Annotated in this window: 49 protein-coding genes, 5 tRNA genes and 5 pseudogenes (1 of these 59 only partly in view); 35 read left to right on the top strand and 24 right to left on the bottom strand. The window is 42.7% G+C overall.

Features of this window, described 5'->3' with window-relative positions; all coding sequences use genetic code 11:
• A protein-coding gene (locus F988_RS13045; protein ID WP_004678977.1) for a response regulator crosses the window boundary here: on the top strand, positions 1-246 show its 3' portion. 405 nt of this gene lie to the left of the window's left edge; 246 of the gene's 651 nt are visible here — the last part of the coding sequence; the start codon falls outside the window, past its left edge; its stop codon occupies positions 244-246.
• A 115-nt stretch (positions 247-361) separates the two neighbouring features.
• Here the strand turns inward: F988_RS13045 and omp33-36 are convergent, their stop codons facing one another.
• The gene (omp33-36, locus tag F988_RS13040) at positions 362-1258 is read right to left on the bottom strand and encodes a porin Omp33-36 (protein ID WP_262450922.1); all 897 of its coding nucleotides are present in this window, start codon (positions 1256-1258) and stop codon (positions 362-364) included.
• Positions 1259-1969: 711 nt separating this feature from the next.
• Here omp33-36 and F988_RS13035 point away from each other — a divergent pair.
• Together F988_RS13035 and F988_RS13030 are read left to right on the top strand one after the other, a co-directional pair.
• Positions 1970-2809, top strand: coding sequence for a class D beta-lactamase OXA-279 (locus tag F988_RS13035; RefSeq protein ID WP_004683508.1), 840 nt, complete (start codon positions 1970-1972; stop codon positions 2807-2809).
• A gap of 333 nt (positions 2810-3142) precedes the next feature.
• Positions 3143-4860 (top strand): annotated as a pseudogene (locus F988_RS13030) (GGDEF domain-containing protein).
• A 3-nt stretch (positions 4861-4863) separates the two neighbouring features.
• On the opposite strand, the gene F988_RS13025 reads toward F988_RS13030, so the two are convergent.
• From F988_RS13025 to uvrA, 3 genes are read right to left on the bottom strand one after another with little or no spacing between them, the layout of a single operon-like run.
• Positions 4864-5475 carry a hypothetical protein gene (locus F988_RS13025; protein ID WP_004683502.1) on the bottom strand — a complete coding sequence of 204 codons (612 nt, stop codon included), beginning with the start codon at positions 5473-5475 and terminating at the stop codon, positions 4864-4866.
• Positions 5472-6389, bottom strand: coding sequence for a hypothetical protein (locus tag F988_RS13020; RefSeq protein ID WP_004683501.1), 918 nt, complete (start codon positions 6387-6389; stop codon positions 5472-5474). Before F988_RS13020 ends, F988_RS13025 begins: the two co-directional genes overlap by 4 nt.
• A gap of 29 nt (positions 6390-6418) precedes the next feature.
• On the bottom strand, positions 6419-9253 hold the full coding sequence (gene uvrA, locus F988_RS13015) for an excinuclease ABC subunit UvrA (RefSeq protein WP_004683499.1): 2835 nt from the start codon (positions 9251-9253) through the stop codon (positions 6419-6421).
• Between the two features lie 211 nt (positions 9254-9464).
• Between uvrA and F988_RS13010 the strand changes: the two genes are divergently transcribed.
• Together F988_RS13010 and F988_RS13005 are read left to right on the top strand one after the other, a co-directional pair.
• Positions 9465-10037: a DUF2939 domain-containing protein gene (locus F988_RS13010; RefSeq protein WP_004683497.1), complete on the top strand. Its 573-nt coding sequence runs from the start codon at positions 9465-9467 to the stop codon at positions 10035-10037.
• 54 nt (positions 10038-10091) lie between these two features.
• Positions 10092-10445: a DUF1304 domain-containing protein gene (locus F988_RS13005; RefSeq protein ID WP_004678971.1), complete on the top strand. Its 354-nt coding sequence runs from the start codon at positions 10092-10094 to the stop codon at positions 10443-10445.
• 145 nt (positions 10446-10590) lie between these two features.
• Here the strand turns inward: F988_RS13005 and tenA are convergent, their stop codons facing one another.
• Positions 10591-11265 (bottom strand): thiaminase II, encoded by a 675-nt coding sequence (gene tenA / locus F988_RS13000; RefSeq protein ID WP_004683496.1) that lies wholly within the window; start codon positions 11263-11265, stop codon positions 10591-10593.
• Positions 11266-11493: 228 nt separating this feature from the next.
• Here tenA and F988_RS12995 point away from each other — a divergent pair, with 228 nt between their 5' ends.
• The 5 genes and pseudogenes from F988_RS12995 (at position 11494) to F988_RS12975 (ending at position 16482) form a co-directional block, all read left to right on the top strand.
• The gene (locus F988_RS12995) at positions 11494-12855 is read left to right on the top strand and encodes an MFS transporter (RefSeq protein WP_004683495.1); all 1362 of its coding nucleotides are present in this window, start codon (positions 11494-11496) and stop codon (positions 12853-12855) included.
• 51 nt (positions 12856-12906) lie between these two features.
• Positions 12907-13503: a single-stranded DNA-binding protein gene (gene ssb, locus F988_RS12990; RefSeq protein ID WP_004683493.1), complete on the top strand. Its 597-nt coding sequence runs from the start codon at positions 12907-12909 to the stop codon at positions 13501-13503.
• A gap of 234 nt (positions 13504-13737) precedes the next feature.
• A pseudogene (locus F988_RS12985) lies at positions 13738-13908 on the top strand (hypothetical protein); the annotation flags it as partial.
• Between the two features lie 439 nt (positions 13909-14347).
• Positions 14348-15646, top strand: a complete 1299-nt coding sequence (locus F988_RS12980) for an FAD-dependent oxidoreductase (protein WP_004683492.1) — start codon at positions 14348-14350, stop codon at positions 15644-15646.
• A gap of 2 nt (positions 15647-15648) precedes the next feature.
• Entirely contained in the window at positions 15649-16482 is an 834-nt protein-coding gene (locus F988_RS12975) for an SAM-dependent methyltransferase (protein WP_004683490.1), read from the top strand.
• Positions 16483-16532: 50 nt separating this feature from the next.
• Here F988_RS12975 and F988_RS12970 read toward each other — a convergent pair.
• The 3 genes and pseudogenes from F988_RS12970 to F988_RS12960 all read right to left on the bottom strand — a co-directional run bounded on the left by F988_RS12970 (position 16533) and on the right by F988_RS12960 (position 17488).
• Positions 16533-16608 (bottom strand) — tRNA-Thr (locus F988_RS12970).
• A gap of 107 nt (positions 16609-16715) precedes the next feature.
• Positions 16716-17216: pseudogene (locus tag F988_RS12965) on the bottom strand (tyrosine-type recombinase/integrase); the annotation flags it as partial.
• Between the two features lie 182 nt (positions 17217-17398).
• Positions 17399-17488 (bottom strand) — tRNA-Ser (locus F988_RS12960).
• Positions 17489-17608: 120 nt separating this feature from the next.
• On the opposite strand from F988_RS12960, the gene F988_RS12955 reads away from it, so the two are divergent.
• The 3 genes from F988_RS12955 (at position 17609) to F988_RS12945 (ending at position 21036) form a co-directional block, all read left to right on the top strand.
• Positions 17609-19486 (top strand): potassium transporter Kup, encoded by a 1878-nt coding sequence (locus tag F988_RS12955; protein ID WP_004683487.1) that lies wholly within the window; start codon positions 17609-17611, stop codon positions 19484-19486.
• A gap of 160 nt (positions 19487-19646) precedes the next feature.
• Positions 19647-20720 carry a DNA/RNA non-specific endonuclease gene (locus F988_RS12950; protein ID WP_004683485.1) on the top strand — a complete coding sequence of 358 codons (1074 nt, stop codon included), beginning with the start codon at positions 19647-19649 and terminating at the stop codon, positions 20718-20720.
• A gap of 73 nt (positions 20721-20793) precedes the next feature.
• The gene (locus F988_RS12945) at positions 20794-21036 is read left to right on the top strand and encodes a hypothetical protein (protein WP_004683484.1); all 243 of its coding nucleotides are present in this window, start codon (positions 20794-20796) and stop codon (positions 21034-21036) included.
• Between the two features lie 47 nt (positions 21037-21083).
• Here the strand turns inward: F988_RS12945 and aqpZ are convergent, their stop codons facing one another.
• Positions 21084-21773 carry an aquaporin Z gene (gene aqpZ / locus F988_RS12940; protein WP_004683483.1) on the bottom strand — a complete coding sequence of 230 codons (690 nt, stop codon included), beginning with the start codon at positions 21771-21773 and terminating at the stop codon, positions 21084-21086.
• A gap of 174 nt (positions 21774-21947) precedes the next feature.
• Positions 21948-22955, bottom strand: coding sequence for an AraC family transcriptional regulator (locus tag F988_RS12935; RefSeq protein ID WP_004683482.1), 1008 nt, complete (start codon positions 22953-22955; stop codon positions 21948-21950).
• Positions 22956-23069: 114 nt separating this feature from the next.
• On the opposite strand from F988_RS12935, the gene F988_RS12930 reads away from it, so the two are divergent.
• The gene (locus F988_RS12930) at positions 23070-23714 is read left to right on the top strand and encodes a sterol desaturase family protein (protein ID WP_004683481.1); all 645 of its coding nucleotides are present in this window, start codon (positions 23070-23072) and stop codon (positions 23712-23714) included.
• A gap of 440 nt (positions 23715-24154) precedes the next feature.
• Here F988_RS12930 and hisF read toward each other — a convergent pair whose 3' ends face one another.
• Positions 24155-24913: an imidazole glycerol phosphate synthase subunit HisF gene (gene hisF / locus F988_RS12925; RefSeq protein WP_004678871.1), complete on the bottom strand. Its 759-nt coding sequence runs from the start codon at positions 24911-24913 to the stop codon at positions 24155-24157.
• Between the two features lie 111 nt (positions 24914-25024).
• Between hisF and F988_RS12920 the strand changes: the two genes are divergently transcribed.
• From F988_RS12920 to F988_RS12910, 3 genes are read left to right on the top strand one after another with little or no spacing between them, the layout of a single operon-like run.
• Entirely contained in the window at positions 25025-25981 is a 957-nt protein-coding gene (locus F988_RS12920; protein ID WP_004683479.1) for a homoserine kinase, read from the top strand.
• A gap of 4 nt (positions 25982-25985) precedes the next feature.
• A complete protein-coding gene (locus tag F988_RS12915) occupies positions 25986-26603 on the top strand; it encodes a DUF1294 domain-containing protein (RefSeq protein ID WP_004683477.1) in 618 nt (205 codons plus the stop codon).
• A 24-nt stretch (positions 26604-26627) separates the two neighbouring features.
• Positions 26628-27020 carry a DUF4870 family protein gene (locus F988_RS12910; RefSeq protein WP_004683474.1) on the top strand — a complete coding sequence of 131 codons (393 nt, stop codon included), beginning with the start codon at positions 26628-26630 and terminating at the stop codon, positions 27018-27020.
• An 84-nt stretch (positions 27021-27104) separates the two neighbouring features.
• Here F988_RS12910 and F988_RS12905 read toward each other — a convergent pair whose 3' ends face one another.
• The 5 genes and pseudogenes from F988_RS12905 to hisB all read right to left on the bottom strand — a co-directional run bounded on the left by F988_RS12905 (position 27105) and on the right by hisB (position 30446).
• Complete coding sequence (locus F988_RS12905) at positions 27105-27995, bottom strand: DMT family transporter (RefSeq protein ID WP_004683472.1); 891 nt, start codon at positions 27993-27995, stop codon at positions 27105-27107.
• Positions 27996-28143: 148 nt separating this feature from the next.
• Positions 28144-28875, bottom strand: a complete 732-nt coding sequence (gene hisA / locus F988_RS12900) for a 1-(5-phosphoribosyl)-5-[(5-phosphoribosylamino)methylideneamino]imidazole-4-carboxamide isomerase (protein WP_004683470.1) — start codon at positions 28873-28875, stop codon at positions 28144-28146.
• Between the two features lie 66 nt (positions 28876-28941).
• Positions 28942-29085, bottom strand: a pseudogene (locus F988_RS15630) (3'-5' exonuclease domain-containing protein 2); the annotation flags it as partial.
• A 150-nt stretch (positions 29086-29235) separates the two neighbouring features.
• Complete coding sequence (gene hisH, locus F988_RS12895) at positions 29236-29853, bottom strand: imidazole glycerol phosphate synthase subunit HisH (protein WP_004683469.1); 618 nt, start codon at positions 29851-29853, stop codon at positions 29236-29238.
• Positions 29853-30446 (bottom strand): imidazoleglycerol-phosphate dehydratase HisB, encoded by a 594-nt coding sequence (gene hisB / locus F988_RS12890; protein ID WP_000194096.1) that lies wholly within the window; start codon positions 30444-30446, stop codon positions 29853-29855. The genes hisH and hisB overlap by 1 nt, the downstream gene beginning before the upstream one ends.
• A gap of 104 nt (positions 30447-30550) precedes the next feature.
• On the opposite strand from hisB, the gene F988_RS12885 reads away from it, so the two are divergent.
• The 3 genes from F988_RS12885 to F988_RS12875 all read left to right on the top strand — a co-directional run bounded on the left by F988_RS12885 (position 30551) and on the right by F988_RS12875 (position 31326).
• Positions 30551-30928 carry a GNAT family N-acetyltransferase gene (locus F988_RS12885; protein WP_004683467.1) on the top strand — a complete coding sequence of 126 codons (378 nt, stop codon included), beginning with the start codon at positions 30551-30553 and terminating at the stop codon, positions 30926-30928.
• 108 nt (positions 30929-31036) lie between these two features.
• A tRNA-Phe gene (locus F988_RS12880) sits at positions 31037-31112 on the top strand.
• A 138-nt stretch (positions 31113-31250) separates the two neighbouring features.
• Positions 31251-31326 (top strand) — tRNA-Phe (locus F988_RS12875).
• Positions 31327-31433: 107 nt separating this feature from the next.
• On the opposite strand, the gene F988_RS12870 is transcribed toward F988_RS12875, so the two are convergent.
• The 3 genes from F988_RS12870 to ompR all read right to left on the bottom strand — a co-directional run bounded on the left by F988_RS12870 (position 31434) and on the right by ompR (position 35336).
• Positions 31434-32954 (bottom strand): acetyl-CoA hydrolase/transferase family protein, encoded by a 1521-nt coding sequence (locus tag F988_RS12870; RefSeq protein WP_004683465.1) that lies wholly within the window; start codon positions 32952-32954, stop codon positions 31434-31436.
• 136 nt (positions 32955-33090) lie between these two features.
• The gene (locus F988_RS12865; RefSeq protein WP_004683464.1) at positions 33091-34554 is read right to left on the bottom strand and encodes an ATP-binding protein; all 1464 of its coding nucleotides are present in this window, start codon (positions 34552-34554) and stop codon (positions 33091-33093) included.
• Between the two features lie 17 nt (positions 34555-34571).
• A complete protein-coding gene (ompR, locus tag F988_RS12860) occupies positions 34572-35336 on the bottom strand; it encodes an osmolarity response regulator transcription factor OmpR (protein ID WP_004678831.1) in 765 nt (254 codons plus the stop codon).
• 340 nt (positions 35337-35676) lie between these two features.
• Between ompR and F988_RS12855 the strand changes: the two genes are divergently transcribed.
• From F988_RS12855 to F988_RS12845, 3 genes are all read left to right on the top strand, one after another.
• Positions 35677-38034 carry a Tex family protein gene (locus F988_RS12855; RefSeq protein ID WP_004683462.1) on the top strand — a complete coding sequence of 786 codons (2358 nt, stop codon included), beginning with the start codon at positions 35677-35679 and terminating at the stop codon, positions 38032-38034.
• 133 nt (positions 38035-38167) lie between these two features.
• Positions 38168-38875 carry an AzlC family ABC transporter permease gene (locus F988_RS12850; RefSeq protein WP_004683460.1) on the top strand — a complete coding sequence of 236 codons (708 nt, stop codon included), beginning with the start codon at positions 38168-38170 and terminating at the stop codon, positions 38873-38875.
• Positions 38872-39189 carry an AzlD domain-containing protein gene (locus F988_RS12845; RefSeq protein WP_004683458.1) on the top strand — a complete coding sequence of 106 codons (318 nt, stop codon included), beginning with the start codon at positions 38872-38874 and terminating at the stop codon, positions 39187-39189. Before F988_RS12850 ends, F988_RS12845 begins: the two co-directional genes overlap by 4 nt.
• A gap of 519 nt (positions 39190-39708) precedes the next feature.
• Here the strand turns inward: F988_RS12845 and F988_RS12835 are convergent.
• Together F988_RS12835 and F988_RS12830 are read right to left on the bottom strand one after the other, a co-directional pair.
• A complete protein-coding gene (locus tag F988_RS12835) occupies positions 39709-40596 on the bottom strand; it encodes an SDR family NAD(P)-dependent oxidoreductase (RefSeq protein ID WP_004683456.1) in 888 nt (295 codons plus the stop codon).
• 246 nt (positions 40597-40842) lie between these two features.
• The gene (locus F988_RS12830; protein WP_004683455.1) at positions 40843-42120 is read right to left on the bottom strand and encodes an O-acetylhomoserine aminocarboxypropyltransferase/cysteine synthase family protein; all 1278 of its coding nucleotides are present in this window, start codon (positions 42118-42120) and stop codon (positions 40843-40845) included.
• A 301-nt stretch (positions 42121-42421) separates the two neighbouring features.
• Between F988_RS12830 and ettA the strand changes: the two genes are divergently transcribed.
• The 9 genes from ettA to F988_RS12790 all read left to right on the top strand — a co-directional run bounded on the left by ettA (position 42422) and on the right by F988_RS12790 (position 53411).
• Positions 42422-44083 (top strand): energy-dependent translational throttle protein EttA, encoded by a 1662-nt coding sequence (gene ettA, locus F988_RS12825; protein ID WP_004683454.1) that lies wholly within the window; start codon positions 42422-42424, stop codon positions 44081-44083.
• 186 nt (positions 44084-44269) lie between these two features.
• On the top strand, positions 44270-44677 hold the full coding sequence (locus tag F988_RS12820; protein WP_367682870.1) for a cation efflux protein, CzcI-like: 408 nt from the start codon (positions 44270-44272) through the stop codon (positions 44675-44677).
• Between the two features lie 303 nt (positions 44678-44980).
• Complete coding sequence (locus F988_RS12815; protein ID WP_004683451.1) at positions 44981-45592, top strand: methyltransferase family protein; 612 nt, start codon at positions 44981-44983, stop codon at positions 45590-45592.
• 140 nt (positions 45593-45732) lie between these two features.
• The gene (locus F988_RS15250; protein ID WP_004683450.1) at positions 45733-45903 is read left to right on the top strand and encodes a hypothetical protein; all 171 of its coding nucleotides are present in this window, start codon (positions 45733-45735) and stop codon (positions 45901-45903) included.
• Positions 45904-46045: 142 nt separating this feature from the next.
• On the top strand, positions 46046-46450 hold the full coding sequence (locus F988_RS12810; protein ID WP_004683448.1) for a cation efflux protein, CzcI-like: 405 nt from the start codon (positions 46046-46048) through the stop codon (positions 46448-46450).
• Positions 46451-46506: 56 nt separating this feature from the next.
• Positions 46507-47934 carry a TolC family protein gene (locus F988_RS12805; RefSeq protein WP_004683447.1) on the top strand — a complete coding sequence of 476 codons (1428 nt, stop codon included), beginning with the start codon at positions 46507-46509 and terminating at the stop codon, positions 47932-47934.
• Positions 47935-47937: 3 nt separating this feature from the next.
• Positions 47938-49185 carry an efflux RND transporter periplasmic adaptor subunit gene (locus F988_RS12800; protein ID WP_004683446.1) on the top strand — a complete coding sequence of 416 codons (1248 nt, stop codon included), beginning with the start codon at positions 47938-47940 and terminating at the stop codon, positions 49183-49185.
• Positions 49175-52339 (top strand): efflux RND transporter permease subunit, encoded by a 3165-nt coding sequence (locus F988_RS12795; protein WP_004683444.1) that lies wholly within the window; start codon positions 49175-49177, stop codon positions 52337-52339. The genes F988_RS12800 and F988_RS12795 overlap by 11 nt, the downstream gene beginning before the upstream one ends.
• A 127-nt stretch (positions 52340-52466) precedes the next feature.
• A complete protein-coding gene (locus tag F988_RS12790) occupies positions 52467-53411 on the top strand; it encodes a cation diffusion facilitator family transporter (protein WP_004678803.1) in 945 nt (314 codons plus the stop codon).
• 31 nt (positions 53412-53442) lie between these two features.
• Here the strand turns inward: F988_RS12790 and F988_RS12785 are convergent, their stop codons facing one another.
• The gene (locus tag F988_RS12785; protein ID WP_004683442.1) at positions 53443-53781 is read right to left on the bottom strand and encodes a hypothetical protein; all 339 of its coding nucleotides are present in this window, start codon (positions 53779-53781) and stop codon (positions 53443-53445) included.
• Between the two features lie 65 nt (positions 53782-53846).
• Positions 53847-54122, bottom strand: a pseudogene (locus F988_RS15625) (helix-turn-helix domain-containing protein); the annotation flags it as partial.
• A gap of 153 nt (positions 54123-54275) precedes the next feature.
• Here F988_RS15625 and F988_RS12775 point away from each other — a divergent pair.
• From F988_RS12775 to F988_RS12765, 3 genes are all read left to right on the top strand, one after another.
• Positions 54276-54506 (top strand): hypothetical protein, encoded by a 231-nt coding sequence (locus tag F988_RS12775; protein ID WP_004683441.1) that lies wholly within the window; start codon positions 54276-54278, stop codon positions 54504-54506.
• A gap of 267 nt (positions 54507-54773) precedes the next feature.
• Positions 54774-56393 carry a hypothetical protein gene (locus tag F988_RS12770; RefSeq protein ID WP_004683440.1) on the top strand — a complete coding sequence of 540 codons (1620 nt, stop codon included), beginning with the start codon at positions 54774-54776 and terminating at the stop codon, positions 56391-56393.
• Between the two features lie 176 nt (positions 56394-56569).
• Positions 56570-57496, top strand: a complete 927-nt coding sequence (locus F988_RS12765; RefSeq protein ID WP_004683438.1) for a hypothetical protein — start codon at positions 56570-56572, stop codon at positions 57494-57496.
• Between the two features lie 81 nt (positions 57497-57577).
• On the opposite strand, the gene F988_RS12760 is transcribed toward F988_RS12765, so the two are convergent.
• Positions 57578-57653: transfer RNA gene (locus F988_RS12760), tRNA-Glu, on the bottom strand.
• Between the last annotated feature and the right edge of the window lie 18 nt (positions 57654-57671).

Genomic DNA, 57671 nt, shown 5'->3' with positions numbered 1-57671 from the left:
GACCCAAGGGCTGCGGACGAAACCGCACTGGCAGAGCGTTTACAGTCACTGACGCCGCAGCAGTTCCGCGTATTAATGATGGTGGCTGAGGGGTTGCTAAATAAACAGATTGCCTATGACCTGGAAGTTTCCGAGGCAACCATCAAGGCGCATGTAACCGCCATTTTCCGTAAACTTGGCGTACAAAACCGTACTCAGGCAGTGTTGGCAATCAGTGCCTTAAATATCGAAGACAAAAAGATGTAGTCTTGTAGCTGGGAACTGAAAGACTTTTCCGATTCTTCTAAAATAAAAAACCAGTTCAAAATGAACTGGTTTTTTTATGATCAATCTGGGTTCTGGATAGAACCGCAATTCAATCTTAGAAACGGAACTTCGCGTTTACGCCAACAGTTTGCGTATCTAAGTCAGCATTTACTGCATTTGCATTTACGTAGCTTGCACCAACAGCAACCGCTGGAGTGATGAAGTAGTTTACGTTCGCGCCCCAAGCAGATTTGATTGGAGAGAATTTGTCACTTGCTGGGTTAGAGCTTGCACTTACTTCTGCATAAGAAGCACCAACGCTTAACTTAGGCGTTAGGTAAAGGTCAGACTTTAATTCATATGCAGTTGTATCGCCATAAACAAGACCAGCTTCAAAGCCTACAGCCATGTTTGTACCGTCGATGTTACCTACATATTTAGTACGTGCAGTAATTGCATCTTGGTCTTCGCCAATCACTAATGGTTGAGCGACTGATTTTACGATACCGCTTGAAAGTACGCTGTTTGCATCTAAAGCAAATTGGTCAGCAATGTTTGTATAACCAACAGCAACTAAGAAGTTAGGAGTAAGCATAGTACCAACTTCTAATGCGAAGCGGTCACCATTGTCTTTTTCGCCGTCAACTTTAGATTTAGTGTGGCTATAAGATGCGCTTGTATATACCGGTAGGTATGGTGTAGGGATGTAAGCTTCACCTTTTGCGCCATATGATTGAGTTTCAGAAGTTACAACTTCATCACCATCATGTTTAGTATAGCTGTAAGCAGCAGAAACATTAGATGCGTGGTTTAAGAACGCAGCTTCAGCTAAAGGACCTTTAGAAGCGTCTACATCTTTGAAGTAGTAAGTTGCTTGTCCAGCACCAGTAAAGTTTTTGTCATTTACAGTTGTATCTAAAAATTCAGATTGACCTTGAACTTCAACTTGATAAGCGTTAGCACCGGTCATGGCTAATAATAAAGCAGTGGCTAAACCGAGTTTTTTCATAATAATTTCCAGCTTTAACAGTGATTGAGTTAAATTGGGGTCATTGTATTGTAACAAAGTATGATGTCAATGTCATAAATCCAAGCCTCCGACGAAGGGTGAAACACTGACCACATTTTGTTTAAAAAACAAACAAAAGCAAAGTTTGTTGTCAACGCTAAATAAAAGTTATAATTAACAAATAGATATAATTGTTTATAGCTAAGGCGGAAGATCATTTTTAAGTGCTGTATGAGATTTGTTTGATTGGTTAATTCGATTGTATCAATCGTTTTTTACATTCAACTTGTGCTGGCTTGTGTCATAATTTTGCCATTAAAAGTGTGGTTTAAACATATTTTTTTAATAATTTTGCGATGAACTATACAAAAAATAGCGAATAATTTTTGATGAAATCATGATCAATTTAAAAATGAGAAAGAAATGATTTAAAGGTTAAATCTGATTTACCGATTAGTTTTTTAAATGCAATTTGTTTAATCGGTTTTACATTGTGAGGTATAGTTCACATAATGTGAAGCAAGAGATAGGTAATTTGCATTTTACGATCTCGGAACATTTTCTTTGTGTATTTGTAGTTTACTAGCTCAGCTTTCCCCAAGGTTGAGCTTTTTTTTGTCTGTTCTTTTCCTATTATAGATGAGATAACAATACAGAGCGAATAATACAAAAGGTTTATAGTAATCAAATCTATACTCGACTTCTGCTTTTCTTATGCCAAAAATACTAAAACATCTTGGCCTTTGCGCATCTGTAATGATTGGACTGACGTTGCTAGGTTGCCAAAATTTGCAGGCCCCAACTCAAAGCGCCGTGTCAAAAAAACACGACCAAACCGAGATCGCTTCTTTATTCCAACATGCTCAAACTGTTGGCGTATTTGTTACATATGATGGGCAAACACTTCAAGAATATGGCAATGCGCTGAGTCGATCGAATACAGCTTATATTCCAGCCTCAACTTTCAAGATGTTAAATGCTCTGATTGGGATACAGCATCACAAAAGTTCGCCAAACGAAGTGTTTAAATGGGATGGCAAAAAGCGTGCTTTTGCGAGCTGGGAAAAAGATTTAACCTTAGCTGAGGCGATGCAGGCATCGGCAGTGCCTGTTTATCAAGAATTGGCTCGACGTATTGGTTTAGAGCTGATGGCGAACGAAGTGAAGCGAGTGGGCTTTGGCAATGCTGAGATCGGAACGCAAGTCGATGATTTTTGGTTGGTTGGTCCACTGAAGATTACCCCCGTTGAAGAAGTCAAATTTGCTTATGCTTTGGCTCATAAGCAGCTTACATTTGATCAATCTGTGCAGGAACAAGTGAAACAGATGGTTTTGGTTGATGAAGTTAAAGGAACCAAAATTTATGCCAAAAGTGGTTGGGGTATGGATGTAACGCCCCAAGTAGGTTGGTGGACAGGCTGGATTGAGCAACCGAATGGGCAGGTGATTGCATTTTCTTTAAATATGCAAATAAATAATTCTAAGCAGGGCGATGCGCGTAAAGCGATTGTTTATCAGGCATTACAACAATTGAAATTGTTAGAGACGCAATAAAATCTTTTTCTTAAAAAAAAGCCCAACTTTAACGAAAAAGTTGGGCTTGGAAATAGGATGTTTATATTTGGGGGAGAAAACATCCTAGAGGGTTAAAAGTACAGATTCAGATATTGCTTGGCTTGATTAAATTATGTGCGGACAAGCCTGATTTGTGAAATTGATAATTTTTATCTTTAGAATCTATTTATTCAATAGTCTTGCTGCTAGGTGATTTGATCAATGATATTGAGAAAATTGAAAAAGTTGCTGTGGTTGAGAAAACACAGGTAAAATCATTTTTTGTTTAAAAATACATCGGAATGGCTTTTTTGAAAAAGACAAGGTGGGTTAATGGGGCGTAACTTAAGGCGCGTTAAATTACGTTCAGAACAAATCAGCCTTCGACTTTTTGTTTGCATGGCGATTATTATTTTATCCATTCTATATATTTCTATTCCTTTAATTCTTAACAGTTTTCAAGAATATAATAAAACAAATCAGGTTTTGAGTGAAATCACCAGTTTACGTGCATTAGTCCAAACAGCGAATAAGATTTCCAGAGAGCGCGGACCTGCAAATAAGGTTATGTCAAGTACATCAGAAGAAATAGTAAAAAATAAACAGGAATTGGCAGAGTTTAGATTAGTCGTTGATGAGCAGATTAATGAAACAGTATCTATTTTAAATCAAGCAGGTTTTAATTCAGTAGCAACACAGCTCCAAACTGATTTGAAAGTAAAATTAGAGCATGCGCGTAAAATCGTTGATGCTTATGCGGAAATACCACAGTCTCAACGAACATCACCGCAACTAGATCATGCCATTTTAACAATGTTTAGTGTTTGGGATAACAGTCGTGAGCTTCTTAATGAGTTGATGGCGCAGTCGAAAAGTAAAGACAGTAAGATGTCGAACTATTTTATTTCAATATTGATTCTAACGGATATGCGTGATCAGGCAGGACGAGTTGCATCGAATGTTATGGCACCGATTACTTTTTCTGAAAAAATTTCTGATATAAACCGTGCAAGGACTTTGCAAACAGAGCATCAGGCTAGATATCTTTGGTCCTTGGTTGATGTCATTCAACCGCAATATATGAAAACTTCAGATTACATTCGATTACACCAACGTGTAAGAACGGAGTTCTTAGAGCAAGGATTACCTATCATCCGTAGATTATTGGATGAAAGTCAAAATAATCAAACGTATTTTTTAACAGGGACGCAACTGACAGAGCAAATTGTTGATAAATACACCACCGTCATCGATCTACAAAAGTATATTTTGGATTACAGTGTGCTTATCGCAACACAACAGAATAAAAATGCCAAACAACAGTATTTTTTACACTATCTATTTCAAGCTTATCTTTATTAATTGCTTTATTTACGATGATCTATACCAAGAGAAAGGTGTTTAGCCCTTTGATTAAAGCACGTGAGATGATTTTGGGTTTATCGGATACGATGCATGAGCCACCTTCTCGTCAGAAATCAAAACATGAGTTTTATACCTTGTTTGAAGCGATTAATAAATTAAAAGTCATGCTTAAACAGCGTGATTTGATGGAGTCGCAACTCAAGCAAATTGCAAATACCGACACGCTTACGGGTGTATCAAATCGATTGGCATTAGAAGAATATATTAATGATTTGACTGCTAAGCCGAATGCGCTATCTCAGACATGTGTGTTTGCAATCGATATTGATCATTTTAAGTATGTAAATGATCAATACGGGCATCTGGTTGGCGATGAGGTGATCGGAATGGTTGCTAATCAACTCAAGCAACATGTGCGTGCTTCTGATCTTATCGTGCGTTATGGCGGTGATGAGTTCTTGGTCGTGATCGAGAGTATTCAAATGGAGGAAGCGAAAGCGATTGCGGAAAGTATTCGCTTAGGGATTGCTACGCAAAATATCGTTGTTACAAGTCTGGGGAAGGCGATTCAGGTTTCTGTCAGTATTGGAGTGGCTATTGGTGCAGAGAGTTGGTTAGAGCTTTTGGAAAAAGCAGATCAATCGTTGTTAAAAGCGAAAGCCAGAGGTAAGAATGTAGTGGTATAATTATTATCGATTGATTATTTTTCTAAATTTTGTAATTAAATCATAACATTCGACTTGATTTAATTCACGGCGATGATACTCGATATACTTTTCGTCTTGAAGTTCTGATGTGCCGAAAACATAAGCTATGTGTGCTTGATGCTTTAGTGTAGTCATCAATGAAATAGCGTAAGGTGAAATTAATTCACTTTTATGTGCTTGGTGTGATTTTAAAGAATAAGTATCACCTGCATTATAAATTGTCTCACTATCTATAAAAAGAAAACTAAGAGTTTCTTGATCTTTAATAATTGATTGATTGCCATTATAGCTTGTTTGATACACGGAGCATCGGAGACCTTTATTTTCCTTGGAATATTCGAAAATAGTATTTTTTAATGATCCGTATAAAATATAACTTTCAAGATCGAAAAGATGAGTGTGAATTGTGAAAGACTCCTGAGATAAAAGATTTTTATCCCAAAAATGTAATCTTATATCGCTACTAGCTCCTGTAGAAATTCTACAGCAGTAAAATCCCAAAGGATGTGTCGTAATTTTTAGTCTATTATCTAAAATAAACTGAAAAAGTTGCTCTGCATCAATATCTGTTTTGTGATTTATTTTGAAATTCATGAATATGGATCTGAAGGAGAATTAACTTTACATGCTATAGAATTATAATCTATAGCTAATTTTTGTGTATCAAAGTTAAAATAATTTTTGATTAATAACTCGATACAACATTTTCTAAGATTCTGATCTAATTCTATATTTGTTTCATTAGATAAATCAATTTTTTGGCTATGTTTTGAAATAACTCGAATATCTTCTAGATATGAATCATAAAAATAAGACCCTTTCGATGCAGATAACGCACTCGCCATAGGGTCTTCTTTAGTAACAACAGCTACTTCATCTGAAATATCAAACCTAAAAGATGAAAAAGTATCAAGATAAAACAATCTAACATCTAATAGTGGCTCACATTTGGAATATTTGAGAGCACTAATAGTAGACGCTAGGATTTCTTCTTGAACAATTTTTTGTGTCCACTGTTGTTTTGAGCCAGATTTTAAGCCACTACGGTAGATAGCATAATCTTTACAAAGTCTTTCATTTAATGGATTGAGAAGGTATATATCAATTGTACGTCCTAAACTATCTTCTCGAGCATATTTAGCCAATATTGGTAATGTCATTGCTCTAGTAAAGCGCCCACATGTACCTTTATAAATCCATTTTTTGGTTGAAAATGTATTTTGTTTAAGTAGTTGATTTATCTCTTTAGGCTCAATCACAGATATGGTTGACTTAAGATGTTTTTTAGGTGTGATAAACCAGATGAAATAACTAATAATGATAGTAATAAGAAAAGAAGCTATTAAAGTGTCTAATAGAATTCCTATAAATTTAGCTAAAGTTATTTTTTCATTTTCATCTATGAATGGTAATAAAAAGAAACGAAACAAAGTATATGTACAAAGACAAAGTATCACCATAACTATGAATGTTCGATGGTGATACTTTTTTAAAAAAATTTCTTCCATGTTAAATCTATATTTAAAAGATGTTCTTACTATATCAATAACATCGGCTTTAAGAAATGCCCCGTATGTGAAATCTCAACCTCAGCGACTTGCTCAGGTGTACCTTCGGCAATGATCTGACCACCACCAGAACCACCTTCAGGCCCTAAATCAATCACCCAGTCAGCCGTCTTGATCACATCCAGATTATGTTCAATCACCACAATGGTATTGCCCTTGTTGCGAAGCTCATGCAGGATATCCAGCAACTTGGCAATATCATGGAAATGCAGGCCAGTGGTCGGTTCATCCAGAATATACAGGGTTTTACCTGTATCACGTTTTGCCAGTTCACGCGCCAGTTTTACCCTTTGTGCTTCACCGCCTGAAAGTGTGGTTGCTGCCTGACCCAAACGAATATAGCCTAAGCCCACCTGCATCAATGTTTCCAGACGACGATGAATCACGGGAATCGCGCTAAAGAACTCTGCCGCATCCTCGACTGTCATTTCCAAAACATCGGAAATGTTTTTGCCTTTATAACCCACTTCCAGTGTTTCGCGGTTATAACGCTTGCCATGACAGGCATCACAAGGCACATACATATCAGGCAGGAAGTGCATCGCCACCTTGATCATGCCATCGCCTTCACAGGCTTCACAACGTCCGCCTTTCACGTTAAATGAGAAACGGCCTGCGCTATAGCCCCGTGCCTTGGCTTCAGGGGTTTGCGCAAACAATTCACGAATCGGGGTGAATAAACCTGTATAGGTGGCTGGGTTGGAACGTGGGGTACGCCCAATCGGGCTTTGATCAATATCAACCACTTTATCCAGATGCTGCAAGCCATCAATCGAATCAAATTTTTCCGCAGTGAGTGTGGTTGCGCCATTCAGTTGCGTGGCAGCCAAAGGCAACAGGGTACGGTTAATCAGCGTTGATTTACCAGAACCAGAAACGCCTGTTACACAGGTCATAATACCTAATGGAATGGTCAGATCGACATTTTGCAGGTTATGGCCACTAGCGCCAGACAGCTTGATCACCTCATTTGGGCGTGGCGATGGGGTACGTTGTTTTGGCACTTCAATTTTTAATTTGCCTGATAAATACTGACCTGTGAGGGAGTCGGCATGGTTGGCCAGTTCCTCATACGTTCCTTCGGCAATGATGGCACCACCATGAATCCCCGCACCTGGGCCAATATCAATGATATGGTCAGCTGCACGGATCGCATCTTCATCATGCTCGACCACCAGTACGGTATTGCCCAGATCACGCAGGCGAATCAGGGTTTGTAACAGGCGATCATTATCACGTTGATGCAAACCAATGGACGGTTCATCAAGCACATACATCACGCCCATTAAACCCGCACCAATCTGTGAGGCGAGACGAATACGCTGCGCCTCACCACCTGACAGGGTTTCGGCGGAACGCGCCAAACTCAAATAATTCAGGCCAACACTAACCAGAAAGTGTAAACGCTCACGAATCTCCTTAAAGATTTTATCGGCGATTTCACCTTTGGCACCCTCAAGATTCAGGTCCTGATAGTAGTTTTCTGCATCGCCAATTGACATCTTGGTGATTTGTGCAATGGTTTTATCCTTGACCCGAACATGACGTGAGATTTCATTCAGACGTGAACCACCACAGGCATCACAGGCGGCATTGGAAAGATATTGCGCCAGATCATCACGAACGTAGTTTGACTCGGTTTCACGGTAACGACGTTCCAGATGTGGCAGGATTCCTTCAAACGGTTGCACACGGTTGTGCTTACGACCACGTTCATCAATATAACTCAGGTCGATTTTCTCTTTGCCTGTGCCTTGCAGGAATTTTTTCTGGGTGTCCTTATCCAGCTTATTCCACTGCTCATCCAGACTAATGCCAAAGTGATCAGCGACTTTTTGCAGCATGGTGTAGTAATAAGGACGTTGTCTGTCCCAACCACGAATTGCACCCTGACTGATGGAAAGCTCAGTGTTTGGAATCAGCTTTTCTGCACTGAAATGACTACGCGTCCCTAAACCATCACAGACAGGGCAGGCACCAAATGGATTGTTGAATGAGAACAAACGTGGTTCAAGTTCAGCCACCGCACGGTCACACTCAGGACAGGAGTGCTTTGCAGAGAAAACCCGTTCAGGATGTTCGCCATTCATCCACGATAAAACCGCAATATCACCGCCTAAACGTAGAGCAGTTTCAAAGGATTCTGCAATACGATTGCCAAGGTCATCCCGTACCTTAAAGCGGTCCACCACCACTTCAATGGTATGTTTTTTCTTTTTGTCCAGTTCAGGCGGGCTATCAATATCAATGATTTCACCATCAACACGGGCACGAACAAAGCCTTGTCCCTGTAACTGTTCAAATAGCTGGCTATATTCACCCTTACGCTCACGTACCACAGGTGCAAGCAGCATCAGTGCCGTGCTTTCGGGCAGTGCCTTGACTGCATCAACCATTTCGGAAATGGTCTGCGCCACCATTGGCAGGTCATGTTCAGGACAGTATGGCGTACCGACACGTGCATACAGCAAGCGCAGATAGTCATAGATTTCGGTAATGGTTCCCACCGTTGAACGTGGGTTGTGGCTGGTCGACTTTTGCTCAATCGCAATCGCAGGAGACAAGCCCTCAATTGAATCGACCTCAGGTTTTTCCATTTGTGACAGGAACTGGCGTGCGTAGGCTGAAAGCGACTCAACATAGCGGCGCTGACCTTCGGCATACAGGGTATCGAACGCCAGTGATGATTTACCTGAGCCAGAAAGTCCCGTAATCACCACAAATTTGTCCCGTGGTATATCGAGTGACACATTCTTTAAGTTATGGGTACGTGCGCCTCGAATACGGATATGACTTTGACTCATAAATACATCTCGAAATTGTGCGAATAAAACGTGTATATAATAGCGATTTAAAACTGTTCAAGCTGTAACAAAACGATTTTAAACGTCAGATTGTGTCGGATTAATGATTTCAAATATGTTTTTAACATGAAATTCTTATCTGGCCCAAAGGCTTATCGCTGAGATTTACAGACCATTTATTCAAAAATAAATTCCAAAAATTGAGGGCATCATGTCAAAAAAACTGCAAGTTTCTATTATTGCGATTGTTCTACTGATTTTCGCTTTTGTATATACATCTCCCTATCTGGCAATTTACCAAATCCGTCAGGCATTGAAGAATGAAGACAGTGCAGCACTGGCAGCCTATGTTGATTTTCCCAGTGTTCGACAGGGAATCAAGGATCAGTTGAATACCGAACTCGTAAAGAAATTTCCAGAACATGCACAGGCATCGGAGGGTGGCTTTGCCGCTTTCGGTGCCTTACTGGCGTCTTCGATGGTGGATAAAATGGTGGATGTGATGGTCAGTCCGCAAGGAGTTGCCATGCTTTTACAGGGAAAAAAGCTAAAAGAAAGTTTGCCATTTCAAACCCAGCCTGAACAATCCGAACAACAGCAAACACAGGCAGGAGCGCAAGCAAAGGAAAAGCTGTCTTATCGAGGTAAATATCAGGCATTTAATCGTTTTGTGGTCCAGATTCAATATCCGTATCCAAAACCTCCTGTTACAGTCACAATGCAGCGACAAGGCTTAAGCTGGAAAGTCACACAAATCGTATTGCCGATTGAGCAATTGAAATAGATCAGTGCTGCATTTAAATCCATTGTATAAGCGGTAGAACAAGGAACAAATAAAATGTTGGGAACAATTTTAATTGCGTTGATTGCTATATTGCATGTTTATATTTTAGTGCTGGAAATGTTTTTATGGGATAAACCCTACGGTTTAAAGGCTTTCGGCAATACATTAGAGAAAGCTCAACTGACCAAGGTTCTGGCACAAAATCAGGGCCTGTATAATGGCTTTCTGGCAGCAGGTTTGTTCTGGTCATTACTGGCACCCACAGCTTGTGCAGTTGCAATCGCCAACTTCTTTTTAGGCTGTGTGCTGGTTGCAGGCATTTATGGCGGGCTGACCGCCAGTAAAAAGATTATTTATATTCAGGCTGTACCTGCATTGATCACCTTAATTGTTGTCAATCTTTTTTGATAAGGCTCAACAATAAAAGTATTTATTCAACTTTATTTATGCTTTAATGCATTCAGTTTGAGATGAGCCTCATACAGTATATCGGACAATACGATATACGACTAAGCCCCGAATAGGGGCTTTTTTTACGTCTATATCAATTGTTTTAGGCGTGGTCCAACCCCAACCACTCTCTTTGCTGATAAGCACTGTCCCAGAAGAGCCATTCCAGTTTTGCACCCATGCTATAGGCTGCATGCATTTTTGCCAAAGTATCCGCATCACAGCGTGCGGCCACTTTATCAACGGTTGCAATCACATTGCGTACGGCTGCATGAAACTCTTCACCTGAATAGGTATCCACCCATGCCTGATAGGGATTATTTTCCACAGACTGGCTGACAATATCGTGGCCAACCTCTGCATAAATCCAGAAACAAGGTAACAGGGCGGCTAAAACCACAGGGTAGCTTTCCGACCAGGCCGTTGCAGTCAGGAACGATGTGTAATGATGACAGGCAAGGGTTAAAGGCGTGCTTTCAAACTCAGTTTTAGTGATGCCAAATGCCTGCATGAAATCCTTATGTAGGCTGCGCTCCACAATAATCGCAATTTTGGCGGCCTCGGAAAACTGGATCACGTCATCTGCGTCAAAGGCCTTTGCTGCCGCAACAGCCAGTGCGCGGCCATAAGCCAGTAAGTAATGTGCATCCTGAATGACATAATGGCAAAACGCCTTACTGTCTAGTGTGCCAGCGGCAAGCTCCTGATTAAAAGGTAGTGCCAATATTTTTTGATATAAATCGAGATTACGTTGCCAAACCTCTTGGGAAAACGTCATGAACTGAGCCTATGCGAGTGTTATTCCATCAATGATTTTCAAACTATAGCAGAATCTTGACGGGCATTTGTTTTGAATCCCTTGGGAGATTTAAGCCTATTTTCAGTTGAACCAGATAAATTCAAAAACGCTGTGGAATTTTCTGCCAGATTTTTTCATCATCTCCTTACAACCTTTGTAGGCGAATGACTTATAATTCGCTGAGTCAGTTACAGTGTCTTATCAACAATGAATGCTTTAGAACGCCGTTCAACCTTTGCCCTAAGTAGCATTTTTGCCTTACGCATGTTGGGCCTGTTCATGATTATTCCTGTGTTTTCAGTGGCAGGACAATCCTATCAATATGCAACGCCAGCCCTGATTGGCTTGGCTGTCGGGGTGTATGGCCTAACCCAGGCAATCCTGCAGATTCCATTCAGCCTGTTGGCCGACCGCTTTAGCCGAAAATCCCTGGTTGTTTTGGGCCTGTTGCTGTTTGCATTGGGCGGGGCCATTGCTGGCTTCTCTGACACCATTTATGGGGTGATTATTGGGCGTGCCATCGCAGGCGCGGGTGCGGTGTCAGCGGTGGTGATGGCATTGCTGGCGGATGTCACCCGTGAGGAGCAGCGAACCAAGGCAATGGCTGCGATGGGCATGAGCATTGGATTGTCCTTTGTAGTGGCATTCAGTCTGGGACCGTGGTTGACCAGCATTGTGGGAATTTCAGGATTATTTTTTGTCACCACGCTGATGGGACTGGCGGCAATCCTGATGTTGTTATTGGTTCCGAAAGTGACCCGACATCATCGAAACTTTCAGCAGGGCTATCTGAATCAACTGAGGCAGGTGATGCAGATGGGAGACCTGAACCGTTTGCATGTATCGGTTTTTGCCCTGCACCTGTTGTTAACAGCCATGTTTATCTATGTGCCATCACAGTTGATTGAATATGCGCAGATTCCACTTGCCAAACATGGTCTGGTCTATTTGCCACTATTGGTGATTAGCCTGTTTTTTGCCTTTCCAAGCATCATCATTGCGGAAAAATACCGCAAGATGCGAGGCATTTTCCTGTCTGCAATTGCGGGGATTATTGGTGGTTTGCTGATCCTGATCTTCGGTTATGAATCCAAATATGTACTGCTGGCTGGGCTGGGCATTTTCTTTATTGCGTTCAACGTGATGGAAGCCCTGTTGCCCTCATGGCTGTCGAAGGCGGCACCCATCCAGTCTAAGGCCACCGCAATGGGGATAAACGCCAGCAGCCAGTTTCTGGGCGCATTCTTTGGCGGTACGCTGGGTGGACAGCTTTTGATGTTACAGAATACTGCGCTCGGGTGGAGTGTGCTGGCGGGGATTGCTATACTATGGCTGCTGATTAGTTTTGGGCTGGCGCAGCCAAGATATTTATCCTCGATTGTATTGCCCCTGCCTCAGGGGGTACAAACAGATGAATGGACTTCAAAACTATTGGCAATTCGTGGTATTGAAGAAGTGGTGGTGATGCCCGAACAGCAGGTTGCCTATATTAAGGTCGATAAACAGTGTATTGATGATGCTGGGCGACAAGATTTAACGCACTTGTTGGGCAAAGAGGTAGCCATTTAAGCATAACTCTTATAAAGTAAAACACAGAAATACATAGGATGAAGACAGCTAATGCGTGGTGTGAATAAAGTTATTTTAGTCGGTACTTTAGGTAAAGATCCAGAAACTAAAACCTTTCCAAATGGTGGATCATTAACCCAGTTTTCGATTGCAACCAGTGAGTCGTGGGTAGATAAGAATTCAGGTGAGCGTAAGGAACAAACGGAATGGCACCGCATTGTGCTGCCCAACCGTTTGGGTGAGATTGCACAACAATACCTGCGTAAAGGCTCAAAAGTCTATATTGAAGGTTCATTGCGCACACGCCAGTGGACGGACCAGAATGGTCAGGAGCGCTACAGCACCGAAATCCGTGGTGACCAAATGCAGATGCTAGATTCACGTCAGCAAGGTGAACAGGGGGTTGCGGGTGGCAATGACTTCAACCAGCCACGATTTAACAACAATAACAATCAGGGTGGCGTTTACCAGGATACGGGCTTTAACAATAACCAGAATGGTTATGGTCAAGGCGGTGGCTTTGCTGGTGGAAACCAGGGCAACTATGCAGGTAGCCCACAGGCGGGCAATGGCTTTAATACACCAAAAGCAGCACCACAACCTGCGGCGGCTGCCCCTGCGGATTTAGATGATGATTTACCATTTTAGATCATCGTAGAACCCTCAAGAAAAGGCATAAAATTAAATTTTATGCCTTTTTTATTTTCATTAGCTTCTTCTTTTCCAGGAGATTGTCTCATTCATATTTGACTTCGGTTCTCACAAACATACCTTGTTCTGTACATAGGACCATGTGTTGTATTTCCATAGCTATAAGCCTGAACTTGCAAGGCGTAAAATCAAACCCAAAACCAGAACTTCTAAATGAATAGGAGTACAGAGATGAAAAAGATTATTGGTATCTATGAAAATAAGTACATGCATTGGGTGGGTGATGGCTTCCCAGTCTACAACCTGTTTTCCTATGATCGCCTAGGGCAAAGCATCAGTCCTTTCCTGTTGCTGGATTATGCGGCGCCTTACGGTTTTGCCCCAACAACTGAGCATCATGGAGAGCTATTAACTAGGATAAATCAGCTATTTATATAAGAAAGCCCATCACTCTGTTTGACTGATGGGCTCTCGCTATAAGGTTCTCTATTGATTTTTTTAATATTTGGTCACTTATTCTTGTACAGTTTATTATGTCACTCTGTTCTCATTATTGTTTAATCAGAATAGCGCTAAAATTATGCTTTGCAAAGGCCTGTATAGTGCAAAAATGGATATATAAAGGACGATCTGTATGTTTTTGTGGGTTTTGATCTAATAAAGTTTTATTTTTCATCTATTTAGCGTGTAAAATCAATTTTTGTCAAAATGTAAATGTAACCGACAAATAATTGGTCGACAAAATTCTGGCCTAAATGCTGAATCTGGTATTTTTTAATACGGCGTTTGAGCCGATGATCAGTCATAATCAAGAAAAATCATCAACTGATGGGACATAATTTTGGATATTGCAATTATTGGCAGTGGAATGGCAGGGCTTGCTGCCGCCAGAATCCTACAGGATGCTGGACATCAGGTGACTATCTTTGAGGCCCTCTCTGGTCGAGGCATGGATAGTCACAGTATTGATTTTGAAGGAGGCCTGATTGACGCGCCATTACGGGTGATGAATCCGAAGCTTTGGAAAAACACGCTCAGTCTGGCAACCTATTTAGGCATAGAAACCTTTCCAGTACGAACCTTTATGGCCTGTAGCTGGCTGTTTGAAGATAAAACCGATACATGGTTGACCACCTCGCGTAGCCGTATTGGCAATTTTCCGATTATCAACAACCGCAAGGGCATCCAGCAGTATGGCTGGCGTTTGGTCAAGGGCATGCTGCAACTCAAGACCGCCATCACCCAGTTCTTTAAGTCGGACAATCAGGACATTACCCTGGCTGAGTTCATGAATCAGTACCATATTGAGGAAGTGTTCTGGCACGGCACGGTAATGCCAGTGCTTTATACAATTTGCACCTGTCATCCAAAAACGATTGGTGAATGGCCTGCCAAACCTTTACTGGAATTTATTCGCCAGCTCACTGAGGGTGAGGCACTGTTGCGTATGAAAGGGGGCACACCTGCATTGGTGGATCGCCTAATCGCGGGAATCAGCATTTATAGTGGTTCGGCGGTTCAGAAAGTTGAAGAGCAGGGAGACAAGGTAAGGGTTGAAAATACGCTGGGCGAAAGCCAGTTATTTGACCGTGTGGTGATTGCCACCCCAACGCCTGCCATTGAGGGTTTCCTCAAGCAGCCACAATTTGCTGAAGATATTGCCCTGTTAAAACAGTTTAGGTTTGAACAGGGGGATTTGGTGATTCACACTGACCCGATTGTCATGCCTCAGCGCCGTAAGGATTGGGCAGTACTCAGTTATATGATGGACCGAAAGTTTACACGCCAGCAATTTACGGTATGGATTAATTCCATCGAACCCAGTCTGGTCGGTAAGAATGCGGTTTTCCAGACCTGGTGTCCTGTGATTGAGATTGATCCCAAGAAAATTATTTCCAAAGTGAAACTGACCCGTGCGGTGGTGGATTCGGAAACCGTGGCATTGAACAAAAAAATTCAGCAACAACACCTACAGTTGAACCGTAAGGTGTTTTACTGTGGTTCATGGTCATGTGATGGCCTGCCAATTTTAGAGTCCGCCGTGACCTCTGCCATGCATATTGCCCAAATCCTGGGTGCGCCATTGCCTTTTGTTGGGCTTAAACCCAAAGTCAAGGTGGCACCTGAACTCGGGTACTAAACATGGCGACTTTTAGACAGGCATTCATCGAAAAAGTCATTGGGCATAAATATGCAATTGATGCCAAACGGCTGGGTGATGATACATTGCTTGCCTGGAGCAATCTGGGGTATTGGCAAGGTCAACAGCATAACTATCCACTGGCATGTCAAAACCTAGCTGATCAGATCGCGGCATCTGTTCAGCTCAAGTCGACAGATCGTGTTTTAGACCTTGGTTGTGGGCAAGGTGCCAGTTTATTGCACTGGCTTAATCATTATCATATTGAACAATTGAGTGCAGTTGAATTACAGAAAGATTGCATTCAACGAATTCAAAAGGAATTGCCACAGGTGCAAAGCATCTGTGGTTCTTTTTTGAATTTAAGGCCGCTGCACTTTTTAAATTTATTTGATGTGGCCGTATGTGTTGATGCTGCGTATCACAGTGAATTGAATTTATTTCTGGATTCAGTTTCTTTTGTTTTGAATTCAAAAGGGCGAATTGCCTTTCATTATTTGATGTGGTCGGATGATTGGCAACATTGTTCCTATCTACACAAACAGCAATATTGCTATCTGTTAAAAGGTGCTGATGTGAGATGGCAGCATTTGATGGACGAGCAGCAGCTTTCTCAAATACTGGTAAAGCGTGGTTTTAAGGACATTGTCATTCAGGATTTTTCAGAGCCAGTTTTGAAAGGTTTTGCCCAATATATTGATACACGGTCACCAAGACCAAGGAACAAGGCTTTTGATTTTGCCCAACTCAAAATAGCAATGACGGCCAAGTTGTGCCAAAAACTCTATCAAGATGGTCTGGTGCGTTATGTTCAGGTGAGTGCAGTTAAAAACTAGGTAATAAAAAAGGCTTAAACCTTAAAAGTTTAAGCCTTTCTTGAATTTAATGGTGCCGACACACGGATTCGAACTGTGGACCTACTGATTACAAGTCAGTTGCTCTACCAACTGAGCTATGCCGGCAACGTGGCGTGAATTTTACATAATCTGGTTAAAAAAACAAGCGAAAAAATAAACAAATGAATTTGATAGTTTAATGGCTTTTAATTGATCAAAATCTATGGGATGAATAAAGGAATTGAACGTTTCGCCATCTCTAATGCACCACGTTCTTCAATTTTTTTTGCGCAGGCAAGAACATCTTTACCTTTGATTTGGTCAATCGGCATATCACCTAATGCAGGGAAAAGGTCTTTTTCAAATACAGACAAATCACGTAGGTAAGTTGTTTCTTTAATAACGGCTTTTCGATCTTCCATCCATTCCATGGCAAGTGATTTGAAAAGAGTACTTTCATCCATTTGCTGTAAGCGTTGGGTTTTTACGGCATTTGGGTCGATATTATTGTAAAGCTGAATACGTGCTTCATCACGAGCACGGCGAGCTTGAGCAAGGGATATTTCTGGATAGCTTCCAATGGTTAAAGTGCTTTCACGACCATTGAACCGATATTTTAAACGCCAGAATCTTCCACCCGATGGAGTGACCTCTAAATACAGTCCTTTTTCATCTGAATAACGTTTTTTCTTATCAAGTGGTTTTATCTTTCTAACTTGAGCATCCGTCAGCATTTTGAGCGATATCCGTACAGATTGGGGGACGATTATTTACATCTAATTCTTGTCCCCCAATTATCCCCCACAATATGGGGGATTGCAACGGATGAGGTCGGATTCTGTGCGGCAATAAAAAAAGCCTAAACCCTTTGGATTTAAGCTTTTCAGACATCGTCGGATGTCGTCTGAAATAATCTTGGCGGTGAGAGAGGGATTCGAACCCTCGATACGCGCAAACGTATACACACTTTCCAGGCGTGCTCCTTCAGCCACTCGGACACCTCACCAAGGTGTGCGATAGTAACCAAAAAAAAGCGAGCTGCCAAGTTGTTACAGCATAGATTTGCAGAAAAACTTTTTGGCTAGTGATAATATTGCGCTATAACGCTCTATATTGAAGACAATATATGCAAAGTACCGCAAAAAAAGCCGCATTGCCTGCGATGACGCTGGCAGCCTTAGGGGTCGTATTTGGAGACATTGGAACTAGTCCTTTGTACGCTTTGAAAGAATCCTTCCATGCTGCACATGGCCTAGGAATTCAACCTGAAAATGTATTAGGAATCTTGTCGATTATTTTTTGGTGTTTAATGCTGATTATTAGTATTAAATACATCGCGATTGTTATGCGTGCGGATAACAATGGTGAAGGTGGAATCATGGCTCTACTTGCTTTGAATCTACGCAAAGCAAAAATATCCGATAGTAAGAAGATTTATTTAATTGCGATTGGTTTTGTTGGGGCATCGCTATTTTTTGGTGACGGTATTATTACGCCTGCAATCTCAGTACTTTCCGCTGTTGAAGGTCTATCAATTGCAACCAATGTACTTGATCCGTTTATTGTGCCAATTGCAATCGTGATTGTAACGACATTATTTTTAATGCAAAAACATGGAACCGCGTTTGTTGGTAAATTTTTTGGGCCAATTACGCTACTCTGGTTTTTGTCATTGGGGATCTTGGGTGTCATTAGCGTCGTGCAAACACCAATCGTACTCGGTATGGTTAGTCCTCATTGGGCAATTCAGTTTATTTTCACTCATCCTGTACAAGCATTTTTTATTATGGGTGCTGTTGTTCTGACGGTCACAGGTGGTGAAGCCTTATATGCAGATATGGGGCATTTTGGACCGCGTCCAATTCGTTTCGGTTGGTTTAGTGTCGTTTTGCCTTGCCTTGTATTAAATTATGCTGGACAAGGTGCGCTGTTACTTCGCAATCCTGCGGCGATTGAAAATCCATTCTATTTACTAGTCCCAAGTTGGGCTTTGTACCCAATGATTATCTTGGCAACGATGGCAGCTGTGATTGCATCACAGGCCGTTATTTCTGGGGTTTTCTCTTTAGCTCGTCAAGCAATCCAATTGGGTTATTTACCACGTTTAGGCATTAAACATACTTCTGATTCTGAAGAAGGACAAATTTATGTGCCATTTCTGAATTGGTTATTGCTGATCTCGATTGTCATCTTAATTTTAATTTTTAAAACCAGCTCAAACCTTGCAAGTGCTTATGGCTTGGCTGTGACCTTAACCATGTTATGTGACACAATTTTGGTTGCTGTATTCATATACTATGCATGGAAATGGAGCTTACCAAAAGTGATGCTGTTGATTATTCCATTCTTCATTTTGGAATCCGTACTGGTCGCAGCAGCATCATTAAAAATGTTCTCAGGTGGTTGGGTACCGTTATTGATCGGTGCAGTCGCGGTTATGATCCTGATGACGTGGAAACGTGGGCGTGAGCTTACTTTTGCTAAGCTTGAACACGACACCCTATCACTCGATTTATTTGTGAAAAGTATTGGGGACAATGTTCATCGGGTACCTGGCGATGCAGTCTTTTTAACTGGAACGCCTAATGTTGTTCCGCATGCGATGCTACATAATATTAAGCACAATAAAGTACTACATGAGCGTAATATTTTAGTCACGGTTGTGATTGAAGATGTCCCATTTGTTCCTCAAGAGGAGCGAATTAGTGTTGAAACGTTGAATGAACATTTCTATCGCATCAAAATTTTCTACGGTTTTAAAGATGAACCTAATGTGCCAAAAGCCTTGATTCAAGCTTACGAAGAATTAGGCTTTGAATACGATTTGATGCAAATTAGCTTCTTTATTTCACGCGACCGCATTGTGCATACGGTGGGGGATGGCATGTCGCCGTGGCGTGAGAAGCTGTTTATTTCAATGCAGCGTAATACCAGTCCTGTGAGTGACTTCTACCAGATTCCGACCAACCGTGTGGTGGAGCTGGGCAGTCAAATCGAAATCTAGTGAAAATACAAATAAAAATGGCACTTTCGAGTGCCTTTTTTATTGCCTGCTGATCAAGTGAACAGTTTTGCGACATAAAATGTCGTTCTAAGCGGTAGCGCGATATACAGCATGTCCCTGAATTGTTAAGCTTCGCGTTCATGTTGATCTTGATGTGGTTATGGCAAAGAAAACAACCAAAAAGGCTAAAACTCAAGCTCATTTTTTGAGCCAAAATATTGGAAAGATTCTGCTCGCCCTAGTTGCAACGGGAAGTTTTGCCATCGCATTTGGCAGTGAAAAAATTGCCAAACTTCTTCCTGTCTCAGGCGGCAACAGTGGATGCCTAAAACAGTTCTACCGTGATGTGCCACCGATACTCAACAGGGAAAGCCTGAAAAAAGACAGTTATGCACTGTGCTTTAACGGCTTCAATGTGATGTATTCAGGTGTGTCCAAAACGCCGCTATGGTCAGCCGAATACCTGACACCTGAGCGTTTAAGCATTAAGATCAAGCGTGAAGACAATTTCCATGAGGAAACACGGGTGCAGCTTGCGCATCGTGCTTTGTTATCGGACTATCGTGGTTCTGGTTATGATCGTGGGCATATGGTACCCAACGGTGATATGAACAATACCGCAGCGCAGCAGGATAGCTTTTCTTTAGCCAATATGGTGCCACAAGCACCCAAGAATAATCAGGAAGTCTGGCGTAAATTAGAAGAAGCGGTACGTTCTATTGTGACTAAACAGCATAAAGATGCTTATGTTATTACGGGACCGATCTTTGAAGCGAAGCGTTTAAAAACCATTGGCAATGGCGTAATAGTCCCTACGGCTGTATACAAAGCCGTGTATTTACCCAAACAGGGCATTATTGGTGCGTATTATGCGCCGAATAATGATTCGCTACAGGTTAAAGTCGTGAGCGTGTGCTATCTAGAAGAAAAACTAGGGATTAATTTATTCCCGCAGCTTACAGAACAACAAAAGCGTAATATTTATCAATTACCGACATCAGCACAACAGGTTAAAGCCAATAAAGACATTAACTATGTCAAATGGGATGGGCAAAGTCAGTGTGCAGAAGAGGCAACAACAGAAAGTATTCAAGCTCAACAACAGCAATTTGCTTCAGGGCAATCACAGTCCACTGAAAGTAAGTTACCGCAAGTAGATGAAGAAACCAAACAGGCTTTAATCAAGCAATTGATTGAAGCATTGGTTCAGTTTTTTTTACAATTATTGCGATAATATCGCAGCTATCCTAAAGTGATTATGCTTAACTCAAATAGGGTAAAACAGAAAAGAACAATGAGAGGAAAAGATGTTTAAACCTTTTGAACAGGGCGATCAGTCTTCGGCAATTTACGATCTGACTTTGGAAAATCAAGTGGACTGTGTCAGTTTATATGGCAACTTACAAATTACCAAAGATCAAGCAGGTTTGAAAACAGCCAAAGCATTACAAAGTTTTATCAATGATGTGGTGGCAGCATTAGAAAAACAAAGCTTACCTGAACAGATTGAACGAAAGCTTGAGCGAGAAATTGAAAACCCATTTTTGTAAATGAAAACAGCCTTTTCAAAAGGCTGTTTTTTTATGGGAATGTGAGCTTAGCTTTTCTCGTTGCCGACCACTTTATAAATAAGCGCTCCAATGATTGCCCCAATAATAGGCGCAACCCAGAATAACCATAATTGGCTTAGTGCTGCAGTTTCAGCAAAAAGCGCCACCGCTGTACTACGTGCAGGGTTTACCGATGTATTGGTTACAGGGATGCTAATTAAGTGAATCAATGTTAATGCTAAACCGATAGCAATCGGTGCAAAACCAGCAGGCGCACGACGATCAGTTGATCCTAAAATCACAATCAGGAAAAATGCGGTCAGTACCACTTCAATTAAAAGAGCGGAGACCATAGAAAAATGGTTAGGTGATAAATCCCCATAGCCATTACTTGCAAAGCCGCCAGTACCAGCAAAGCCTGCTTGACCTTGCACAATAATGTAAAGTACTAAGGCTGCGATTGTTCCACCAATCACTTGAGAAATAATATAAGGTGCTAATTCTTTGGCTTCAAAGCGTCCACCAACCCATAAGCCTACACTGACAGCAGGGTTAAAGTGACCCCCTGAAATATGACCAAATGCATAAGCACCCGTTAAAACAGTTAGACCAAAAGCAAGTGCTACACCTAAGAAGCCGATCCCAAGCTCTGGAAATGCGGCGGCAAGCACAGCGCTACCACAACCACCAAAAACTAGCCAAAAGGTCCCCAGAAATTCTGCTAAATATTTGTTCATTGTTATCACCCGATTCGTTATAAAAATAAAAAAGTATGCATCCAAGAATTTATTATGGATATATTTAAGCTCTATGAATAAATGTGAATTAATTCACAAAACTGCATACGCTCTTTTATAAATGCTGTAAAAAAAATGATCTGTTGTGAAAGCGTTAGTTTGTCTCTAGTTTTATTAAGAATTGTAAGTTGTGTTGTTGTTTCGCCACTGCTGCGGGGTTTGATTGGTCCAAATTTTAAATGCACGTTGAAAAGCACTTTGTTCAGAATAGCAAAGTAGCAATGCGATTTCTTGTAGGCTCAGATGCGGATCTTTTAAGTATTCGGTTGCCAACATAAAGCGAATCTGTTGTACCCGTTCCTGAAAGGTGGTGTTTTGCTGTTGTAAGTGACGTTGTAATTGTCTTACCGATAACCCTAATTTTTCGGCAATAAAATCGATTTGATATTGGTTTTTCTGTAATCCTGTCAAAATGGCATGTTGCAGACGTTGATCAAGTTGAGTGGAATTTGGCAGCTTGTCCAATAATGCTTGGGCTTGTTGTAATAACAGTTGTTGTAAGGTGTGATCACCTGTTTTTAATGGTTTAAAGGCTTCAGTAACGGGTAGGAGTAGTTGGGTTTTTGGCTGATCAAATCGGACTTTACAGCGAAAATATTGCTCATAAACGCTGATATTCTTCGGTGCAACATTCACAAAATGGACTTCATGCAGATTGATGTTTTCACCTGACATAAATAACTTGAGGAATTGCACCATTAAGGCAATTGCAATTTCATCCGTTAACTGGGTTGGGTGGGGTTCTGGAGCTTCCCAACGGATTGAAGCATAAGGATGATTAAATTCCACCACCAAGGGACTGCCATCATAAATCAGACGATGAAAATCATGATAACGTGCCAATGCTTCACCCAAATTTTCACAAGAAAGTGCGAGGTAAGCAATAATCCCTAAATGTTTGGGTTGTACGTATTCTGCAATTTCTAAGCCCAAACCTGTCTTTGCGTGCAAGTGATTGAGGTCTTCAAGTAGGTCTCGCCAAATCACATAATCAAAGCGTTCCAGATTTTGAACTTGTTGTAATTGTTCAGGAACAGCAATATGTTGTGCTTCACAATAGGCTTTTAATAAATGCCCCAATCCCCCATAAACAGAGCCTGTATAGTTCTTGAGTTGAGACATCCTGTCTATCCTTATTCTGTCGTGTTTTGTCAATATAAATATATCGCATCGTCAATACTTCGCCTACAAAAATTTATATCTTTAATAAAAATAAGGAAACATTTGGAGAAAGCCATGTTAAAGGGTTTTATTGCGGGTTTGGCTGTTGCAAACGCATTTGAATGGTTTGCTCATAAATATCTATTACATGGGGTACACCGTAAAGGCAAGCCACGTTTCAGTCCAACGCCAAAACAGATGGAATCGCATTGGGCACATCACCGTGAAGTCCGTAAACAGGGCTTTTCTGATGACTGTTATGCTGAGGGGCTGGATAACTGGCGTACCCGTAACGAACTGATAGCACTGGCTGCGGTTGCAACCGTGTCGAGTGCGGCAGCCTATCCATTCTCCAAAGGGATGGCGCTGTCATTCTGGTATTGTGCAGGTAATTATTATTATGTGCATCGCCGTTCTCATTTAGAGCCAGAATGGGCAAAAAAACGTATTCCCTGGCATTATGATCATCACATGAACTCAAATCAGGATGCCAACTGGGGGGTTACCCGTCCGTGGTTTGACTACATCATGGGAACCCGTGTGGTGTCCTCGGCGGACCTGAAAGAGGCCAATCCTCTTGGGCTGCCATTGCCAGAGTCTATTTCCAAGGCTTTAGGCAACGCAATTGAATCGGTTTTTCCAGCAAAGTGGGTGGAGCACAAGCCAAAACTGGTGCAGCCTGTTGTAGTTGAGGAAGAACAAACAGAATCGGTGGCTTAACACCAGATTGACAACTGCTAAAGAGACGTTGCCATTTTGACATTTATAACTACAGGACAGGAGGGCTTGTCGTGAATTGTCAATAAAATGAGTTTTTAATGTCAATATTTTTGTTCATTTTATAGCTATTTTGATTCAAGCATTTGAAATGCACAGAATTTTCAAAATGACAAAATTCACGTTTACCCTCTAGCGTTGTATAAACGCAGTTTCCATACCTTGCTTAGGCAAGGTATTTTTTTGCCTACTCGTTTTGCAGGCTTAAACCTGTGAGCAGGTGACGTTCATCACTATCTTTAGATTTTAGTGAATATTGAAAACAGAAAAAACATGCAACTTGCAAAAGTAAAAATAACAGTCCAGAGTAAAGTATCATACTTATTTTTATTCTTTTAAAAATTAAGGCGTAACCCAAAACCCAGCTACGCCTATGATAGGGCTTACAAACGCATTTCAATGCCTTGTTCAGCCAGATATTGTTTGGCTTCTGGAATGGTGTGCTGACCAAAGTGGAAAATAGATGCTGCTAATACGGCATCCGCACCGCCTTTTAATATCCCATCCGCTAAATGCTGTAGGCTTCCAACACCACCTGAAGCAATGGTTGGAATGCTGACACGATCATTGATTTGACGCATTAAGGCGATGTCATAACCTGCTTTGGTTCCATCGGCATCCATACTGGTTACCAGCAGTTCGCCCGCACCGAAGTCCGCCATTTTGACAGCCCATTCAATCGCATCAATCCCAGTCGGTTTACGACCGCCGTGGGTAAAGATTTCCCACTTATTCTCACCTGTTTTTTTTGCATCAATGGCAACCACGATACATTGTGCGCCAAAACGCTGTGAGGCTTCCTGCACAAACTCAGGGGTAAACACCGCAGCCGAGTTGATGCTAACCTTGTCGGCACCTGCGTTCAGTAGTAAACGGATGTCCTCAACCTTACGCACGCCACCCCCCACAGTTAAAGGCACGAACACGCTTTCCGCCATCCGCTCCACCGTACGGTAGGTGGTGTCCCGTCCATGATGGGTAGCAGTAATATCTAAAAAGGTAATTTCATCGGCGCCTTGTTCATTATAGCGACGTGCAACCTCAACAGGGTCACCTGCGTCACGAATATCAAGGAATTGAACGCCTTTAACGACTCGGCCATTATCAACATCCAAGCAAGGGATAATACGTTTTGCGAGCATAAAATTTTCCAAAAAATCGCCAAGAGAGAAAGGAGACCGACTCTGGTGCTACACCTTCATGGAGGGAACGGGTATTCTATCAAAATCAGAGTGATATTTTGCAGGTTTTCCATGTCGGTTTATACCCCGTTGAGTTTAGAGGAAGTGCAGGCATTTGCCGAGCCTTATGGTTTGGCGGTGATTGACCTGATTCCAATCCAGGGCGGTATTCAAAACACCAACTTTTTTTTGGTGGATCATACACAGAAACAGTATGTTTTAACGGTTTTTGAAGAACTGGATGCCGAGGGAGCGGCTGAATTGGTGCCCGTGCTGGACTGTTTGGGGCAGGCAGGCGTACCTGTCGCGGTGCCGTTGAAACATCACGGTCAGGCTATCCATAGCATTGCAGGCAAACCTGCCCAGATTGCGCCACGCTTAATGGGTGAGCATCCTGAGCAGGCCAGCATTGAGCAGGTGCAGGCGATTGCGCAGGCGCAGGCCAAACTGCATCTGGCCTTGCAGGATTTTCCATTACAACGTGATTTTAATCGCAATCATGCCTATTGGTCAGAGGTTGCCAGCCAACTACGCTCCAAGATGCCCCTAGCAGACCAACAACTTTTAGATCAGGTATTTCAGCTATTTGAGGTGATTAGTCAGGAATATCCAGATCGGCCAACAGGCTTTATTCACTCAGATTTATTTCGGGATAACACCCTGTTTGAGGGCAGTCAACTCAACGGTATCCTCGATTTTTATGAGCTCAACCAAGATGAATGGCTGTTTGATATTGCCATTAGCATCAATGATTTCTGTACCAGTTATCCGCAGGCACATTTGGATATGGAAAAAGCAGAGACATTCCTCACCGCCTATCAACAAGTGCGCCCACTGACACAAGATGAGTTAGCTTGTTTAGATATTTTCTTAGCAATGGCGGCCTGCCGTTTTTGGTGTATGCGTTTGCAGGTCGCACAGAAGAATGCTGAGCAGGGGCGCACAGGGGAGGATATTTTGCAAAAAGACCCGATAGAAATGCGTATGATGCTACAAGACCGTTTACAACAAGTGTTAGGTTTAGGATAGGAATATGCGAGATCAAGGACGTTTGGTGGAATGGTTTGATGATAGGGGCTATGGATTTATACAACCCAATGATGCACATAAGCAGCGTGTGTTCCTGCACATCAAGGACTTTGCCCGTACAGGGCCACGCCCGATAGTGGGCTGTGCGCTGGAATATACCGTGATTCTGGATGAGCGGGGTCGTTATCGCGCTCAGCAAGCAACTTATTTAAAAGCATCACAGGTGCTTGAGCATCGGGCTGAACCAGCTCTGCCAAAACAGTCTAAAGCGTGGTCACCGATGCAGATTGGTATCATCATTTATATTGTATTTATGCTGGTTGCAGGTTTTAGCAAGTTGCTACCACCTTATACGCTACTGTTTGTCAGCCTGATGAATGTCCTGAGCTATTGGCTGTATGCACAGGATAAAGAAGCGGCACAATTGGGGAATCGACGTATTCCAGAGCAGACTTTGCATATCGTGGATTCTTTAGGTGGTTGGTGTGGAGGGTGGCTTGCACAACAAAAATTGCGACATAAAACACAAAAGCAACCATTCCGTAAGATTTATTTCTGTACCATAGCTTTTCATATACTGTTGATATGCTGGTTAATTTCGCCCCTTAATGTCTTTTATTGAGGGCGTTTCTGGAGATAAATAAAAATGAATTATTCCGTTGATCAAGACCCGAACCGTACTTTAACGCTGGTTCTTTATGTACTTTATATTATTGCGATTTTTTCTGGTGGTTTATTGGCGGTCATTGCGCTCATTATTAACTATGTCAAGCGTGGTGATGTGCGTGGCTCAATCTTTGAAAGCCACTTTACCTGGCAGATCCGTACATTCTGGTGGTATCTGGCCTGGAACATCATCGCCTTTATTCCATTCTTCTTCCTATTCTTTACAGGGGACAATGCCAATGCATTTGCTGGCGTTGCACTTTCAGGTACTGTATTTTGTGTACTGGTGATTTTTGCCGCGTGGGTCTGGATTGTTTATCGGGCAATTCGTGGTTTAATCGCACTGAATGATAATAAACCCATGTACCAATAAAATAGGATAAAGCATGATTATTGAGCATGTGCATTCGTGTATGTTAATGAAAAAGAAAGAGGCATCAGCAGCATAGAGCGCTTTTTAGCGCTCTTTTTGTTTAGGCTTGTTCCATTTTAACTCACTGACCAATACCCCGAGAACCACCATTAAACCTCCCAGCAAGGCCAGTAAAGGCAGTCGCTCACCCGCAATCCGCCCAAATAAGCCTGCCCAGACAGGTTCACCTGCATAGATGATCGCGGCACGGGTTGGATCAACCATTCGCTGTGCCCAGTTCATCACGAACTGAATCAGGGCACTGGCTAAACCTAGGATCACAGCAATCAGTAGCAGTGTCCATGAAAATTCAGGAATCTTGTGTTCACCCACCATCGGCATACTGGCAAAGGAGAGGATTGAGGCAACGGCAAGCTGAACCACCGTAACCCGCCTGAGATTGACCTTTCCAGCAAAATAACCAATCAAGATAATTTCCAGTGCAATCACAAAGGCGCAGATCAGGGTCAGCACCTGCCCGTAATTGAGGTGAATACCTGAGAAACCATTTCCCGTTAAAAATACCAGACCTGTAAATGCCAGTGCTGTGCCCACCCAGGTCATTAAACTGGGGCGTTTCTGGAAAATAACCCACATCAGGATGGGTACCAGTGGAACGTACAGGGCAGTAAGAAAGGCCGATTCACTGCTGAGAATGGTCTGTAGGGCAATGGTTTGTGTGCCATAACCAATTGCGATGACCACACCAATTGCGGTGCCTGCCAGTGTTTCCTTTAGGGTTAACCCGCGAATGGAATTGATTGAGATCAGTAGGATGGCCAAGGCCGCGACAGCAAAACGACAGCCGACAAAAAACATCGGGCTACTAAAATTCAGGGCGTATTGCACTGCCAGAAATGTGCTGCCCCAGATCATGGTAATAAAAATAAGCGCAAACTGGGCAGCTCTGGGAGAGGAGGCGAGATGGGTTGGCATGGTGTAAAAACAGTAAAAATCAACTTTATATTGTGTATAAACTGATAGCGTCTATGCAAGAGAAATCATCTGTTCCAGTATGGATCAGGCAATTTATTCAACTCACAAATAAAAAAAGAGCCTGACCGCTCTTCTTTTAGTGCTTTGTTTAGAGGCGATCTTCATCCAGTAATAACTGAGCCTCACGCAGATTCAAGGTACCCTCATAAATTGCACGGCCTGTAATTGCGCCTAAAATACCTTTCTGGCCTTTCAGGTTGCGGACATCATCAAGGTTGGTCACGCCGCCTGAAGCAATCACAGGTAGGCCTGAGTATTCCGCTAAACTCACGGTTTGCTCGACATTTACGCCCTGCATCATGCCATCGCGTGCGATGTCGGTATACACGATGCTGGAAACGCCTGCATCAGCGAAACGCCTGGCCAGATCAGTTGCCTTGACATCGGTTACATTTGCCCAGCCATCGGTTGCGACCATACCATTGATGGCATCAATACCAACAATGATATGACCTGCAAAGCGTTTGCATGCCTCTTCCACAAACTCAGGCTCTTTCACCGCTTTGGTGCCAATAATCACAAATGACACGCCAGCCTCTAAATAATGCTCGATGGTTTCAAGGGAGCGGATACCGCCACCGATCTGGATTGGAAGCTCAGGCTGTGCGCGGGCAATCGCCTCAACCACAGGTTTATGAATTGGCGTACCTGCGAAAGCACCATTCAAATCCACTAAATGTAAACGACGTGCGCCTTCATCCACCCAGTGTTGTGCAGTTGCGACAGGATCATCAGAGAAAACGGTATCGTCTTCCATACGTCCTTGTTTTAAACGAACACATTTACCATCTTTCAGGTCAATTGCAGGGATGATTAGCATGCTTTCGCTCCTAGCGTCATCATAAAGTTTAAATTGGCTACATATTAGCAAAGTATTGGGCGATCTCTAAGTCTTGGATACTGAATCATCCAGTATTCTATTAACTTGTTGCTGGAGTTGTGGGCTGAGTAACTGCTGTGTATAAAGATGGCCAAAGATCAGCAGGGCTGCATAGGCATCTGCCGCCGCATAGGGGATTTGTTTGTTGCTACATTTCCATTTTCATTGAAACTTGATTGATGGGTGAAGCTTAAACACTTTTGCACATATGAAAAAGCCAAGTGAGAAAACTTGGCTTTTTGACCATGTAACGTGATTTATTCAACACATTGTTGCTGTTCCATTGATATTTGATTTAACTTAAATTTTCCATTCCACAAAGTTTTTTAACAGCTGCAAACCAGCGGTATGACTTTTCTCTGGATGGAACTGGGTTGCGAACATATTGTCCTTATGAATGGCGGTACAGAAGTTCACGCCATAATCACAGGTTGCCGCCGTTATCGCTGAATCTTTTGGCTCAACATAATAGCTATGCACAAAATAGAAACGTGCGTCCTGCTCAATGTTGTTCCACATCGGATGATCTGGATCAAGCTGGTGAACCTGATTCCAGCCCATGTGTGGTACTTTTAAATGTGGAATTTCAGGGAAGTGTTTCACTACACCATCAAAAATACCGAGTGCATCCACGCCACCATTTTCTTCCGAACTTTGCAGTAGGGCTTGCATGCCAACACAAATCGCAAGAACAGGTTTATTGAAAGCTGCCTGACGCACCACCTCATCAATGCCTGCCTCATGCATACCCTGCATACAGTCACGCATTGCACCAACACCTGGAAAAACAATCTTATCCGCTTTGGCAATCAGCTTTGCATCATTGGTGACATCAACCGTTGCACCCACATGCTCCAGCGCTTTTGCCGCAGAGTGCAGGTTGCCCATACCATAGTCAAGTAATGCAATGCGAGTCATTACAGACTCCCTTTGGTAGATGCAATGGTATTTTCGGCACGTGGATCGATTTCACAGGCCATACGCAATGCGCGAGCCAATGCCTTAAACACACTTTCGATCTGGTGATGGCTATTCTTACCCTTTAGATTGTCGATATGCAGGGTCATTAACGCATGGTTGACAAAACCTTGGAAAAACTCAGAGAACAAATCGACATCAAACGTGCCGATACGAGCGCGAGTGAATGGAATATCCATAAATAAACCTGGACGACCAGATAGATCAACAACAACACGAGACAGTGCCTCATCGAGTGGCGCATAAAAATGCCCATAACGACGCAAGCCCTTTTTATCACCTAAAGCTTGCGCAAAGGCTTGTCCCAGCGTGATTCCACAGTCTTCTACGGTGTGGTGATCATCAATTTCAAGGTCACCATCGCAATGAATGTCGATATCAAATAGACCATGGCGCTTGATTTGATCAATCATATGGTCTAAAAATGGAACTCCAGTGTTGAGGGTGCCTTGACCAGTACCATCGAGATTGAGACGAACTCGAATTTTGGTTTCGTTGGTATTTCTTACCACTTCACTGATACGTTGCGTCATGGACACGTTCCTCAAAAAACGTCAAAAATGATTGAATTAAAAACCGATAGTTTCGCTGTCACGAAAAAGTGACAGCATCATAGTTTGCTCAGGAGGGTTAATCAATGCCTATTACCGTACATGCTTACCGTTCTCTAGATAATCTAGGGATTCGTACCCAGCTAGAGCGACTTTATGACACCAGCCCAGAGTTTGGTGATGGGCAAGATGCCATGCAGCAACTTGAACAAGACCTGCAACAATATACCACAGTTTACACCGCTGAATTTAACAGCAAAATTATAGGCGCAATTTGGTCAACAGGACAAGGCGAAAGTCGAGTACTAGAATATGTTGTAGTTCACCCTGCCAATCGTGGACGCGGCGTGGCGGAGCGTCTGGTTGAGGAGGTTTGCCGCATTGAAGAGGAGCAGGGCGTGAAGCAGTTTGAGCCAGGCTGTGGCGCGATTCACCGTTGCCTGTCGCATCTAGGCAAGATCTAGCTGAAAATAGATTCCTGTTCAGTATTGTAGCAAAATTAAACAGTTAATAGAAAAATCCACAAATTGACTTGACGGATTTTGACAAACATTGTTTAATATGCCCACTTTGGCGCGATAGCTCAGTCGGTAGAGCAACGGATTGAAAATCCGTGTGTCCCCAGTTCGATCCTGGGTCCCGCCACCATGAATTTGAAATTTCAATCCCTGATCCCATCAGGGATTTTTTTTGCCTGGGGTTTTTGTGTGAAAAATCGTCATTTAAAACAAAAGCTCAGGATAGTTATTGACTATTTGCCTGATATGCGGCTTAATACACGCCATTGGCGCGATAGCTCAGTCGGTAGAGCAACGGATTGAAAATCCGTGTGTCCCCAGTTCGATCCTGGGTCCCGCCACCATATTCAAAAAGCCCCAAACAAAAGTTTGGGGCTTTTTTTATAATCTAAGAGTGACAATAAAAAGCCAGCTTTCAAGCTGGCAATTATTCTATTGACTTAATGATAAATTAAGCCGATTTAGCAACCTCAATATTGCTAACCAGCATATGGCCTGTTTCTTCAAAGTTTGCATGCCAGGACAGGGCTTCACGAAGCAGGTGAGGTGTATGTCCACCACGTTCACAGGCACGCTCAAAATAGTCCTGAAGTGCGTTACGGTAAAGCGGATGTACACAATTCTCAATGATCACTTTGGCACGTTCACGAGGTGCCAGACCACGTAAATCTGCTAAACCAATTTCAGTGACCAAAATATCAACATCATGCTCATTGTGGTCAACATGGCTGACCATTGGCACGATAGATGAAATATCACCGCCCTTGGCAATCGACTTGGTCACGAAGATGGCCAGATGCGCATTACGGGCAAAGTCACCTGAACCGCCGATCCCATTCATCATTTTAGTGCCGCAAACGTGTGTTGAGTTCACATTGCCGTAGATATCAAACTCAAGTGCGGTATTGATACCAATGATGCCTAAACGGCGCACCAGTTCAGGGTGGTTGGACATTTCCTGTGTACGCAATACCAGCTTGTCACGGTAGGCCTCAATATTGCCAAACACCTTTTCGCCATATTTCTGTGACAGGGTGATGGAGCAGCCTGATGCAAATTTCATTTTGCCAGCATCAATCAATTCAAAAGTACAGTCCTGCAATACTTCTGAGTACATCACCAGATCTTCAAAAGGAGAATCTTTTAAACCTGTCAGGACTGCATTGGCAATTGAACCAATGCCTGCCTGTAAAGGCCCCAAGTTTTTCGGTAAACGACCCTCAGCCACTTCCTTTTCAAAAAAGGCGATCAGGTGATTGGCAATTCCTTGAGTCTCGTCATCTGGTGGCGTGACGGTTGATGGCGAATCCAGCAGGGTGTCATTGAAGACAATACCGACAATTTTGGCAGGGTCGATATTGATGGCTGTGCTTCCCATCCGCTCATCCACGCTGGTCAATGGAATGGGCTGGCGTGTTGGGCGATAGGTCGGAATGTAGATGTCATGCAAGCCTTCAAAGGCGGTACTGGTGTTGGTATTGATTTCAACAATAACTTTTTCAGCAAAAATCGCAAAGCTGGCTGAGTTGCCAACCGATGTGGTTGGAATGATGCCACCGTCTTCAGTAATCGCCACAGCCTCAATCACCGCAATATCTGGTTTTTTCAGTTGCAGGTTACGCATGTGCTCTACAGTTTCGGACAGATGCTGGTCAACAAACATCACTTCGCCGTTGTTGATGGCACGGCGTAGGGTGTTGTCCACTTGGAATGGCATGCGACGTGCCAATACACCTGCCTCAGTGAGCTGTTTATCGAGGTCGTTACCTAGACTTGCACCTGTAATTAACGTGATTTTTAACGGATTTTTCTTGGCGCGTTCAGCAAGTGCCTGAGGAACGGCTTTCGCTTCGCCTGCACGGGTAAAACCACTCATACCCACGGTCATGTCATTTTCAATAAAGCTGGCAGCCTGCTCAGCACTCATCACTTTGTCATGCAGTGAGGCAAGGCGAATACGATCTAGAGACATCATCCATTCTCAATTTTGATTTTCATTGGATATGGATTTTAGCGATAAAACTGGAAAAGTGAATTGAACTACGGCTAAGGTCTAATAGGTGAAATGGAGGATAATTTTATTGCTAAAAAGCAAGGTGTATTGGCGGTCATGCCGATGTATAGAAATGACCGCTCAGGGTTTGCTTGATCTTGTCGATGGTGTTGCTATGTGATTCATCTTCAGGTGTGGGAATAGGCAGGGAAATCACCACTTCCAGACCGCCTTGCTCTCGGTTGTGGATGTTGATCTGTCCCTGATGGATGTCCACAATACGTTTCACAATGGCAAGGCCCAGGCCACTTCCCTGAATGGTACGCGCGGAATTGCCACGTACAAAAGGTTGCATCAGTTCCTCCACCTGATCGGGCGGGATGCCTTCACCATGATCTGCAACAGTAATTAAAATATACTGGTCGACATGACTGGCAGACAGTTCGATGGGTTCTGCCCCGTAACGCTTGGCATTATTGATCAGGTTGGCAATCAGGCGCTTGAGTGACAGGCTGCGTGCAGGAATCACGGGAAGTTCCTGTGCCTCAAAACGGATGTCCAGCGGCTTGAACTGCACCACCAGTTCTTGCAGCAGGCTGTTGATATTGGTATCTGTCAGTTCCTCATCTGAACCATCGCGCATATAGGAAATAAACTGATTCAGTATGGCATCCATATCATCCACATCATAAATCAGCCCCTCACGGAAAAATTCATCAGGCAGCATTTCGGCGGTGAGGCGGATACGCGTCAGTGGCGTGCGTAAGTCGTGTGAAATACCTGCCAACATGATTTGGCGATCGCGTTCGGTTTGTTCAAGTGTATACACCATGTGGTTAAAGGCCTGATTGACCTGACGGATTTCCAGTGGCCCGTGGTTGGTGTCCAGATAGGGAGCTTTGCCTGTTTTACTGTAATTGTTGGCGGCATTTTGTAGACGGCGCAGGGGACGGTTCATCTGCCGTACCAGAATCAGGATAATAATGGAGGACAGGATCGGCACACCAAATAGCCATGATGCAATCAGTTCAACACTGTAGTTGGTGTAGGTCTTGAGGGGTTCCCTGACCCAGTTGCCATTCATTTCAGGCGTTTGAATCCAGATACGTGGAATCGGCTTGAATTTAAAATAAACGGTAACGTTATCTACCCCCAATTCTTTGGCAAGCTTTTCCTCAATCTGGTCGGTGAAGAACTCGGCCAGAAACTTATCTTCCAGTACTGGAAACTCCCGTGGATCGGTGACATATTCAATCCCAATACGGTTTTTTAGCCATGTGTCGATATCGACTTCGGTATCGCGGTGTAGGATGCGAATGTCAGGATTGTTGACCAGTTCCAGCTCAATGGCGAGATAACGCGCATGTTGTTGCAGTTCAGGAAGATAGAGGGTTCGCCAAAAGAACCACAAGGACATAAACAGGCTAAAGAATACCGTAAACAGTACCAGTACGGTGGTACGCATTGCGGCAGACCGTGGCTTGATCTTGTCTAAAAAACGTTCCCACTGGGTTCGTGGCTTTTCAGAGTAGGTCTCAAAGTCGGTAAATTCTTGTGGATCAATCGGTTCAAGCTTCAAGGTTGAGTTTCCCGCACTTACTCAGCACCATCTGGAACAAAAACATAGCCTACACCCCAAACGGTCTGGATGTAGCGGGCACGGGCAGGATTGTCCTCAATTAAACGACGTAAACGGGAAACCTGCACGTCAATCGAGCGTTCCATTGCCCCCCATTCACGGCCACGGGCAAGGTTCATCAGCTTGTCACGGGTCAATGGCTCACGGGGATGCTGAACCAGCGCTTTCAATACCGCGAACTCGCCTGTGGTCAGGGTCACCACCTGTCCCTCGCGGGTGAGGGTGCGGGTAGACAGGTCCAGCGCCCACGGTCCAAAGCTCACCACTTCAACCTGCTGGCTTGGTGCGCCTGGCACCTCGCGAACCTGACGGCGCAGTACCGCACGGATACGGGCCAACAGTTCATTCGGGTTGAATGGCTTTGGCAGATAGTCATCTGCACCTGCTTCCAGACCTGCAATACGGTCAGAGTCACTGCCACGTGCGGTCAGCATGATGATTGGGGTGTCGATATTAGATTGACGTAAACGACGGCAAATACTTAAACCATCTTCAACAGGCAACATAAAATCTAAAACGATAAGCGAAAATAATTCACGTTGTAGTAAACGATCCATCTGCGTTGCATCATGCGCGGTTTTTACCACAAAGCCCTTGTCTTCAAGAAAACGTTGTAACAGTGTACGCAAGCGCACATCATCATCGACGACTAGGATGCGTTCGACCCGATCGGTTTCATGGTGTACGGTTTCCGTTGATTCGGCAGGTACAACTAAACTCATGATGTGCTCCTTTTATCGTTTATTGTCATCGTCTTTATGCAATGCGATTGTGAAATGTCAATAGACCCTGAAGTATACGATTCATTGCACAGTTTTGGCTATGTTATAAAGCAACAAATATTGCCAATAAAATCAAGAGATAGATACCAAATATATACAGGCAAAATGATGACAATCAACCTATTTTTTAATATTTAGCCTAAAAAACGCCGTTATTTTAGAAACATTGACGGATTTGCAAAAACTACTGATTAAATATTCAAAAAAACAATAGTGGATTTTATAGCCATGAACTTTATAATCAGTGCTTTTAGACTTAACCCTTGTGGAATCAATCACGATGACTGACTTAGTTCAGCAGTTGGCAAATGAACTTGCCGTACGTCCAAACCAAGTAGAAGCTGCTATTCGTTTAATTGATGAAGGCGCCAGTGTTCCCTTTATTGCACGTTACCGTAAAGAGGTCACGCAAGGCTTGGACGATACCCAATTACGTCAACTTGATACACGTTTGACTTACTTACGTGATTTATACGAACGTCGTGAGAAAGTGATCCAGTCTTTACAAGAACAAGATAAATTAAGTGATGATTTATTGGCGCGTGTCAATGCCGCAGAAACCAAGAACGCACTGGAAGAAATTTACGCACCTTACCGTCCAAAACGGACCAGCAAATCATTTAAGGCAAAAGAGGCGGGTTTAGGACCAATTGCTGAAAAAATTATTGCAGATCAAATTGATCCAACTGAGGCATTGGCTGGTTTTAGCCATGAAGATTATCCAGATGTAGAAAGCCAGCTTGATGCAATCCAGCATATTCTGATTGATGACTGGGCGCAAAACATTGCATTAACCACTGAATTAAAACAAATTTTCTCTAAAACAGCAGTTCTTAAGAGTGCAGTTGCTTCTGAAGAGAAAAAAGAAGTGGGCAAAAAATTCCGTGATTATTTTGAGTTTTCTGAAAACTTGAACAAAGTACCATCACACCGTTTATTGGCGATGCTGCGTGGTCGTCAGGAAAATGTACTGGGCTTGAAAGTAGATGGTGAAGATGATGCACCATTGGCACGTATTGAAACCGAATACAATCTTGAAACGCTACAGCCACAAAGCCGTCAGGACTATTTAAAGCAAACAGCAAAACTGTTCTGGTTGGGCAAGGTGCGCCCACAGATTGAACACTCATTACTAACAGATAAACGTCTGTCTGCTGAAGCGGAAGCCATGGATGTGTTCGCTGAGAACCTGCGCCATCTACTGCTTTCTGCACCAGCGGGTGGCCGTACCACTTTGGGTGTTGACCCTGGTATTCGTACAGGCGTGAAGCTTGCTGTTGTCAGCGATGCGGGTGATGTGCTTGCCTACAGCACCATTTATCCATTTGCCCCTAAAGAAGATAAAGAGGGTGCTATTGCGGAACTTGCTCGTTTATGTCGAGAGTTCCACGTGGAACTTATTGCGATTGGCAACGGAACTGCAAGCCGTGAAACAGAGGCAGTGGTTGCTGAGATGATGGCTGCCAATACCGACCTGAAACTGACACGTATCACAGTGAGTGAAGCAGGTGCATCGGTTTATTCAGCAAGTGAACTCGCTTCGCAAGAATTGCCAGAGCTTGATGTGTCGATTCGTGGTGCAGTGTCGATTGCACGCCGTTTGCAGGACCCGTTGGCCGAACTTGTGAAGATTGATCCAAAATCCATTGGTGTGGGCCAGTACCAGCATGATGTGAACCAGACAGGTTTGGCAAAAACACTGGATGCCGTGGTGGAAGACTGTGTGAACGCGGTGGGTGTTGATGTAAATACCGCTTCTCCAGCAATCCTTGCCTATATTGCAGGTTTAAACAAGGCCATTGCCCAGCAAATTGTTGAATACCGTAAAGAACATGGTCGTTTTGACAACCGTCAGGCATTGAAGAAAGTACCACGTTTGGGCGAACGTACGTTTGAGCAGTCAGCAGGTTTCTTGCGTATTCAGAATGGTTCAGAGCCATTGGATGCATCTGCTGTTCACCCTGAAAGCTATGGTTTGGTGGAAAAAATTGTTGCGGCAAAAGCAACAACGGTAAAAGATATCATTGGCAATACTGAAATCATTCGCCAAGTCAAAGCGGATGAATTTGTGGATGACAAATTCGGCTTACCCACCATTCAGGATGTTTTAGCAGAACTGGAAAAACCAGGCCGTGATCCACGTCCAGAGTTCCGCACTGCCAAATTCCGTGAGGATATCACTGAAGTTGCCCAGCTTACTGAGGGTATGCAGCTTGAGGGTGTGGTGACCAATGTCACCAACTTTGGTGCTTTCGTCGATGTGGGTGTACATCAGGATGGTCTAGTTCATATCTCTGAGCTGGCGAATGAATTTGTTTCTGATCCGCATAAAGTGGTGAAACCAGGTCAAATCGTGCAGGTGCGTGTGATGCAGGTGGATGTGGAACGTAACCGTGTCAACCTGAGTATGCGTGCTGAGGGTTCTGCACCTGCAAAAGCGCCTCGCCAACAGCAGCGTCCACAGCAAGACCGTGCGGAACGTTCAGAACCTAAGCCACAGGGACAGCGTCCACCACGTAAAGAAGGTGACTTTAAGCGTCCACAACAGAGCAAGCCAAAAACTGAAAAACCACAAGAGCAAAAAATTGGTGGTTTAGGTGCCTTGTTGTTGCAGGCGGGAATTAAAGGGACGAAATAAGTCTATTACAATTTTTGATAATGTAAAAAACCTCCCTCGGGAGGTTTTTTACATTCAAAATAGATGATTTTTCCACTTCTTATGTTGAACTTTATTATAATTCTCCAGTTTCCAACGCAAGTTTGTTGTTCTTATGTCCCCAGATTCTACTGAAAATCTTTCTTCCCCCCAGCATGCTTTTTTACAAGGAGTGATCAAAATACTGCCGCTATGTTTCGCGGTATTGCCGTGGGGCTTGCTGGCAGGTTCAATGGCGATTCAGGCAGGGCTGAGTACTGGGCAAGCCATAGGAATGTCTGCATTGGTTTTTGCTGGTGCAGCGCAGTTGATGACACTGGGTTTGGTTATGGCGGGTACACCTGCACTCACCATTATCATTTCAGTATTTTTGATTACCACACAGCATTATTTATATGCCCTATATTTTCGTGAAGAAATTGCCAGACTGCCATTAAAACAGCGTTTGTTATTTGGTTTTTTGCTGACTGATGAATTGTTTGCTGTTGGTATTCATAAGCGTGAATATTATATTTATTTTTTGCTTGGGGCTGGCAGTTTTTTCTATTTGGCTTGGGTATTGTTTAGTATTGGCGGTATTGTGTTGGCTTCCTCTCTACCAAATTTAGATCAATATCATCTCGATTTTTCCATTGTTGCAACCTTTATTGCGATAGTGATTCCCTTTATTAAAAACCTGAATACGTTGGTGGGTGTACTGGTTTCGGTGTTTTTAACCTTTGTTTTTCTAAGCTTAGGTTTTAAAAGTGCAGCGATCATGGCAGGAGTAATTGGTATGTTGACCGCAACCTGCCTACAGAATATTCGGGAGCGTATGGCATGAGTTGGTTTCTGCTGATTATTCTCGCAATTGTGGTGTTTATGAATCGCTATATCTTGCTTGAACCTAATCTTCCTTTGCGTTTACCCAAATGGTTTCAGCAGTCTTTGCAATATTCTGCACCGTGTTTACTGACGGCAATTGCGACTCCGATTGTGTTTATGGATGAGCAGGGGGTATTTCGTTCGACTTTACTGAATCCGTATTTTCTCGCCACGATTTTAACGATTGTAATTGCTTATAAAGTGCGACATACCTTGTTGACGATTATTCTGAGTTTGGCGTGTTTTTATGGATTGGTGTTCTGGTTGAATTAGTTAAATTAAAAGATTGGGAGCATATAGATTATGCTCTAAAATGAGAGCAATTCCTGCAACACCAAAACATTATCTGCCTTTGGTGAGCGTAGATGATCTATGCAAAGTGATAGTGCGAGCTGCAACAGATTCAGGTTTAGTGAGCCAGTCCTTATTAGTGGCCCCAGAGCAGAACATTCTTTTGTCTGAATTGACGAAAATGATTGCTCAACAATTCAATGTCTCTGCACCGAAACAACATGTGCCGCTGACTATTTTACGATTAATTTCGAATTGGATATGATTGGCAAATCAATTAGAAATGTCGGCTGAGATGTTAAGTTTTTTGAGGACTGAACAACTGGACTTAGAGCCGCTTAAACAATTTAGACAGCGTTAGGATATCCAGACAGGGGATTTAGCGGATGCCATTACAAAAACAACAGATTGGATGAAACAAACAACATCCACACAAATTATTTAAATCATAAAAAACAGCGTATCTCTAGATACGCTGTTTTTAAAATCGGAATCACAAGATTACCAGTGTTCACCTGGGAACAGGCGCGCATAGGCACGTTGGACAAGATTTAATTTCTCTTGCTCACCGATAGATGCTGTAGAGCTTGGGAACAAGTTAAAGCCGATAGACATCAAAATATTATTTACATCTGGTGCAATCGCATAAGTAATTGATGCGAGACGACCTAAGTTGGTAGCAATCTTTTTCGGACGTTTCACAATCGCATAAGCAATCAAGTCTGCTGCTTCTTCAGGTGAAAGCGTTGGAACATATTTATAGATTTTGGTTGGTGCGATCATTGGAGTACGCACTAAAGGCATATAAATTGAAGTAATCGCAATCTTGTGTGAGTGAACTTCAGCAGATAAACAACGGCTAAACGCATCCAGCGCAGCCTTGGACGCAACATAAGCCGAGAAACGGGTTGCATTGGCAAGCACACCGATTGAGCTGATGTTGATGATCTGGCCATCCTTGCGCTGCATCATGTGTGGCAACAAGTTAAGGACCAAACGGACTGCACCAAAGTAGTTAAGTTGCATGGTGCGTTCGAAATCATGGAAACGGTCAATTGATTCATGTACAGCACGGCGAATTGAACGTCCTGCATTGTTGATCAAAATATCAATGTGATCTACGCTTGCCAAAATTTCTTTTGACACAGCATCAATTGATTCCATATCGTTGAGATCGCATGGAAAGACCGATGCCTTGCCACCCTCTGCCTCAATTTCCGCCTTGACTTCATCCAGTTTATCTTTGGTACGTGCAAGCAACAACACATGAGCGCCAGCTTGAGCAAGATATTTTGAAACCGTTAAACCAATACCACTCGATGCACCAGTGACAATGATTGTTTTACCGTTGACTTTTTGCTGAAAAAGTTTTTTAAGTTTTGCGTCCATGTACGTGTCCTACATTAATCAAGCTGTTGTTTGCATTGCCGTCATGGTTGTGATTAGGCACTGCATTTTATTTTGTATGTATATTAACCGACATTTTTGTTTGTCTAGTTCAAATGTTTGAGATTTAATAATTTTTAGAGTAAAAACTCTAAAAAAATAAACCTATAGTTGTAAATGATATTATATTTTTTCGAATTTTGCATATAAAAAAAGCCCTATGTTAAGGGCTCATTGATTTTATTGACTTTAAACCTGAGCAAGCGCCTGTTCAAGGTCGGCAATCAGGTCATCAACATGCTCGATACCAATGGACAAGCGAACCAAGTCTTCACTGACCCCTGCCGATTTAAGTTCCTCCTCATTGAGCTGGCGGTGGGTGGTGGTTGCTGGGTGGCAGGCCAGACTTTTGGCATCCCCAATATTCACCAGACGTGTAAATAGCTGTAATGCATCAATAAAGCGAGTGCCACCCTCCAGACCATCCTGTACCCCAAAGGAAAGGATCGCAGATGGTTTCCCTTTCACATATTTTTGTGCCAAATCATGCTGTGGATGGTCTTTCAGACCTGCATAGTTCACCCATTTCACTTTTGGATGTTGTTTTAAGTATTCAGCAATTTTGATGGCATTTTCAGTATGGCGCTCCATGCGCAGGTTGAGGGTTTCCAGTCCCAGCAAGATCAGGAATACGCTGAGTGGGCTAATGGCCGCTCCAGTATTGCGTAAAGGCACCACACGGGCGCGAGCAATATAGGCGGCCGCACCCAATGCCTCAACATAGTTGACACCGTGATAGCTTGGATCAGGGGTATTCAGTGCCTTAAAGCGTTCAGGATACTCACCCCAAGGGAACTTGCCGCTGTCAACAATCACACCACCGATACTGTTGCCATGACCACCAATATATTTGGTGAGGGAATGGATCACAATATCTGCACCAAATTCAAATGGCTTAAGCAGGGCAGGCGTTGCTACGGTATTGTCCACAATCACAGGCACACCATATTCATGGGCAATTTTGGCAATCGCTTCCAGATCAATGATATTGCCAAGTGGATTACCAATGGATTCAACAAACACCAGTTTGGTTTTATCATCAATAATGGCGCGTAACGCGTCTGGATTTTGATAATCAAAGAAGCGCACCTCGATGCCCTGTTTTGGCAAGGTGTGGGCAAACAGGTTGTAAGTTCCGCCATACAGGGTTGAAACCGAGGCAATGTTGTCACCTGCTTCGGCAATGGTCTGAATGGCATAGGTAATTGCCGCCATGCCCGATGCCAGTGCCAGTGCCCCAATACCACCCTCCAGCGCCGCAATTCGCTGCTCCAGTACCGCCGTGGTGGGGTTCATGATACGGGTATAGATATTGCCCTGAACCTTTAGGTCAAACAGGTCTGCACCATGCTGTGTGTTATCAAAGGCATAGGAGGTAGTTTGATAGATTGGCACGGCCACTGACTTGGTGGTGGCTTCTGGTGAATATCCTGCATGAATGGCTAAGGTTTCATCTTTATAGGTCATGGTTACATCATCTACGTGAGTTAAATAATCATCGAGTGTAGCTCAAAAGCTATCCAAAATGGTGCATAAATTATGCGATTTTTAGCATTTTTATTCATATAAATGAAATGGCGAGAACGGTACTTTCATCTTTTCTGGCAGGGTCCTTGCAAAGTTGCAATGTCTTGAAAAAGAAAATCCTTTGATTGGATGAAACAAAGATGATCTTAACTTCAAGTTGATCGGGTTTTCAGCGTATAATACGCCCGATTATTCATTCGCTTTTTTGCGATGTATTGGTTTTTCAATTGAGGAGTCCTGCGTGGCCCAATATATTTATACGATGAACCGAGTGTCGAAAATGGTTCCGCCTAAGCGCGAAATCCTGAAAGACATCTCTTTATCATTTTTCCCAGGCGCAAAAATTGGTGTGCTTGGTTTGAACGGTGCGGGTAAATCGACCCTGCTCCGTATTATGGCTGGCGTAGACAAAGATTTCTCAGGTGAAGCCCGTGCACAACCAGGAATCAAGATCGGCTATCTGGAACAGGAACCACCACTTGATCCAAGCAAGGATGTTCGTGGCAACGTTGAAGATGGCGTACGTGAAGCACTGGATGCTTTAGAGCGTCTTGATCAGGTATTTGCTGAATATGCTGATCCTGATGCTGACTTTGACAAGCTTGCAAAAGAACAGGAAAAACTGGAAGCGATTATCCAGACCTGGGATGCACATAATTTAGATAACCAGTTGGAAATTGCAGCAAACGCCTTGAACCTTCCAGCATGGGATGCTGACGTATCTTTGCTTTCAGGTGGTGAGCGTCGTCGTGTTGCACTGTGTCGTTTATTGCTGTCTAAGCCAGATATGTTACTTCTGGACGAACCGACCAACCATTTAGATGCTGAATCAGTGTCTTGGTTAGAGCGTTTCCTAAAAGATTTCCCTGGCACCATCGTTGCGATTACCCATGACCGTTATTTCCTGGATAACGTGGCCGAGTGGATTCTTGAACTTGACCGTGGTATGGGGATTCCTTACCAAGGTAACTATTCTTCTTGGTTAGAGCAGAAGAATGCCCGCCTAGAGCAAGAAAACAAACAAGAAGAATCTTTTGCGAAAGCATTGAAAAAAGAACTTGAATGGGTTCGTTCAAATGCAAAAGGTCAGCAGAAGAAAAACAAAGCGCGTATGGAGCGTTTTGAAGAACTTAACTCACGTGAGTTCCAACAGCGTAACGAAACTTCTGAAATCTATATTCCACCTGGCCCACGTCTAGGGAATAAAGTCGTAGAAGTGGAAGGCATTAGTAAATCATTTGACGGTCGCCTATTGTACGAAAACCTGAGCTTTACTGTACCTCCTACAGCGATTGTCGGGATTGTGGGTCCAAACGGTGCAGGTAAAACCACACTGTTCCGTATGATGACTGGCGAACAGCAACCTGATACAGGTACGGTGACTTTGGGTGAGTCGGTTAAAGTTGCGTATGTCGGTCAGATTCGTGACACTTTAGATAACAACAAAACTGTTTGGGAGGAGGTTTCTGGCGGTTTGGATATCTTAAAAATCGGTGATTATGAAATCGCATCGCGTGCTTATATTGGTCGCTTTAACTTTAAAGGCCAAGATCAGCAAAAACGCGTAGGTGAACTGTCTGGTGGTGAGCGTAACCGTTTACAACTTGCGAAAATCCTGCAAATGGGCGCGAACGTCATCTTACTGGATGAGCCATCAAACGATCTTGATATTGAGACCCTGCGTGCGCTTGAGGATGCCATTCTGGTGTTCCCTGGTACCGTCATGGTGGTATCGCATGACCGCTGGTTCCTTGACCGTATTGCCACGCACATCTTGTCATTTGAGAATGAACAGCCAGAATTCTACACAGGTAACTATGCAGAATATGAGGCCTACCGTCAGTCACGTTTAGGTGAAGATGCGGCCCAGAAACGCACCAAATATAAGAAGATTACAGGTTAATTGCCCGTAAACTAAAAGAAACCAGCTTTCGGGCTGGTTTTTTTATTGCTTAGATTATCATTTGAAGGACAAAAAATGGATTTATAAGATTGGTTACGTAATTAAAACAATCTCACTTAATAATGTAATTTTATTACATAAGCTTTCGTTGCTATGCTTCAATAAATTTTGAACAGTTGATCAAACGTGCGACGTTCTGCTGTATTTATGACAGTCTTATTGAGTTTGTTCATATTCCAAAGCATTTGGAATGTGGCTGCAGCTTATTGCACGCACGAAAATCCAACTGAACAAATTATCTCAGATTCGCATTTTGGTCATCATTTTTCTGAAAGCTCAACCAAAAATAGCAGTGATGCTGAGGTTGTTTTAAAGGTTTCAGATACATCGAAATCTATTAATGTCACCGATCATCATGATCATCTGCCAACCTGTACGAATGTAGTCTTTTTAGCTTCAGAACAACAACTAAATGAGCCAATTTTCAGAGCACATGAATTAAAACAAAAGTATTATTGGGCAAATTTCTACCAATCCCCTTATTTATCTGAATTTAATCCACCACCTGAATCAACCCCGCTATTAGTGGGGTAGCCAAAAAATAACCCACTAGAAATATATCTATTTCAAAGGGTTATTCTATGCTTAATTATACTTGTAAATACAGTACAACGATCTTCTCTGTAGATTACTCACTGAAACGTCCACATCCTTATGCTGATAAGACGATGCTATCTACAGTTTTATCAAGATTTTGTAAATCTTTACGGAACGTTTCCTTCATTCATGAATCCAATTTGTTCCAGTATTCATCCTCCATTCCTCATCAGCAAAAATATCATTTTAATGAAGTTCCTATTTCATCTTTAATGATTTGCAGTCATTGAGGTTTATAAAATGAATATTTTATTTTCCCCACGTGTTCGGACTGTGAGTTCAAGAGTTATTGGATTTACATTGGCGATTATTCTTGCATTGAGTTCTAGTGAATGGCATTTCCAGTCTTCATTTATAGAACATATTTTATGGTTCTTCGGATGGCTATTTGTAGGCATTGGTGTGATGGGGAGAATATGGTGCAGTCTTTATATTTCAGGATTTAAGAATGCAAAATTAGTGACCGAAGGTCCATATTCTCTTTGTAGAAATCCACTATATCTATTTAGTTATTTAGGCGGCGTTGGCATCATGTTTCTGACAGAGACGTTTGTCTTCCCAATCTTATTTACGATCTATTTTCTTGGTTATTACCATTATGTTATGCGTCAAGAAGAAGTGTTCTTGAGTAAAAAATATGGAACAAGATATTCAGATTATGTAAGCACAACCCCTCGCTTTTTACCAAGCTTCAAAAACTTTAAAGAGCCTGATTTTTATCAAGTATCTCCAAAAAATTTCCGTATTTTCTTGGTGCAGGTAGTTTGGTTCTTTTGGATTGCAGCACTGGTTCAATTATTTGAAAAGCTTCGGCTTTTAGGTGTAATCCCATCTATTTTTAGGTGGTTTTAAACAACTGTTTTTTTAGTTTCATTTTGGTCTTGGTACGAGTTATCTAAGCTTCAGAGCTTACTCAAACTAGGGCTGTTTATCTGATTTGGTTATTGGCGTTTTTCCAATAATTGATGAATTTTTTGAATAGGGTCTGAATTATGTTATCTAAAGTTAATTTAAAGTTATGTGCCGTAGTTTTCTGTCTTTTTGCTGGTACAGCGCACGCTGATGGTGGCTTGATGTTCTTGGAAAAGAATTTACAAGCGCAAAAGGAAACGAAAAACAAGCAAGTCAATCATGGTGAGCAGTTAAGTGCTCAACAAAAATAAGATTGAACATGAATACAGTCGAACTTAGTAGTTAAAGGTCAGCAATGTTGGTTTTTATTTAAACTGACCGAAATGTAATTTTATTACATCGAACTTACTTGCTATAGTTCATCTGTGCAATTTTTATCTAAAAGAGTAACCTTTGCAGCGTTCTAGTATTTTTATTACCGTCTTGCTCAGTTTGTTCATGTTTCAAAGTCTTTGGAACGTGGCGGCTGCGTATTGTGGACATGAAAATATCAATACGACAAATAGCAGCGTGGTTACGCACTTTGGTCATCATGTTCCAGAAAGTTCTATTGCATCTACTCATTATTCAGTGGTTTCCGATCAGGAAGCCTCTGATTTACCGATGTCTTTGAATTTACAGGATCACCATGATCATTTGCCATCCTGTTTTCATGTTGTGATGATTGAAGCACAGCAGCAACTTGATGAACCTTTGCTTAGAGTCAAAGAATTTAAGCAGAATTATATTTGGTCGAATTCCTACCAATCCCCGCATTTATCTAGATTAAACCCACCGCCGCTTTTTACCCCGCTATAGGTGGGGTAGCCGAAAAATAGCCCACCGCAATTTTCCTTTATTTGCGGGGCTTCATTATGTCTTCCAGTTTTAATCAGCGTAGTAATACGCTTAGGTCGTATGCACTAAAACCAAGTGCTTATGCGTTTTCATCAAAATGTTCAGTACTTTTGCTAACACTGGCAATGGTGATTTCTAATCAATCTGTGCAAGCAGAGTCATTGTTGGATGCCAATCAGTCACCCAATCGTGCTATGCAAAGAAATGCTAGTTTTGATCAGATCCTTGAACAGATTCGTAGCTATCAAGCGAATCAGTCGAGTTGGCAAACACAACAACAGATGGCGAGTGCACAGCTCAAACAAAGTGCTTTATGGGCCAATCCAAGTATTTCAGTGGAACAAACAGGCTTACAAAGTAATAAAGATCAAGAGCTCGCAATTGGTGTTTCACAACCTTTGGATCTTTTTGGTCAGCGTCGCGCAGCACAGAAAGTCGCTCAACTTTCGGCAACTCAAGTTGATTTAGAACAGCAACGTTACAATGCAGAGCTTGATTTGATTGTGCAATACGCATGGTCGCAAGTGGCGTTATTCCAATTAGAAAAGTCATTGATCGCAGAACAGTTGCAAGTGAGTCAGCAAAATTTAGATGCCACTTTAAAACGCTATCAGGCCGGTAGTATTGCTCAAGTTGATGTCGAACGTGTGCGTATGGCTCATTTAGAGAATCAGCGTATTTTTCAGCAGGCTGATTTACAGCTGCAAGTCGCACAGAAACAATTAGCCAGTTTCTGGGGCAGTGATGCGAATCAATTTATGATTGCACCAACTGTCAATGAGCTTTGGGCAAGAGCCACAGCTGTGAAGACTGATGAACAAAACATTGAGAATTTGTTTGAGCGTAGTTTGCAATTAGAAACACAACGTCAACAAGCCAATATTGATCAGCTTAAAGCAAAATCTCGTCCTCAGCCGATTATGACCTTAGGGGTGAATCGGACTCGATCAGCAGATCAAAACACTGAAAATCAAATTCGTTTAGGCGTTGCGATTCCTCTTAATATTTTTAATCCACAAAAATACGGTATTCAGATTGCAGAGGCCAAACAAACACTGATTCAACAGCAACAGCGTTTCTACCGTCAACAAAACCAGATGGATATCGATGTTCGTCTTGCAGAATTACGTGGCTTACACATGCAATTTAAACAACTGAATGATCAGCAGGTGCCCTTGGCAACCCAAGTTCAGCAAAAAACCTTAGAAGGTTTTCGTCTTGGTAAATTTGCTGTGACTGACGTGCAGCAAGCGACCACCCAATTACAAGATGTTCGCTTGCGTAAAGTACAACTCCTTAAACAAGCATGGCAGTTGAGTGTAGAAGTTCAAAGTGCGCGTATGGGTCTTCCTGTCGAGCAAATCACAGCGAAAGATGCCTTAATGCAATTGAATCAACGTGTTTGGCAACAAAGTAACGCTTTCCCAAGCCAAGTCGGAGAATAAGAAATGAATATCAAACAAAAAACACCTTCTCAGTGGCTTTGGATTGTGGTGATTGCCGTACTGACGATACTTTTGGCAGTCGGACTATTGTGGAATAACAAGAGCAAAACTGCTGAAAGTGCTGCACAGGGTGAACAAGAACATGCTCATCAGGAAAGTGAAAAAGCTGAATCTGCTCATGATGAAAATGGCGAGGAACATGAGGCTGAAGAAAGCCTTAGTTTAACCGCAGAGCAAATGCAGCAGCATCGTGTCAAATTGGCACAAGTGGCATTGGGTGAAGTGAATCAGGTTCAAACTTTTCCTGCAAAATTGGTCGTGAATACAGATCGGCAAGCGCATGTTTCACCAAGTTTTGCTGGTCGTGTTGAATCGGTCTACGTTGAGTTGGGTCAGCAAGTGAAACGTGGTCAGGCTTTGGCAAATCTGCTTGTTCCTGATTTGGTGGATCAACAGGCCAATTTACAAATTGCCCAGACCAATCTGGAGCTGGCAAAGCAGGATTATGAGCGTGAACGTAGTTTATGGTCGCAAGGTATTTCTGCCAAACAAGATTATCAACGTGCCTACAATGCTTATCGTCAAGCACAGATTCAGGTGCAGGCAGCCCGTTCGCGTCTTAGCGCCTTTGGTGCAGCTTCTGGTTCAAGTGGTCGCTATACGCTAACTGCACCGATCAGTGGTGTGATTAGTAATAAAGACATTGTCATTGGTGAAAATGTTCAACTTGCAGATCAACTATTTACCATTGATCAGTTAGATCAACTTTGGTTGGAATTTGTGTTGCCGACTATGGCAAATATCAATGTACAGCCCAATCAGCAGATTCGATTTAAATCACTGCAAACAGGCAATCTGTTTAATGCCCAAGTCCAAAGTTTAACGACTGAAGCCGATGCACAAACAGGGCGTTTACAAGTACGTGCTAAAGTTTTGTCAAATGCAACTGAATTACGTCCAAACTTGATGGTGAATGTTGAATTGCAAGCAGGTTCAAAAACATCTGCAATTCGCGTAAGTTCTGAAGCGATTCAGCAGGTGGACGGTAAAGATGTCGTTTTCGTTGCCCAACCGAATCAGAAAAAGGGTTTTGATTTCAAAGCGATTCCTGTTCAGATCGGTCAACGTACCCAAGATGGACAATGGGTCGAAATTACCCAAGGTTTGAGTGCGGGCCAGTCTTATGTAGCAACAGGTAGTTTCTTGTTGAAATCAGAACTTGAAAAAGGGGAGGCTGAACATGGGCATTAACTCTTCTCAATTCCCCAAGCCTGAAGGTTTATTTGATCGATTGATTCAATTTTCGATTCGTAATGCCATTTGGGTGATGCTATTTGTGATGACGTGGATTGCAGTTGGTATTTGGAGCTATCAAAAGCTTCCGATAGATGCAGTTCCTGATATTACCAATACTCAAGTACAAATTAATACCCAAGCGAATGGTTATACTGCCTTAGAGGTAGAACAGCGGATTACCTATCCGATTGAAACCGCCATGGCAGGGATTCCAAACTTAGAGCAAACTCGTTCAATTTCACGTTATGGTTTATCGCAAGTCACTATTATTTTCAAAGATGGCACTGATATTTACTGGGCGAGACAGTTAATTAATCAACGTTTGCAAGAAGCCGATGGGCAGTTGCCAGATGCAGTTGATCCACTCATGTCACCTGTTTCTACGGGCTTGGGCGAAATTTACCAGTGGGTGATTAAAGCTAAACCTGATGCCAAAAAAGAAGATGGTACGCCATATACTGCTATGGATTTGCGCGAGATCCAAGACTGGATTGTGCGTCCGCAATTGCAGCGAGTGAAAGGTGTTGCTGAAATCAATAGTATTGGTGGTTACAACAAAACCTATATCGTTTCTCCTGATTTAAAACGTTTGCAGCAGCTTCAAATTTCACTGACAGAGTTTCAAACAGCTCTACAGGAAAATAATGAAAACCGTGGTGCGGGATTTATTGAGGAAAATGGTCAGCAGCTTACTGTCCGTGTTCCAGGCATGTTGAGCACTGTTGAAGATATCCAAAATATTACCGTAAGTGTCAAAAATGGTTTACCCATACGTGTAGCCGATATTGCAACGGTTGCGATTGGGCATGATTTACGTACGGGTGCTGCAACCTATAATGGCGAAGAAACGGTATTAGGTATCGCCATGATGATGATGGGCGAAAATAGTCGTACTGTTGCCCAAGCGGTAGATGCAAAAATCCAAGAAATTCAGCCGACTTTGCCGAAAGGGGTTGAAATTGAAACGGTTTATGATCGTACCAGTTTAGTAAATAAAGCCATTAAAACTGTTCAAAAGAACTTAGTTGAGGGTGCGATCCTCGTCATCGTGATTCTGTTTATTTTCTTGGGCAACTTCCGTGCTGCTTTGATTACTGCCTGTGTGATTCCCTTGTCAATGCTGTTCACCTTAACGGGTATGGCTGAACAAAATATCAGTGCCAATTTAATGAGTCTAGGTGCATTAGATTTTGGGATCATTGTTGATGGTGCAGTGGTCATTGTTGAAAACTGTATTCGACGGCTGGCGGAGGCACAGCATCATGCTGGACGCTTACTCACACGACAGGAACGCTTTAAAGAAGTCTTTTTGGCAGCCAAGCAAGCACGTAAACCACTCCTGTTTGGTCAGGCCATTATTATGGTGGTGTATCTACCCATTTTTGCTTTGACAGGTGTAGAAGCGAAAATGTTCCATCCAATGGCAATGACGGTGGTAATGGCATTGCTGGGTGCGATGATTTTATCGGTAACTTTTGTTCCTGCGGCTGTTGCACTGTTTATTACAGGTGAAGTCAAAGAAAAAGAATCTCGCTGGATGCAGGCCTTAAAACGTCAATACCAACATATTCTGGATTGGGCTTATCAATTTAAAATGGTGGTGGTGGCTTTAGCCATTAGTATTCTGGTGTTAACGGGTGTGTTGACTACGCAAATTGGTAGTGAGTTTGCACCACAATTGAGTGAAGGGGATTTTGCTTTACAGCAAATGCGTTCTCCAAGTACAGGTTTGGAACAATCTTTAAGAATGCAGGAAAACACTGAAAAACTAATCTTAAAGAATTTCTCAGAAGTTAAAGCTGTTTTTGCTCGAACAGGTACGGCTGAAGTTGCAACGGATGTAATGCCACCCAATATTTCCGATGCGGTGATTTTATTAAAACCACGAGATCAGTGGGAAAATCCAAAGGAAACTATTGATGAGTTACGGACACGGATGCAGGCATTTCTGGAAAATATTCCAGGCAACAACAGTGAGTTTTCACAACCGATTGAGCTTCGTTTTAATGAGTTGATTTCGGGTGTACGTAGTGATGTCGGTATCAAAGTTTTTGGCGATGATATGGAGGTGCTAAATACACAAGCACAAGCAATTGCTCAGAAAGTACAAAAGATCTCAGGTGCAACAGCGGTCAAAGTTGAACAAACCAGTGGTTTACCTGTGTTAAATGTAGATATCAATCATGCGCTTGCAGCGCAATATGGCTTATCTGTGAAATCGATTCAAGATGTTGTTGCAGCGAGTGTCGGTGGTCAGAATGTCGGTCAGATTTTACAAGGTGACCGCCGTTTTGATTTTGAAATCCGTTTACCTGATAGTCAACGTACAGCACAAAGCCTAGCTCAACTACCTATCCAATTGCCGAATGGTGGTTTGATCCAGTTGCAAGATATTGCCAAGGTGGAAACCATTTCAGGTATGAATCAGGTCGGACGTGAAAATGGTAAACGTCGTGTCATTGTGACTGCCAATGTAGAAGGGCGTGATTTGGGTTCATTTGTCCAAGAGTTACAAGCAACCCTTAAACAACAACCTTTGCCTGCGGGATATTGGTTGGAATATGGTGGGCAGTTTGAAAATCTGGCTTCTGCGGCGGCTCGTATGCAAATTGTGATTCCACTAGCATTGATTACCATCTTTATTTTATTGATGGCGGTGTTCCATAACTTTAAGGAAAGCCTGTTGGTCTTCAGTGGCGTGCCATTTGCTTTGTCAGGTGGATTAGTCGCACTTTGGTTGCGAGATATTCCATTGTCGATGTCAGCAGGTGTTGGATTCATTGCGCTCTCTGGTGTCGCAGTACTCAACGGTTTAGTGATGCTGAGTTTCATCAAAGAGCTTCGTGAGCAGTTTAATGTACATAAAGCGACATGGCAGGGAGCGATTCTCCGATTACGCCCCGTTCTGATGACTGCCTTCGTGGCATCACTGGGCTTTATTCCGATGGCAATTGCCACAGGCACAGGTGCAGAAGTACAACGCCCATTGGCAACGGTGGTGATTGGTGGAATTATTTCATCGACTTTGCTGACCTTGCTGATTTTGCCTGTAGTGTATCGTTGGATGAATGAAGCTAAGGAAGCAAAAAGTCAGGAAACCGCAATCTAATCCATTTATGCTATCTTCTTAGTAAAGCATTTTATTAAGAAGAAACTAAACCAGCCAAAGCATTTCAACTTTGGCTGACTTGTAAAACCCCTATGGGTTTTACGCCGATAATGATAAGGAGTCCAACATGAGTGGACATCAAGGGCATGATCATAGTTATGCTGTAGTTACTGAAGGCAACGCAAAAAAATTGACGATTGCGTTGGTGCTGACAACAACATTTTTAATCGTCGAAGTTATTGCGGGTTTAATTACACAAAGTTTGGCATTGCTGTCCGATGCAGCGCATATGTTTACTGATGCGGCAGCACTCGCGATTGCTTTGGCTGCGATTAAAATCGCTAAACGTCCAGCAGATAATAAACGCACATTTGGTTATCAGCGTTTTGAAATCTTGGCGGCGTTATTTAATGCTTCCATGCTATTTTTTGTTGCAATCTATATCCTTTACGAAGCTTATCAACGATTTACACAACCTCCTGAGATTCAGAGTGTAGGCATGCTTATCGTTGCGTCTTTGGGTCTTGTCATTAATCTTATTTCCATGAAGATTTTGATGTCGAGTGCAGCCGAAAGTTTGAATATGAAAGGCGCTTATTTGGAAGTGTTAAGTGATGCGCTTGGCTCAGTTGGTGTGATTATTGGTGCGGTCATTATTTACTACACCAATTGGTATTGGGTTGATACGATTATTGCCGTTGCAATTGGGTTTTGGGTGTTACCAAGAACTTGGATTTTGCTTCGTCAAAGTATCAATATTCTCCTTGAAGGTGTACCTGAAGAAGTGGATATTGAAAAACTGCGTAACGACTTATTGGCGTTACAGGGTGTTGAGAGTATTCATCAACTTAAGGTTTGGGCGATTACCTCAAAGAATATTCATCTGACCGTACATTTATTTGCACCAAATGCTGATCGTAAGCAATTACATCAAGCTGCGACTGAAATGTTGGCACATGAACATGGTATAGCTGAGGTGACATTACAAATTGAAGATGATGCAGAAATGAATTGCCAGCATACGCATCAACATGATGAAGATGAGGAACATGGTCATTCACATCAGCATTAAGCTGATGTGAAACCTACTTCTTTTATGTGGTTTAATTCTGCCATTGGTGATTGCAGTCACGGCATTTCCAGTGCTTTTGTGCCTGCATAAAGGCCTGCATGGAGATTTTAAAATCTGGCAGATCACGCCAGAACAGAACACCTGCAATTACACAGACACCAAATACCGCAACGGTTGCGATTTGCAGTGTTTGTCCTGCACCATGACCAAAAACCCACATCCCAACACTGATCAGCACCAAAACCAGTAAAATAAAAATGGCGGGAACGAGAAGCACCAGGCTTTTTGGTACGCTGGGACGAGGGCTGTTGGCACCCTGACTGACAGGCATAATTTTCACGCTTTGACATTTAGGGCAACGGTATTGCATAGAGGATTCCTATAGTGTTTTGGCTATTTTAGCGAAAATTATGCAAAAGCAGAAATGGGAGAATTTTAATTCCCTAAACTGCGTGCAAAGTTCAAAAGCCGCTGCTGTCTCTCATGATCCTGATGATCAAAGATGTTGGTCAATTCAGCGAATTCTTCGGTATCGGCATAAAAATAAGCTAAGGGTACATCCAGAACCTGAGCAATTCTTTCGGCTGTATTGTACTCAATGGTATGGATGCCATTTTCGTAGCGGCTGATTCTAGCACTGGGACAGGATTCATCTAAACCAATGGTAATGCCTAATTGTTCTTGTGAAATTTTTTTGAATTTACGTGTTGTTTTTAATCTTCTACAAAATCATGCTTTTGTATCTTCAATCATTCCAGCATGCCATACATTGTAAAAGTTACGAAATTCGTATATTTAATGTTGAATGTTTTTACGAATTGCGCAATATTGCGTTTTACGTAGATTTTTACCATTTGGATTTTTATGAAAACAAGTATTTTAACGATTGGCATGTTATTGATGATTGGAACTTTTGTTGGTTGTTCATCAGCGCAACCGATGTGGCGCAAAGCAGGTGTTACACCCTTTGATATGAATAACGCTTTGGCAAAATGTCGCTATGAAGTAAGAGCTGCCAAAGTTGAGCAAAATGAAAGAAATGCAATGGTCAGTGATTGTATGGAATCACAAGGGTTTCGTTATACAGATTATTGATTTAAACTGATAAAAAGCTATTACTACTCTAGATGTAATGGCTTTTTTATATTAACTGGTCAAAATATCAGGATGTTTATCAATGATATTCATCAACGCCATTGCTGCATATGTCGAATAGCGGCAGTCTTTTTCTTAATTTTGTAGGGTACGTGGGCAAATATGTACTTTATTAGCAAATCAGCATGACAGTGATCATAAACTTTTGCTGAACTCAGTCAGCTCGTGATATTTTACTTTTATATAAGTACAAAATGTAACAGAACTATGCTCCCAACGAAGCTGTTAAAATTGCGTTTGTCTCGGATTGCAAAGGGAAAGGAACATCTTTCCACTCAGGACAAGTTGATACTGGTGAGTATGGAAAGTCCTGATCTCAGTACCAATTTCTTTTTACGGCTCTTTAAGATGTCTTTGCCAAAACAATGGAAATTCAGGCATGAGACAGAAGAGGACATTCTGTATTCGACCCAACTGATTCAATTGGTTGAGGATGAGTTTATTCCTGCCTATGAAACCCATGCCAGAAAATATGCCTGGTATGAACAGTGCCTGATGTATCGACTAAACTTCATTACGCCACAACCCACTCAGCAGCAAATCAACCTCTATTTGCGTCAACTCGACCTATGTTTGGACCAGCAGCCTAAACTGGATTTGCTTCATCATTTTCAGCAGAAATATCCAAGTGCCCAGCATGCGGTGGCACTGGCGAAGTCCTATGCAGGTGCAGGGCAATATACGCAGGCCATCACGCAATATGAATGGGCGCCGCCGCAATCCACCCAGCGCAATGAAGTTGCCTTTTATGGCTATATCGACTGCCTGCTTAAGCGGAACCAGCCTGAATATAAGTCACACCTCAGTGATGTGGAATATGCAGTTGAGTTGTTAAACCAATATGGCAAAGTGATTGACCAGAAAACCCATGCCATGCTGTTGCAGCGGGCAGTGAGTCTGTTGTTACCCGCCAATATCTTGCAGAAACGGGCAACTGAAACCAATATTCTGGCGGATGTTGGACGTGGTTTAAATTCACTGGGGAAATCCTTGGGAGGAATACTGGGTGGAAGAGAGTTACATCTTCCTTATAGTCAGGAGGTGATTGCCAGCGCGCCCCAGCTTTTAATGGATCAGATCATTGTTGCGAGCCTGGTTCATTCAAATAACATGCAGGCAGCGTTAAAACGTATTTTAAACCCTGAAAATGATTCGACAATCACACAGGATAATGCTGAACAACAACTTGGGCGTTTATGGCTTGCTGTTCAGGCCAATCCTGATATTTTGAAATTATTGAACCAACCTGAGCAATTAACAACAACACTGACCAATACAGAGGCATTGCATGAGAGCTGTTTAAATCTCGGTTCAATCCAGACCATTCTGGAGCAGGGCTTAATGGCCTATCTAGGCGATATTCGTTTGCATAAATACCATCCTGAAAGAACGGCCTTATATGAGCAGCGGGATGTGGTGGTTGCAGAAATGACTGCATTTGCCCAGTGGTTCCATCAGGATGTGCTAAAGGCTTACCTTGAGCAACAAACTAAACGGTTGCAGCAGCTACAAGGTTTGTTAAGTGAACAGACGATTGAGGGAGCACTATCAAGTGGGCTGTTTGTCTATCAGTTTGAACAGCAGCAGCGGGCTCAGGGTCTGTTTAACTGGATGCAGCAAAAACTGCAAAAGGGCAATGATTTTGACAGGATGCAGGCTGCATGGGTGGCGCTGAGGGAAATTGTTTATTTCCAGCTTGAGGGTGTGGGAGAAAAGATTGAGTTACTCCAGCAGGCTTTGGACAAGTATAAAACCATCCGTCTGGAACAGGTGTGGGTACGACCAGAACAGCCTGAAAATATATCTATCAAAGAAGATGAAAAGTAACGTTTTTTTTATTAGAGATTGTATGTCTGGTGCATTAAGTAATTTGAAGTTACGCAACAAAAAGACGCAATTTGCCATGCGTTGCATGCTAATCTAGAAAAAACGTTGAATAAGTTTAGAAAGTAGAGTGTAGCCCATAGAAATGGGCCAGTAAGAAAGGGAAGAGGGAGAACATCTTGAATCGACAAGATGATAAAAAGGCAATGTTTGATATTATGCCAGCAGACTCAGATGAATCGGGTGAAAAACCATCGCTGTCACGTCGGCTGATCAACAAGACCCTGCAACACGCGCAGGATGCGGTTGAGTTTGCCACTGACACATCCCGTAACATAGCAGGCGTTGCAGACGCTGCCCTGGATCATGTGACTCACCATACCAAACGGGGAGTGGAGGGAATGCGAAATACTGTTCGTGATATGGTATCAGAAACCAGTGAAGCAGCGCGTCAAGTTGCGTTAGCAATGGCACGTGCATCGTTAGGGAAAAGTAGCCTCACCTTATATTTACCTGAAATGCTGCTCAATAATCAAATTCGGAAACGTATGGATCGTTCTGAAATTGATGATATTAAAATTGAATGTGGCAATGACCGTTTTCACATTGAACTGGACGGGCATTACCGCCGTTTTCTCTATCGTCTTTCACTTGAGTTCAATGTGCTGGAATGTCGCATTGGTCAGGAAAAGTATCTGCGTTTACGCCAGATTGATGAACATCTGGACCTGCAAATCCGTCATGGTGGCACGCTAACCAACTGGGCGGCACGTCGGGTGGGTAATGTCAGCTTTGAAGTCATTAATTCCTTGCCGATTCCCTTTTTAATTAATCACCTGATCCGTGATGTGCCAGGCATCCAGAAAGAGGGGCACCGCATTTGGTATATCGACCTTGAGGAAGCGGGCTTTATTGACTTCATTAACAACCGTTCATGGATGGTTGATAAACTGCTCAGTCTGTCTGATTTTAGCATCCTGCCTGGTTTGAACATTTTGCAGGAAAGCCGTGAGCTGGTACAGCAACTGGTGGACCAGTTTGAGATCCGAGGCTTACGGGTACAGTCAGGACGGCTGGAAGTACAGGTTGGCATCGGAACAGATTAATACAGGGCGAACTATGTTCGCCTTATAATAAATTTTATCGCCAATAAAAAGCCACTGTCAATGCAGTGGCTTTTTAGAATTTGGCGTCCCTACGGGGATTCGAACCCCGGTTACCGCCGTGAAAGGGCGATGTCCTAGGCCTCTAGACGATAGGGACTTATATGAGGCATACATC

This window comes from Acinetobacter parvus DSM 16617 = CIP 108168 (assembly GCF_000368025.1).
Classification (GTDB): domain Bacteria; phylum Pseudomonadota; class Gammaproteobacteria; order Pseudomonadales; family Moraxellaceae; genus Acinetobacter; species Acinetobacter parvus.
The sequence above is the reverse complement of the archived record's forward strand: the minus strand, read 5'-3'. Positions and strand labels throughout refer to the sequence as shown.

Coding starts and splice junctions, on each gene's coding strand:
- hisA (WP_004683470.1), bottom strand. CDS start 28,875: ATGCTAATCATCCCTGCAATTGACCTGAAAGATGGTAAATGTGTTCGT.
- F988_RS12845 (WP_004683458.1), top strand. CDS start 38,872: ATGAGTTGGTTTCTGCTGATTATTCTCGCAATTGTGGTGTTTATGAAT.
- F988_RS12830 (WP_004683455.1), bottom strand. CDS start 42,120: ATGACCTATAAAGATGAAACCTTAGCCATTCATGCAGGATATTCACCA.
- F988_RS12945 (WP_004683484.1), top strand. CDS start 20,794: ATGTTTAAACCTTTTGAACAGGGCGATCAGTCTTCGGCAATTTACGAT.
- F988_RS13005 (WP_004678971.1), top strand. CDS start 10,092: ATGTTGGGAACAATTTTAATTGCGTTGATTGCTATATTGCATGTTTAT.
- ssb (WP_004683493.1), top strand. CDS start 12,907: ATGCGTGGTGTGAATAAAGTTATTTTAGTCGGTACTTTAGGTAAAGAT.
- F988_RS12855 (WP_004683462.1), top strand. CDS start 35,677: ATGACTGACTTAGTTCAGCAGTTGGCAAATGAACTTGCCGTACGTCCA.
- F988_RS12905 (WP_004683472.1), bottom strand. CDS start 27,995: ATGCCAACCCATCTCGCCTCCTCTCCCAGAGCTGCCCAGTTTGCGCTT.
- F988_RS12920 (WP_004683479.1), top strand. CDS start 25,025: ATGTCGGTTTATACCCCGTTGAGTTTAGAGGAAGTGCAGGCATTTGCC.
- uvrA (WP_004683499.1), bottom strand. CDS start 9,253: ATGAGTCAAAGTCATATCCGTATTCGAGGCGCACGTACCCATAACTTA.
- F988_RS12930 (WP_004683481.1), top strand. CDS start 23,070: ATGTTAAAGGGTTTTATTGCGGGTTTGGCTGTTGCAAACGCATTTGAA.
- F988_RS12870 (WP_004683465.1), bottom strand. CDS start 32,954: ATGTCTCTAGATCGTATTCGCCTTGCCTCACTGCATGACAAAGTGATG.
- F988_RS12955 (WP_004683487.1), top strand. CDS start 17,609: ATGCAAAGTACCGCAAAAAAAGCCGCATTGCCTGCGATGACGCTGGCA.
- F988_RS12910 (WP_004683474.1), top strand. CDS start 26,628: ATGAATTATTCCGTTGATCAAGACCCGAACCGTACTTTAACGCTGGTT.
- F988_RS12885 (WP_004683467.1), top strand. CDS start 30,551: ATGCCTATTACCGTACATGCTTACCGTTCTCTAGATAATCTAGGGATT.
- F988_RS12935 (WP_004683482.1), bottom strand. CDS start 22,955: ATGTCTCAACTCAAGAACTATACAGGCTCTGTTTATGGGGGATTGGGG.
- F988_RS12915 (WP_004683477.1), top strand. CDS start 25,986: ATGCGAGATCAAGGACGTTTGGTGGAATGGTTTGATGATAGGGGCTAT.
- F988_RS12975 (WP_004683490.1), top strand. CDS start 15,649: ATGGCGACTTTTAGACAGGCATTCATCGAAAAAGTCATTGGGCATAAA.
- hisB (WP_000194096.1), bottom strand. CDS start 30,446: ATGACGCAACGTATCAGTGAAGTGGTAAGAAATACCAACGAAACCAAA.
- hisH (WP_004683469.1), bottom strand. CDS start 29,853: ATGACTCGCATTGCATTACTTGACTATGGTATGGGCAACCTGCACTCT.
- ompR (WP_004678831.1), bottom strand. CDS start 35,336: ATGAGTTTAGTTGTACCTGCCGAATCAACGGAAACCGTACACCATGAA.
- F988_RS13020 (WP_004683501.1), bottom strand. CDS start 6,389: ATGGAAGAAATTTTTTTAAAAAAGTATCACCATCGAACATTCATAGTT.
- F988_RS12850 (WP_004683460.1), top strand. CDS start 38,168: ATGTCCCCAGATTCTACTGAAAATCTTTCTTCCCCCCAGCATGCTTTT.
- F988_RS12775 (WP_004683441.1), top strand. CDS start 54,276: ATGAAAACAAGTATTTTAACGATTGGCATGTTATTGATGATTGGAACT.
- hisF (WP_004678871.1), bottom strand. CDS start 24,913: ATGCTCGCAAAACGTATTATCCCTTGCTTGGATGTTGATAATGGCCGA.
- aqpZ (WP_004683483.1), bottom strand. CDS start 21,773: ATGAACAAATATTTAGCAGAATTTCTGGGGACCTTTTGGCTAGTTTTT.
- F988_RS13010 (WP_004683497.1), top strand. CDS start 9,465: ATGTCAAAAAAACTGCAAGTTTCTATTATTGCGATTGTTCTACTGATT.
- tenA (WP_004683496.1), bottom strand. CDS start 11,265: ATGACGTTTTCCCAAGAGGTTTGGCAACGTAATCTCGATTTATATCAA.
- F988_RS13025 (WP_004683502.1), bottom strand. CDS start 5,475: ATGAATTTCAAAATAAATCACAAAACAGATATTGATGCAGAGCAACTT.
- F988_RS12950 (WP_004683485.1), top strand. CDS start 19,647: ATGGCAAAGAAAACAACCAAAAAGGCTAAAACTCAAGCTCATTTTTTG.
- F988_RS12770 (WP_004683440.1), top strand. CDS start 54,774: ATGCTCCCAACGAAGCTGTTAAAATTGCGTTTGTCTCGGATTGCAAAG.
- F988_RS12835 (WP_004683456.1), bottom strand. CDS start 40,596: ATGGACGCAAAACTTAAAAAACTTTTTCAGCAAAAAGTCAACGGTAAA.
- F988_RS12785 (WP_004683442.1), bottom strand. CDS start 53,781: ATGCAATACCGTTGCCCTAAATGTCAAAGCGTGAAAATTATGCCTGTC.
- F988_RS15250 (WP_004683450.1), top strand. CDS start 45,733: ATGTTATCTAAAGTTAATTTAAAGTTATGTGCCGTAGTTTTCTGTCTT.
- F988_RS13035 (WP_004683508.1), top strand. CDS start 1,970: ATGCCAAAAATACTAAAACATCTTGGCCTTTGCGCATCTGTAATGATT.
- F988_RS12815 (WP_004683451.1), top strand. CDS start 44,981: ATGAATATTTTATTTTCCCCACGTGTTCGGACTGTGAGTTCAAGAGTT.
- F988_RS12995 (WP_004683495.1), top strand. CDS start 11,494: ATGAATGCTTTAGAACGCCGTTCAACCTTTGCCCTAAGTAGCATTTTT.
- F988_RS12800 (WP_004683446.1), top strand. CDS start 47,938: ATGAATATCAAACAAAAAACACCTTCTCAGTGGCTTTGGATTGTGGTG.
- F988_RS12805 (WP_004683447.1), top strand. CDS start 46,507: ATGTCTTCCAGTTTTAATCAGCGTAGTAATACGCTTAGGTCGTATGCA.
- F988_RS12790 (WP_004678803.1), top strand. CDS start 52,467: ATGAGTGGACATCAAGGGCATGATCATAGTTATGCTGTAGTTACTGAA.
- F988_RS12795 (WP_004683444.1), top strand. CDS start 49,175: ATGGGCATTAACTCTTCTCAATTCCCCAAGCCTGAAGGTTTATTTGAT.